This window comes from Rhizobium sp. J15, assembly GCF_002531825.1.
Lineage (GTDB): Bacteria > Pseudomonadota > Alphaproteobacteria > Rhizobiales > Rhizobiaceae > Rhizobium.
The window spans coordinates 226,457-281,092 of the sequence record NZ_NWSX01000006.1 but is presented as its reverse complement, the minus strand read 5'-3'; the positions used below and the strand labels follow the sequence as shown (position 1 = coordinate 281,092).

The 54,636-nt window shown below is 61.0% G+C and carries 55 protein-coding genes and 2 pseudogenes (1 of these 57 running past the window's edge); 26 read left to right on the top strand and 31 right to left on the bottom strand.

Annotated elements, in window-relative coordinates; translation table 11 throughout:
* The first annotated feature begins 168 nt into the window (after positions 1 to 168).
* A complete protein-coding gene (locus CO670_RS07825) occupies positions 169 to 615 on the top strand; it encodes a hypothetical protein (RefSeq protein WP_097589717.1) in 447 nt (148 codons plus the stop codon).
* A 120-nt stretch (positions 616 to 735) separates the two neighbouring features.
* Here CO670_RS07825 and CO670_RS07820 read toward each other — a convergent pair whose 3' ends face one another.
* Positions 736 to 2,034, bottom strand: a complete 1,299-nt coding sequence (locus CO670_RS07820; protein WP_097589733.1) for an ImmA/IrrE family metallo-endopeptidase — start codon at positions 2,032 to 2,034, stop codon at positions 736 to 738.
* Positions 2,035 to 2,254: 220 nt separating this feature from the next.
* On the opposite strand from CO670_RS07820, the gene CO670_RS32900 reads away from it, so the two are divergent.
* The 4 genes from CO670_RS32900 to CO670_RS07800 all read left to right on the top strand — a co-directional run bounded on the left by CO670_RS32900 (position 2,255) and on the right by CO670_RS07800 (position 6,460).
* A complete protein-coding gene (locus CO670_RS32900) occupies positions 2,255 to 2,650 on the top strand; it encodes a hypothetical protein (protein WP_176538889.1) in 396 nt (131 codons plus the stop codon).
* A gap of 211 nt (positions 2,651 to 2,861) precedes the next feature.
* Positions 2,862 to 3,596: a hypothetical protein gene (locus CO670_RS07810; RefSeq protein ID WP_097589715.1), complete on the top strand. Its 735-nt coding sequence runs from the start codon at positions 2,862 to 2,864 to the stop codon at positions 3,594 to 3,596.
* Positions 3,597 to 3,604: 8 nt separating this feature from the next.
* On the top strand, positions 3,605 to 4,711 hold the full coding sequence (locus CO670_RS07805; protein ID WP_097589714.1) for an LAGLIDADG family homing endonuclease: 1,107 nt from the start codon (positions 3,605 to 3,607) through the stop codon (positions 4,709 to 4,711).
* 726 nt (positions 4,712 to 5,437) lie between these two features.
* On the top strand, positions 5,438 to 6,460 hold the full coding sequence (locus tag CO670_RS07800; protein ID WP_097589713.1) for a porin: 1,023 nt from the start codon (positions 5,438 to 5,440) through the stop codon (positions 6,458 to 6,460).
* A gap of 98 nt (positions 6,461 to 6,558) precedes the next feature.
* Here CO670_RS07800 and CO670_RS07795 read toward each other — a convergent pair whose 3' ends face one another.
* On the bottom strand, positions 6,559 to 7,449 hold the full coding sequence (locus CO670_RS07795) for an alpha/beta hydrolase (RefSeq protein WP_097589712.1): 891 nt from the start codon (positions 7,447 to 7,449) through the stop codon (positions 6,559 to 6,561).
* 63 nt (positions 7,450 to 7,512) lie between these two features.
* The gene (locus CO670_RS07790; RefSeq protein ID WP_097589711.1) at positions 7,513 to 9,588 is read right to left on the bottom strand and encodes a lytic transglycosylase domain-containing protein; all 2,076 of its coding nucleotides are present in this window, start codon (positions 9,586 to 9,588) and stop codon (positions 7,513 to 7,515) included.
* Positions 9,589 to 9,802: 214 nt separating this feature from the next.
* Between CO670_RS07790 and dapA the strand changes: the two genes are divergently transcribed.
* Both dapA and smpB read left to right on the top strand, forming a co-directional pair.
* The gene (dapA, locus tag CO670_RS07785; RefSeq protein ID WP_097589710.1) at positions 9,803 to 10,687 is read left to right on the top strand and encodes a 4-hydroxy-tetrahydrodipicolinate synthase; all 885 of its coding nucleotides are present in this window, start codon (positions 9,803 to 9,805) and stop codon (positions 10,685 to 10,687) included.
* Between the two features lie 97 nt (positions 10,688 to 10,784).
* The gene (smpB, locus tag CO670_RS07780) at positions 10,785 to 11,264 is read left to right on the top strand and encodes an SsrA-binding protein SmpB (RefSeq protein ID WP_097589709.1); all 480 of its coding nucleotides are present in this window, start codon (positions 10,785 to 10,787) and stop codon (positions 11,262 to 11,264) included.
* Positions 11,265 to 11,303: 39 nt separating this feature from the next.
* Here smpB and CO670_RS07775 read toward each other — a convergent pair whose 3' ends face one another.
* A complete protein-coding gene (locus tag CO670_RS07775) occupies positions 11,304 to 11,885 on the bottom strand; it encodes an NYN domain-containing protein (RefSeq protein ID WP_097589708.1) in 582 nt (193 codons plus the stop codon).
* 298 nt (positions 11,886 to 12,183) lie between these two features.
* Between CO670_RS07775 and rpoZ the strand changes: the two genes are divergently transcribed.
* The 12 genes and pseudogenes from rpoZ to CO670_RS07715 all read left to right on the top strand — a co-directional run bounded on the left by rpoZ (position 12,184) and on the right by CO670_RS07715 (position 22,631).
* The gene (gene rpoZ / locus CO670_RS07770) at positions 12,184 to 12,588 is read left to right on the top strand and encodes a DNA-directed RNA polymerase subunit omega (protein ID WP_011424719.1); all 405 of its coding nucleotides are present in this window, start codon (positions 12,184 to 12,186) and stop codon (positions 12,586 to 12,588) included.
* A 124-nt stretch (positions 12,589 to 12,712) separates the two neighbouring features.
* Entirely contained in the window at positions 12,713 to 14,947 is a 2,235-nt protein-coding gene (locus CO670_RS07765) for a bifunctional (p)ppGpp synthetase/guanosine-3',5'-bis(diphosphate) 3'-pyrophosphohydrolase (RefSeq protein WP_097589707.1), read from the top strand.
* Positions 14,948 to 15,141: 194 nt separating this feature from the next.
* Complete coding sequence (locus CO670_RS07760) at positions 15,142 to 15,291, top strand: DUF3563 family protein (RefSeq protein ID WP_088676307.1); 150 nt, start codon at positions 15,142 to 15,144, stop codon at positions 15,289 to 15,291.
* A gap of 159 nt (positions 15,292 to 15,450) precedes the next feature.
* Entirely contained in the window at positions 15,451 to 16,041 is a 591-nt protein-coding gene (locus tag CO670_RS07755) for a DUF2062 domain-containing protein (protein WP_097589706.1), read from the top strand.
* Positions 16,042 to 16,079: 38 nt separating this feature from the next.
* On the top strand, positions 16,080 to 16,484 hold the full coding sequence (acpS, locus tag CO670_RS07750) for a holo-ACP synthase (protein ID WP_097589705.1): 405 nt from the start codon (positions 16,080 to 16,082) through the stop codon (positions 16,482 to 16,484).
* A 222-nt stretch (positions 16,485 to 16,706) separates the two neighbouring features.
* Positions 16,707 to 17,450, top strand: coding sequence for a signal peptidase I (lepB, locus tag CO670_RS07745; protein WP_097589704.1), 744 nt, complete (start codon positions 16,707 to 16,709; stop codon positions 17,448 to 17,450).
* Positions 17,447 to 18,166, top strand: a complete 720-nt coding sequence (rnc, locus tag CO670_RS07740) for a ribonuclease III (protein ID WP_097589703.1) — start codon at positions 17,447 to 17,449, stop codon at positions 18,164 to 18,166. The genes lepB and rnc overlap by 4 nt, the downstream gene beginning before the upstream one ends.
* A 7-nt stretch (positions 18,167 to 18,173) precedes the next feature.
* Positions 18,174 to 19,115, top strand: coding sequence for a GTPase Era (era, locus tag CO670_RS07735; protein WP_088676312.1), 942 nt, complete (start codon positions 18,174 to 18,176; stop codon positions 19,113 to 19,115).
* A gap of 150 nt (positions 19,116 to 19,265) precedes the next feature.
* A complete protein-coding gene (locus CO670_RS07730; RefSeq protein WP_097589702.1) occupies positions 19,266 to 20,018 on the top strand; it encodes a Crp/Fnr family transcriptional regulator in 753 nt (250 codons plus the stop codon).
* 224 nt (positions 20,019 to 20,242) lie between these two features.
* A pseudogene (locus CO670_RS07725) lies at positions 20,243 to 20,700 on the top strand (hypothetical protein).
* Positions 20,701 to 20,765: 65 nt separating this feature from the next.
* On the top strand, positions 20,766 to 21,536 hold the full coding sequence (recO, locus tag CO670_RS07720; RefSeq protein WP_097589701.1) for a DNA repair protein RecO: 771 nt from the start codon (positions 20,766 to 20,768) through the stop codon (positions 21,534 to 21,536).
* 99 nt (positions 21,537 to 21,635) lie between these two features.
* Entirely contained in the window at positions 21,636 to 22,631 is a 996-nt protein-coding gene (locus CO670_RS07715) for an aldo/keto reductase (protein WP_097589700.1), read from the top strand.
* A 3-nt stretch (positions 22,632 to 22,634) separates the two neighbouring features.
* Here the strand turns inward: CO670_RS07715 and CO670_RS07710 are convergent, their stop codons facing one another.
* The 3 genes from CO670_RS07710 to CO670_RS07700 all read right to left on the bottom strand — a co-directional run bounded on the left by CO670_RS07710 (position 22,635) and on the right by CO670_RS07700 (position 26,195).
* Positions 22,635 to 23,492, bottom strand: coding sequence for an MOSC domain-containing protein (locus tag CO670_RS07710; RefSeq protein ID WP_097589699.1), 858 nt, complete (start codon positions 23,490 to 23,492; stop codon positions 22,635 to 22,637).
* A 23-nt stretch (positions 23,493 to 23,515) separates the two neighbouring features.
* On the bottom strand, positions 23,516 to 24,160 hold the full coding sequence (locus tag CO670_RS07705) for an HD domain-containing protein (RefSeq protein ID WP_097589698.1): 645 nt from the start codon (positions 24,158 to 24,160) through the stop codon (positions 23,516 to 23,518).
* Between the two features lie 160 nt (positions 24,161 to 24,320).
* The gene (locus CO670_RS07700) at positions 24,321 to 26,195 is read right to left on the bottom strand and encodes an EAL domain-containing protein (protein WP_097589697.1); all 1,875 of its coding nucleotides are present in this window, start codon (positions 26,193 to 26,195) and stop codon (positions 24,321 to 24,323) included.
* A 452-nt stretch (positions 26,196 to 26,647) separates the two neighbouring features.
* Here CO670_RS07700 and CO670_RS07695 point away from each other — a divergent pair, with 452 nt between their 5' ends.
* Positions 26,648 to 26,989: a hypothetical protein gene (locus CO670_RS07695; protein ID WP_097589696.1), complete on the top strand. Its 342-nt coding sequence runs from the start codon at positions 26,648 to 26,650 to the stop codon at positions 26,987 to 26,989.
* A gap of 127 nt (positions 26,990 to 27,116) precedes the next feature.
* A complete protein-coding gene (locus CO670_RS07690) occupies positions 27,117 to 27,632 on the top strand; it encodes a superoxide dismutase family protein (RefSeq protein WP_097589695.1) in 516 nt (171 codons plus the stop codon).
* A gap of 30 nt (positions 27,633 to 27,662) precedes the next feature.
* On the opposite strand, the gene CO670_RS07685 is transcribed toward CO670_RS07690, so the two are convergent.
* From CO670_RS07685 to CO670_RS07650, 8 genes are all read right to left on the bottom strand, one after another.
* On the bottom strand, positions 27,663 to 28,547 hold the full coding sequence (locus CO670_RS07685; protein ID WP_097589694.1) for a mechanosensitive ion channel domain-containing protein: 885 nt from the start codon (positions 28,545 to 28,547) through the stop codon (positions 27,663 to 27,665).
* A 58-nt stretch (positions 28,548 to 28,605) separates the two neighbouring features.
* The gene (locus CO670_RS07680) at positions 28,606 to 29,136 is read right to left on the bottom strand and encodes a tyrosine phosphatase family protein (RefSeq protein ID WP_097589693.1); all 531 of its coding nucleotides are present in this window, start codon (positions 29,134 to 29,136) and stop codon (positions 28,606 to 28,608) included.
* Positions 29,133 to 29,741, bottom strand: coding sequence for an HD family hydrolase (locus tag CO670_RS07675; RefSeq protein ID WP_097589692.1), 609 nt, complete (start codon positions 29,739 to 29,741; stop codon positions 29,133 to 29,135). Before CO670_RS07675 ends, CO670_RS07680 begins: the two co-directional genes overlap by 4 nt.
* The gene (locus CO670_RS07670; protein ID WP_097589691.1) at positions 29,738 to 30,583 is read right to left on the bottom strand and encodes a folate-binding protein YgfZ; all 846 of its coding nucleotides are present in this window, start codon (positions 30,581 to 30,583) and stop codon (positions 29,738 to 29,740) included. The genes CO670_RS07675 and CO670_RS07670 overlap by 4 nt, the downstream gene beginning before the upstream one ends.
* 96 nt (positions 30,584 to 30,679) lie before the next feature.
* Positions 30,680 to 31,435: a hypothetical protein gene (locus CO670_RS07665; protein WP_097589690.1), complete on the bottom strand. Its 756-nt coding sequence runs from the start codon at positions 31,433 to 31,435 to the stop codon at positions 30,680 to 30,682.
* An 18-nt stretch (positions 31,436 to 31,453) separates the two neighbouring features.
* Complete coding sequence (locus CO670_RS07660) at positions 31,454 to 31,711, bottom strand: hypothetical protein (protein ID WP_097589689.1); 258 nt, start codon at positions 31,709 to 31,711, stop codon at positions 31,454 to 31,456.
* Positions 31,712 to 31,814: 103 nt separating this feature from the next.
* Positions 31,815 to 32,264: a TIGR02301 family protein gene (locus CO670_RS07655; RefSeq protein ID WP_176538892.1), complete on the bottom strand. Its 450-nt coding sequence runs from the start codon at positions 32,262 to 32,264 to the stop codon at positions 31,815 to 31,817.
* A 124-nt stretch (positions 32,265 to 32,388) separates the two neighbouring features.
* Positions 32,389 to 32,823, bottom strand: a complete 435-nt coding sequence (locus CO670_RS07650; protein WP_097589731.1) for an NUDIX domain-containing protein — start codon at positions 32,821 to 32,823, stop codon at positions 32,389 to 32,391.
* 115 nt (positions 32,824 to 32,938) lie between these two features.
* On the opposite strand from CO670_RS07650, the gene CO670_RS07645 reads away from it, so the two are divergent.
* Positions 32,939 to 33,259, top strand: a complete 321-nt coding sequence (locus CO670_RS07645) for a YnfA family protein (RefSeq protein ID WP_097589688.1) — start codon at positions 32,939 to 32,941, stop codon at positions 33,257 to 33,259.
* Positions 33,260 to 33,342: 83 nt separating this feature from the next.
* Positions 33,343 to 34,107, top strand: coding sequence for an SOS response-associated peptidase (locus CO670_RS07640; protein WP_097589687.1), 765 nt, complete (start codon positions 33,343 to 33,345; stop codon positions 34,105 to 34,107).
* Between the two features lie 94 nt (positions 34,108 to 34,201).
* On the opposite strand, the gene CO670_RS32895 is transcribed toward CO670_RS07640, so the two are convergent.
* The 5 genes from CO670_RS32895 to CO670_RS07620 form a co-directional block, all read right to left on the bottom strand.
* Entirely contained in the window at positions 34,202 to 34,348 is a 147-nt protein-coding gene (locus tag CO670_RS32895) for a hypothetical protein (RefSeq protein ID WP_176538887.1), read from the bottom strand.
* Positions 34,349 to 34,627: 279 nt separating this feature from the next.
* Entirely contained in the window at positions 34,628 to 35,473 is an 846-nt protein-coding gene (gene pssA / locus CO670_RS07635; RefSeq protein ID WP_088677002.1) for a CDP-diacylglycerol--serine O-phosphatidyltransferase, read from the bottom strand.
* A 17-nt stretch (positions 35,474 to 35,490) separates the two neighbouring features.
* The gene (locus tag CO670_RS07630; protein ID WP_097589686.1) at positions 35,491 to 36,189 is read right to left on the bottom strand and encodes a phosphatidylserine decarboxylase; all 699 of its coding nucleotides are present in this window, start codon (positions 36,187 to 36,189) and stop codon (positions 35,491 to 35,493) included.
* A 137-nt stretch (positions 36,190 to 36,326) separates the two neighbouring features.
* A complete protein-coding gene (locus CO670_RS07625) occupies positions 36,327 to 38,204 on the bottom strand; it encodes an ABC transporter ATP-binding protein/permease (protein WP_097589685.1) in 1,878 nt (625 codons plus the stop codon).
* A 214-nt stretch (positions 38,205 to 38,418) separates the two neighbouring features.
* Positions 38,419 to 40,443 (bottom strand): LysM peptidoglycan-binding domain-containing protein, encoded by a 2,025-nt coding sequence (locus tag CO670_RS07620; RefSeq protein ID WP_097589684.1) that lies wholly within the window; start codon positions 40,441 to 40,443, stop codon positions 38,419 to 38,421.
* Positions 40,444 to 40,598: 155 nt separating this feature from the next.
* On the opposite strand from CO670_RS07620, the gene CO670_RS07615 reads away from it, so the two are divergent.
* On the top strand, positions 40,599 to 41,222 hold the full coding sequence (locus CO670_RS07615) for a TIGR00730 family Rossman fold protein (protein ID WP_097589683.1): 624 nt from the start codon (positions 40,599 to 40,601) through the stop codon (positions 41,220 to 41,222).
* A 45-nt stretch (positions 41,223 to 41,267) separates the two neighbouring features.
* Here CO670_RS07615 and rarD read toward each other — a convergent pair whose 3' ends face one another.
* The 7 genes from rarD to cysS form a co-directional block, all read right to left on the bottom strand.
* Entirely contained in the window at positions 41,268 to 42,182 is a 915-nt protein-coding gene (rarD, locus tag CO670_RS07610; RefSeq protein ID WP_097589682.1) for an EamA family transporter RarD, read from the bottom strand.
* Positions 42,183 to 42,363: 181 nt separating this feature from the next.
* A complete protein-coding gene (gene cimA / locus CO670_RS07605) occupies positions 42,364 to 43,977 on the bottom strand; it encodes a citramalate synthase (RefSeq protein ID WP_097589681.1) in 1,614 nt (537 codons plus the stop codon).
* 181 nt (positions 43,978 to 44,158) lie between these two features.
* The gene (gene pip, locus CO670_RS07600; protein WP_097589680.1) at positions 44,159 to 45,121 is read right to left on the bottom strand and encodes a prolyl aminopeptidase; all 963 of its coding nucleotides are present in this window, start codon (positions 45,119 to 45,121) and stop codon (positions 44,159 to 44,161) included.
* A complete protein-coding gene (locus CO670_RS07595; RefSeq protein WP_097589679.1) occupies positions 45,118 to 45,594 on the bottom strand; it encodes a GFA family protein in 477 nt (158 codons plus the stop codon). The genes pip and CO670_RS07595 overlap by 4 nt, the downstream gene beginning before the upstream one ends.
* Entirely contained in the window at positions 45,584 to 46,078 is a 495-nt protein-coding gene (locus CO670_RS07590) for a GFA family protein (RefSeq protein ID WP_097589678.1), read from the bottom strand. The genes CO670_RS07595 and CO670_RS07590 overlap by 11 nt, the downstream gene beginning before the upstream one ends.
* Positions 46,075 to 46,551 carry a GFA family protein gene (locus CO670_RS07585; protein WP_097589677.1) on the bottom strand — a complete coding sequence of 159 codons (477 nt, stop codon included), beginning with the start codon at positions 46,549 to 46,551 and terminating at the stop codon, positions 46,075 to 46,077. Before CO670_RS07585 ends, CO670_RS07590 begins: the two co-directional genes overlap by 4 nt.
* Positions 46,552 to 46,759: 208 nt before the next feature.
* Positions 46,760 to 48,151, bottom strand: coding sequence for a cysteine--tRNA ligase (gene cysS, locus CO670_RS07575; protein WP_097589675.1), 1,392 nt, complete (start codon positions 48,149 to 48,151; stop codon positions 46,760 to 46,762).
* 285 nt (positions 48,152 to 48,436) lie between these two features.
* Here cysS and CO670_RS07570 point away from each other — a divergent pair.
* A pseudogene (locus CO670_RS07570) lies at positions 48,437 to 49,185 on the top strand (GH25 family lysozyme).
* 9 nt (positions 49,186 to 49,194) lie between these two features.
* Here the strand turns inward: CO670_RS07570 and CO670_RS07565 are convergent.
* The 4 genes from CO670_RS07565 to radA form a co-directional block, all read right to left on the bottom strand.
* Positions 49,195 to 49,935 carry an SDR family NAD(P)-dependent oxidoreductase gene (locus CO670_RS07565; protein ID WP_097589674.1) on the bottom strand — a complete coding sequence of 247 codons (741 nt, stop codon included), beginning with the start codon at positions 49,933 to 49,935 and terminating at the stop codon, positions 49,195 to 49,197.
* Positions 49,936 to 50,013: 78 nt separating this feature from the next.
* Positions 50,014 to 51,504: an amidophosphoribosyltransferase gene (purF, locus tag CO670_RS07560; RefSeq protein WP_097589673.1), complete on the bottom strand. Its 1,491-nt coding sequence runs from the start codon at positions 51,502 to 51,504 to the stop codon at positions 50,014 to 50,016.
* A 232-nt stretch (positions 51,505 to 51,736) separates the two neighbouring features.
* Positions 51,737 to 52,363 carry a CvpA family protein gene (locus CO670_RS07555; protein WP_097589672.1) on the bottom strand — a complete coding sequence of 209 codons (627 nt, stop codon included), beginning with the start codon at positions 52,361 to 52,363 and terminating at the stop codon, positions 51,737 to 51,739.
* Between the two features lie 90 nt (positions 52,364 to 52,453).
* On the bottom strand, positions 52,454 to 53,854 hold the full coding sequence (gene radA, locus CO670_RS07550; RefSeq protein WP_097589671.1) for a DNA repair protein RadA: 1,401 nt from the start codon (positions 53,852 to 53,854) through the stop codon (positions 52,454 to 52,456).
* 164 nt (positions 53,855 to 54,018) lie between these two features.
* On the opposite strand from radA, the gene CO670_RS07545 reads away from it, so the two are divergent.
* A protein-coding gene (locus CO670_RS07545) for a LysE family translocator (RefSeq protein WP_097589670.1) crosses the window boundary here: on the top strand, positions 54,019 to 54,636 show its 5' portion. Its footprint extends 18 nt past the window's final position; the window shows 618 of its 636 coding nt (coding positions 1-618); its start codon is at positions 54,019 to 54,021; the stop codon falls past the right edge of the window.

Here is a 54,636-nt window from a genome sequence, read left to right as displayed (position 1 = left end):
CGCCAGAGGGGTCAACATTCCACGCTTAAACACAGATGCGCTTTCCAAATGAGCGAGACTTACGGATAGGGCTCCTCCCTGCGAGAACCCAAAGACAGAAGGGTTGCCTGTCAATTCTCCTCAGTTCGCGCCAGCGGCGAACGTCGAGCGAAGGGAAGGCATTCTGCCTTGAAAGGTCTAAGACAATGGCAGTGGGGCACGACCCCAACTTACAACGGCTTCGTTTTCGAAGAGCGTGTGCGGGGCTGGCAGCTAATCCATTTCTTGATCGACAACGGCTGGGCCGAGCGCGGTGCAACCTGTTGCATCTCTGGACAGAAAACCCAGCTAAGGCTCCACAGCGAGAATTATTACGACTGGCGGCCGTACACCCTCACCCACTCACTTCACATGGCGCTCCACAAGCGCTTCAGAGAGCCTGACCGCTGGCTGCATATTGTGAACCGATATTCGGTCACAGGCTTGGAATGGTTTGCACGGCTGTCTCTGGTCCCGGTAGACCTCGCGGGCGATCTCCGGATGCAACACGGCCCGCAAATTGCCAAAATTTTTGACCGCGCTCCGATCCCGGAAGGCTTCATTATTCCGAGGCATCAAATCTACACGGGTGAATAGGCAAGGATAAATAGGCTCCCGTGGTGGCAACAGCGGCTGACCCAATCAGGGGGGCGTCAGCATATCGCCGCATTGCTGCTCATGCGCGGTCGCAAATCGACAGTCTGCTTAAGAGGACTGTCAGAGCCTCCGAGATGAAATCAAATCTGAGACGAGCCCAGACGTAGGAGAAGCATCAACACGCCTCCTATGATCGGTCAATAGCTTCTCCTTTTTAAACTTCACTTCAATAGCTTTCTTCGAAACCGCGAAGTAGGTCGATAGAAGCGAGAGTAGTTCCTCATAGGGTTGATAATTGCAGGGCTGGTCGTCGACAAATATATATCCATGCCCTCGATCTCTCATGTCTAGATCACGGCGGAAGTGCGCCGTCTTCCACAAGAAAGTATCATCTGGCAGGATAAGCTCGGCCGAGAAGGCATTCGCCTGATATTCAAGACGCTCATAATTGAAGCTGTCGGTTTTTTCGCGGGTGATGAAAAGATCCCTTTCAATAATCGTCTCGGATCGCAAATATCTTTCGTGCTCTAAGCAGAAATGACCGATCTCGTGGCCGATCGTAAAGCGCTCTCGCGTTTCGCGTGTATGAGTGTTTATTTGTATGGTCTTGCGCCCAAAGTTTGCGGAGCCCAATACGGCGACGCCGTCAGTGTCAAACTTGGCATGATCAACGAACTGCAAATCGATCGATAGCCTCCGGCAAATGGTTGAAAGGTCCACCGCGCCGGTCTTGTAATCCGTGAGTTCAAGCACCTTCGCAGCTGAGGCTTTTATTTCACCGAGTGAAAGGAAGGGTACTGAAAGGCTGCTACCTTCATTGTTGTGCCGAGCATGGTCTGGCAGCTCAGGATCGAGGTTTGTTATAAGCTCGTGGATCGAGCTGAAATATTTCCCATCGTGATAGGCGGAAAATTTCAGCGATTTTGTAGCATCGTCACTTCTGAAAATTTGAGAGCGGACAAAACCATGCTCAACGCAGGAACCCCTGCGGTCGGCAATAATTTCCAGACCAAGCTCATCAAACTTAACGATACCCATTCGTGCATTTCTGGCGACCTTCTCGGCTCCAGACTGCAATCTCGAAGTTACGACGAGAATGCCCTTGACCGCATGCGAAAATATGCGACCAATTTTTGATGAGAAGTCATTTACGTGAACTTCGGAGATGTTCGCATCGTGGTTTTTGCACTCGAAAATGACATAGAGGTGAGGAGTGTCTCTCCCGGTCCGATAGAGCTCTAAAACGATATCGAATTCGACATCTGCCTCGCGTTCTCGACAGTAATAACTTTTTTTCCTGTGAATTCTGCAGTTCCCGGGAGGATACGCTCCGAACACGAGCTCTCCACGATCTTGTTGATCAACGAGATATTGATGGAAAGCATCCTCTAGCCGATCGCCTTTGCTTGTCGAACTCACCAATCGCCTCGACGCTTGAATTTCAAAAAACCATCTTCATTCTAGATGGAAAACAGGTTTCGAGAAGCCGATTATTTTAGCAAAATTGCATTCGTAGACAATTTATCCCCGCAAAGATCGGGTTCCGCCAGAACCACGGTTTTGACGCTGGTGACCGGGGTTGAGAAAAGGGAACTCTTATTGTAGCAAATTATGATCATGAGTGTCGAAGGGGGATCATGTGCTTCCAATTTCCTGCGAGAATGCGCGTGTCATCTTTGACAATATTTGCCTTAGGATAGACGGCAAGAAGGCCTCAGCTTGGACATCTCAGGCAGCGCCCTTCCTCGACTTAGAGACCATCGAGGCCTGGGGACAGGAAGCGAATAACGCTAAAAATGAAAAGTCACGCACGGACGCGTTTCTGTTTGGTTACACGCTCTTCACCGGCGGCAGGATACCAATGAAAGGCATCCAGTTTAGTGACGGGTACGTTAGGCCGGATGCCTGGGTTGTTGGAGCATTGCTAAAATCGGATCGCATTTTTTGCAATCCATCAGCCAAAATGTTCGAACTCACGGAACATGGGTGGGATCGGTTGTCCGGGCTTTCGGGCATATCATTTATCCGGAAGTAGGAAGATAAGGCCGTTAGCTTCGCCAGCGATTGCTGCGATTGATCAGAGGTATCTTGCATTTGTGAGTCCCCACATATCCGCTGTCCCGGTGTCATCTCCATCTGCAACAAGTTGCGAGGACTGCAATATCTTATCGATCACAGTCACTCCTAATCAAATCCCTCTTCCATCGTCTCTCATTAAAAAGAAGGCCATCGAGAAGATCGAAGTCATGGCGTTCCAGAAGCGCCGCAGCGAAGTGCTCATCCTCGAATTCTCCGGCGTCCGCGAGAAGGGCCGTCCGATCATGGGCATGCAGGGTCGCCCGGCCTCCGGCCCCGGCCCGCTGATGGGCGCTATTGCCTCCATCGCCAAGCTCAGGGACGCTGGCATGCTTCCGTGGCGCGCTGCGATCTACGCCGACCACTACGCCGCCGAGTGCGTGCTTGTAGGTGGTGCCCGCCGTGCCGCCCGCATGGCAACCAAGCACTGGAAGGACAAGACCATCTTCGGCTTCATCGAGCTGAAGCGCGGCGGCTTCCTCTGGTCATCCAACAACTCTGTAGCCATCGACGCCGAGTTCCGCGAACGCGTCACCAAGGTTGTCAAGCTGATCGGCTCGAAGGACGTTGCAGGCTCTGTCGGCTATGCCACCATCCTGTACGCCGCCGGTAAGATAGATAAATGGGACCTGCACGCCTACAAGGTTCTCTGCGAACTGGCGAAGGCCGCATACCACGACAAGACCGGCGAGCCCGGCCTCATCAACGTGGACAAGCTCACCCATAAGAACCATGGCATTGAAGCCTACGTCGATGGCCTCTATGCGCAGGGCAGCAAGTACGCGCCCGACGAAGACGCCCGCAGGCTGATGACGGAGATCGCCGAACAGGTGATCAACCTGTCGTACCAGATGATCGTTAACCCATGTGGCGATAAAACTATCCTCGTTTCCGAACTATCTTAGGTAGTCAAATGTCCGTTGCCGCTGAAACATACATAACGACTACGCTGGGACCTAGGCGAGCTTCAGGCCTCCGCGAGGCGTTCAGGGTTCATTCCACTGATCTGGAAGTCACTCATCAGGCACTTCAAGAAACTGAAGTTCCCTCATTGTTAAGAGTTGCGACCGATCGCGGCTACGAGATCACCCTCAGCCCTGATCAGGAGGTGCTTATTGAGGTCGCAAGGGGCAGAGTGTTCGGAGGAGCTTCCGTAGGTCAAAGGGCATGGGTGCAAGCAAGTTCGATCGAGGTGGGAACAGTGCTGCTGATTGCCAACAACCGGAGTTCGATAATTGAAACCAATTCAAGAGATTTTGAACGGGGCTGGTTGCTCGGACAGGTAACTGGCAATGGCGGGCATAACCCACATAACAGTAGCGGCACGTACCTGCGGTTTTGGATGCCTCATCATGCGGACCTAGCGGATCGCGCAGACCGTATCATACGCACCATGGGAGTTAGCAAGACCTATTCCGGCGGAGCCTACAACGATATCCACGGCACACTCTCTATTCAGACAAGAGCGCTTGAGGATTTCGCCGCGCAATTTCTGGAAAGTCAAACCAAGTTGATTAAGCCGCAACTTATCGAAGGGAATGCGTCTCTGGTCCGAGGATTTCTGGGGGGGTTTTTTGATGCCGACGGTACTGTCGCTGGCGACAAAGAAAAGGGGCAATCCGTGCGCCTTAATCAATCCTCTCGGCCAAACTTAATAGCCGTTCAACGAATGCTCCTTCGTTTCGGGATTGCCTCAACCATTTACTTGCGCAGGAAAGCGGGGACCTCGCTGCTTCCGAACTCCAAGCGGGAGTATCAGCACTATCAGACGAAAGCGAACTACGAATTAGTCGTAAGCAAAGACAATATCGTAGTTTTCGAAAACGCAATCGGTTTCGAGGATAGGGAAAAGAAGGCGCGTCTGGCAGAAATGACGCGCCCATCGGCGAGGAAGCCCTACGCAGAACGGTTCACTGCCAAAGTGACTGCGATTGAAACTATTGCAATCGAGACGGCTTATGAAGCGATCGTTCAGCGCAGGTCCGAAGTCGACGCCGGCGGATTTCGGATAAAACTGTAACCTCTGCTCATCTTCTTAGTTGCGTCTGTTGCATGCTCGCCGGGCTCGAGCTATTGATACACATCACTGCTACACAAACCGAGCAGCGCGACGAGACAAAAGGCAAGGCTTGTGGGATTGCCGGGAAGGTGAAGGGTTTTCCCATCTTCTCCGCCATCCAAATTTCCCCAAGCATAATTAGGTCCTTGGTTTCTGGTCGCGAATAATCTTCGCATAGCCGGCTATATCTGGTGGCGGGCCGGCGGGAAATGTCTTTGCTCTCGAACGAGAGAATCGCCTGCGGGAATCACCTTCCGCGACTCATGTCCGGCTGGATGGCGGAAGCGGCTTCGGTGACCGTTGGGTTACGCTTCTGGCGGCCGCCATCTTTCTTCCAAGGGTCGAATCCCGTCAGAAAAGTGTTGTGAATGTGTCGCCTGGGGCGTGTCCAATGCTTTGTGGATCTCGGCTAAGCAGCCGCAAAATCAGGATTTTCTTAACAAAGCATAAAGGAAATCGGGGCCGGCTGCCCGACTTGTGTCCTTTCAGCAACAGGATTGCGGGAAGGCTCTTTCAAACCCCCTGTTCGAGCAAGTTGGTGATTGCGTGACGGCCCCCGTCTTGTATTTTCACCCTCGGAAGCAAGGGCGGCTGACCGTCCACTTCTTGAAACGCGGGGATGGGGCAGGGAACGCTGCTCAGCGAAAGATCCCAAACCCGATTGAAACTTTGAATTGGAGGTCATTTATGAACATCAAGAGCCTTCTTCTCGGCTCCGCTGCTGCTCTCGCAGTAGTATCCGGCGCTCAGGCTGCTGACGCTATCGTCGCTGCTGAGCCGGAACCGGTTGAATATGTTCGCGTCTGCGACGCTTACGGCACCGGCTACTTCTACATCCCGGGCACCGAAACCTGCCTCAAGATCAACGGTTACATCCGTTTCCAGGTTAACGTTGGCGAAGACGTCGGCGGCGACTCCGACTGGGACGCAGTGACCCGCGGTCAGGTTCAGTTCACGGCCAAGAGCGACACCGAGTACGGTCCGCTGACCGGCGTCATCGTCATGCAGTTCAACGCTGACAATGCCTCCGACCAGGAAGCTCACCTCGACTCCGCTTACCTCGACGTCGCTGGCTTCCGCGCCGGTCTCTTCTACAGCTGGTGGGACGATGGCCTTTCGGGCGAAACCGATGATATCGGTTCTGTCGAAACGCTGCACAACTCCATCCGTTATCAGTACGAAACCGACTCCTTCTACGCTGGCATCAGCGTCGACGAACTGGAAGACGGCGTCTACAAAGTCGGCGAAGAAGCCAACAACGTTGGTGTTGCCGTTGGTCTCGGTGGCAAGGCTGGCGCATTCAGCTACCAGCTCACGGCCGGCTACGACGTCGACAACGAAGACGGCGCTGTCCGCGCAATGGGTACGGTTGACATCGGCCCTGGCACGTTCGGCCTCGCCGGCGTTTACTCCACCGGCCCGAACTCCTACTACTCTACGGCTGAATGGGCGATCGCTGCTGAATACGCCATCAAGGCAACTGACAAGCTGAAGATCACCCCGGCTGTTCAGTACTACGGCAACTACTTCGGCGGCGACAAGGTCGTTCCGGATGACTTCGACGGTCTCGGCGATGCCTGGAAGGTCGGTCTGACGGTTGACTATCAGATCGTCGACAACTTCTACGCCAAGGTTTCGGTTCAGTACCTCGATCCGGATGATGCTGACGACTCCACCTCGGGCTACTTCCGCCTGCAGCGTGCATTCTAATCTGATCTGACCTCGGTCAATCAGGAAAGCCCGGCTCTCGAGCCGGGCTTTTTGTATTTGGAGATGGCGTATCTTACGATCGATCGGCTTGGATAAGATCACCGGCAATCGGCGAGAAAGGCCTGAATGGCTGCGGGGATGGCGCCGAGATGGAGAAAGGGCGCGTGTCCTTGCTCTGCTGCAAGATGCAGAATTAAACCCGGATGGCGCCGCGCCATTTCATCCGCGATCGCTTTCGAGAGCAGCGGCGAGTTTGCGCCGCGGATCAGCAATAGGGGCAGCCGGCGCAGGCTGTCGAACTGTGCCCAGAGATCGGGCAGCGGCTGGTTGAAGTCGACGGATTTGAGCGCCTCCGCAATCGCGGGATCAAAATCGGCGACCGGCCGTCCGCTACCGTCGCGATATAGGGCAAGCGCCATCTCGTGCCAATCCTGCTCTCCGAGCGCGGCAAACGAGGCGCCATGAATTTCCTTCAGTATAGCGGCTGCCTCCTTCCAGTCCCCCGGCTTCCTGTTGCCGTTGAGGTAGTCGCGGATTTGCACCAAGCCCTGAACTTCGATCGCAGGACCGATATCGTTGAGAATGACGGCTTCGAGAAGATCGGGCCTCGCCGCCGCGATCAGATGCAGGATCAGCCCGCCCCGGGACGTGCCGATGAAGATTGCCCGCTCGACGCCGAGCTCGGCACATGCGGCAATGACGTCGCCGGCCTCTACGGCGAGGTTGTAGTTCGCCTTGTTCTCATCCCATGCGGAGTTTCCCCGCCCGCGCGAATCGAGTGCGATTACCCTGCGCGGCGCCGTCCTGTCGTGGGAGACAAGCAGCGCGAGCGGATGGAAATCCCGCGTGTTGCGCGTGAGGCCCGGCAGGCAGACCACCGGCAACCGTCCGGCGGTTGCCGCCTCGTCGGGCCGGTAGTCACGGGCATAGAGCCTGAGCCCGTCAGAGGAAATGTAAAATCGTTCCTGGAAATCGCTCGTATCCGGCATCGCATCCTCGGGACCTGTTGACCTCGAAGATGTAGCTTGCTTTTCCAGCCACGCCAAATGGCGTCAGGAGGCGCTGCGTCCGCCGATGAGGTCGCGCTCGATATCGGTCGGTTGGCCGAGGCGGGCCTTATAGACCTCGTAATTTTCCATCACCCGCTGCACGTAATTGCGTGTTTCCGGGAAGGGAATGCGCTCGATCCAGTCGACGATCTCGTCGATCGGTCTGCCGCGTGGGTCGCCGTAGCGGCCGATCCATTCCGGCACGCGCTTCGGCCCCGCATTGTAGGCGATGAAGGTGAGGATATAGGAGCCGCCGAAGGCTTCGATCTGTTCGCCGAGATAATGCGCACCGAGTGTTGCATTGTAGCCGGCATCGGCCGTCAGCTTGTCCTTCGAATAGGCGATGTTATGACGCTTGGCCACGGCCTGGGCCGTTCCCGGCAGCAGCTGAAGCAGACCCCTCGCATTCGCCGCGGAAACGGCAGCGGGGTTGAAGGCGCTTTCCTGCCGGGCGATGGCATAGGCGAGCGCCTTGCCGGATCCGGATATATTGGCGTTCGCTGGAATAACCCCAACAGGGAAGGCGAGGGCTGCAACATCGATGCCGCGCCCATAGGCGACTTTGCCGATCTGCAGCGAGAGATGATGATTGCCGGATTGCTCGGCCTGCGCGGCAAGGATCGCCAGTTCACCGGGGCTCTGCAGCTGATCGGCAAGCGCGAGATAGAGCATGTCGGCGCGCCACCCATGGCCTGCCGCCTCCAGCCGGGCGATTGCCTGCACGGCTTCGCGGCCCTGGAAGTGCTGCCGGTCAGCCGCGCTCGGCGAGGGATAGGCAACGTTCAGCGTCTTTCGCCCCAATTTTTCGGCAGCGAGCTGGCCGTAGAAAGTGCCGGGAAAACTCGCAGCCTTGGCGTAGAATTCGCCGGACTTGCCAGGTCCCCCGGCCTCCGCCGCCCGCCCGAGCCAATACCAGGCGCGTGAAACCGAGATCGGTCCATTGGATGTCTGAAGGATTTTGCGGAAATGTGTTTCCGCCGCCGTCGGGTCCTGCAGGCCGCGAAGCGCATACCAGCCGGCATGGAACTCGGCCTCGACGATATCCGTCGGGCTCGTTGCCGCGTAGTTTGCGACGATGCGATAGGCCGGCTTGAACTGTCCCTGGTCGACGAGGCCGCGGCTGACGATGCGTTGCTCGTTCCACCATTCGCCGGAATTGACGAGTTCGGCGCGCTCGCGCGGCATCTGTTCCAGAAGTGCCGCCGCCTCGGCATATTTGTCCTGCTTGCGCAGATATTCGATCCGGGCGAACAGCAGCCCGGCATCGCCTCGCCATCTCGCATCCACGGCGTTGAGCAGCGCGCCGGCATTGGCGGCCTTGCCGTCGACGGCGGCCCAGGCCTTGTAGAGCGATTGCGCCTGGCCCATGTCTCCGAAGCGTTTGGCCTGCGCCACCCGGCCCCGATACATCAGATAGTCCATCCGCGCCTTGTGGTCGGCAGGCGTCAGCAGGGCGGAAAACTCGAGGAGGATCTTGTCCTCGGTCGCCTTGTCGAGAGCCTCTGCGCGCCAGACCTTGCGGATATATTTGGCAGCCTGCGCCTGTTTGCCTGAGGCAACCAGCGCCCTGCCGAGGACGACGGCGCCTTGTACCGTCTCGGGTGCCGTATCGCCGAAAGCGGCGAGCACGGCCGAAGGAGCGGGGTTCTCATCGTAGAGCGCGCGCTCGGAATAGGCGCGCAGCCGCGAAAGACCCGGCCAGCCCTTGAGCTCCTGCGAGGCGTTGGCGATTTCGTAGGAGGGAACGCCCTTCAGCCCGGAAACGGCGATCGCCCAGGTGAGGATATGGCGGTCGAGTGCGCCGCCGCGCATGCCGTTGCGGATCGAGAGCGCCAGCTGCGGATTCTTATCGGAAAGCGCGTCGAGGCCGGCCTTGAGCTCGCTGTTGACAGGGGCGATCGCCGGATTGCGCGGAATGGCGCCCGTCGTGATCGATTCCGGCATGGATGTCTCGGGAATGAAGCCGAGCGGCTTGACGGCGGGCATGGGAGCGCCTTCGCCGGGAAGGGGCGACGCAGCGCTGCCCCACGCAGCGGCGACAAGGCCGAAGGCGGAGAGGATCAAGACAGCTTTCTTCATCCGGAATCTCGCAACGAAAACACGCCCTGCCATTTGGCTAGAGGCATCTTAACGAAACCTTACCGTACCAGGTAAAATTCATTCACATCTGCTATCGGATTTTGCCCTAAACCGAACTCTGTGTGCTTGTCGCAACGATTTCGTCGCTCTATGGTGCGCAACTCATATTCATGGAATGCGGCCGAAGCAAGGATTTGGTCGTGAGGAGCTTTGCATGTTCAATGGGTCCATCCCCGCCCTCGTCACCCCCTTCACGGATGCCGGCCTGATCGACGAAGACAGCTTCGCCGCGCATGTCGACTGGCAGATCCGGGAAGGCAGCAGTGGTCTCGTTCCTGTGGGCACGACGGGCGAATCCCCGACGCTGTCGCATGCCGAGCACAAACGGGTCGTGGAACTCTGCATCGAGGTCGCCGCAAAGCGCGTTCCCGTCATGGCCGGCGCCGGCTCGAACAACACGCGCGAGGCGGTCGAGCTTGCCCAGCATGCCGAGAAGGTCGGCGCGAATGCCGTGCTCGTCGTCACGCCCTATTACAACAAGCCGACGCAGAAAGGTCTGATCGCGCATTTTTCGGCGATTGCCGAGGCCGTCGATCTGCCGATCTATATCTACAACATTCCCGGCCGGTCGGTGATTGACATGACGCCGGAAACCATGGGTGCGCTCGCCAGGGCGCACAAGAACATCGTCGGCGTCAAGGACGCGACCGGCAAGATCGAGCGCGTCTCCGAACAGCGTATCACCTGCGGAACGGATTTCAGGCAATTGTCCGGCGAGGATGCAACCGCGCTCGGCTTCAACGCCCATGGCGGCGTCGGCTGCATCTCGGTCACGGCCAATGTCGCGCCACGCCTCTGCGCCGATTTCCAGGCCGCGACGCTTACGGGCGATTATGCCCGCGCGCTGGAATATCAGGATCGGCTGATGCCGCTGCATAAGGCGATCTTCATGGAGCCAGGCCTTTGCGGCGCCAAATACGGGCTTTCCAGGCTTGGCCGTATGAGCCGTAACGTCCGCTCGCCCCTGATTTCGACGCTGGAGCCGGCGACGGAGGCGGCGATTGATGCGGCCATGCGTCATGCCGGCCTGCTGAACTGACGCCGCGATCGTCTTCACAAGGCAGCATCGCTCCCTTACATAAGGGACAAGAAATGGTGGCGCGACTTCTTGCGCCCCGAAGCAATGGAATGTCGTCATGGCCCCCAAAGGCAGCCAGCGCGTAGTCAACAGGATCGTGGCCGAAAACCGCAAGGCCCGCTTCAACTACGAGATTATCGATACCTATGAGGCGGGCCTCGTGCTGAAGGGCACGGAGGTCAAGTCGCTGCGCGAGGGCAAGGCCAATATCGCCGAATCCTATGCATCCGATGAGGACGGCGAGATATGGCTGATCAATTCCTATCTTCCGGAATATCTGCAGGCGAACCGCTTCAACCACGAACCGCGCCGGCGCCGCAAGCTGCTGCTGTCGGGCCGCGAAATCAATCGCCTGCGCTCGGCTGTCAACCGCGAAGGCATGACGCTGGTCCCGCTGAAGATCTATTTCAACGATCGCGGCCGGGCGAAAATGGAACTGGCGCTCGCCAAGGGCAAGAAACTTCACGACAAGCGCGAATCCGAGAAGGAGCGCGATTGGAATAGGCAGAAGAGCCGCCTGCTGAAGGATAACGGCTGACGCACCGGATGTGCTGGTGGCTCTGCGGCTTCGGGCGGATCAGTCCTCGAAGTCGCTGGCGGGTGCGACTTCGGCCGGACGCGGTGTCCGCTCCGAGGGATCGCGGCCGATTTCGGCCTTCAGAGACAAGAGATCGATAAAGTGGTCGGCCTGCCGGCGCAGGTCGTCGGCGATCATCGGCGGCTGCGTCGCCATGGTCGAGATCACCGAGACCTTGCGGCCTCTGCGCTGCAGCGCCTCGACCAGGTTGGTAAAGTCGCCGTCGCCGGAGAAGATGACGAGATGGTCGACCGTCTCGGATTGTTCCATGGCATCGATCGCAAGCTCGATATCCATATTGCCCTTGATCTTGCGGCGCCCCATGGAATCCGTGAATTCCTTGGCGGGCTTGGTGACGACCTTGTAGCCGTTGTAATCGAGCCAGTCGATCAAAGGACGGATCGAGGAATATTCCTGATCCTCGATCAGGGCGGTGTAATAATAGGCGCGCAGGAGATAGCCGCGTTTCTGAAATGCTTTCAACAGCTTGCGGTAATCTATGTCGAAGCCGAGGCTCTTGGATGCAGCGTAAAGGTTGGCACCGTCAATAAAGAGTGCAATTTTTTCGCGTGGGTCAAACATCGCTTACCAATTCCAATTGAGAGAAATCGAAATTCGCAGGGTATCAAATTTCAATAAATACAATGGCTTATTGTGTTTTTTGATTTGATCCTTACTTTACTAAGTGTTCATATAAGAGAGATTTAGGGCACGATTCGTCATATTCCAAGCAACCTCCGGTGGAATTGTGACATTCTCCATGGAAATTTAGCTCAGCCACGGATAAAGACGAGGGAGCCGGAATGAAAAACTTGTATTTGCCCGGTTTTAATTGTATCGGGCGTGCTAATCCCGAAATGACGACCGTAAAGGACAGGCAATGGCCCGTGTCACAGTTGAAGATTGCATTGACAAGGTGGAGAACCGCTTCGAGCTGGTTCTGCTCGCGAGCCACCGCGCCCGGCTGATTTCCCAGGGCGCCTCGATCACCATCGATCGCGACAACGACAAGAACCCTGTCGTGGCCCTGCGCGAAATCGCCGACGAGACGCTTTCGCCCGATGACCTCAAGGAAGACCTGATCCATTCGCTGCAGAAGCACGTCGAAGTCGACGAGCCCGAGCCCGATCCGGCAAGCATGATCGCCGCCGGCGGTGCAGCCGCAGCCGACAGCGAAGAGCAGGACGATCTGCCGGAAACGATTACTTTCGACCAGATGTCGGAAGAAGAGCTCCTGGCCGGCATCGAAGGCCTCGTGCCGCCGGAAAAGAGCGACGACTACTAAGCGCGAAAACGAACGACGATTACCAATCGTCAATCTTGCGCCTTTATTGCTTAGGCATATTATTGCCCATGTGTGCGCCAATCGTTGATTGGCGCGCTTTTATTTTTATCGGAGTGGCTTTGGAATGATGCGGCAGTACGAGCTCGTGGAGCGGGTTCAGCAATACAAGCCCGATGCCAATGAAGCGCTGCTGAACAAAGCCTACGTTTACGCCATGCAGAAACATGGCCAGCAAAAGCGCGCGAGCGGCGATCCCTATATCTCCCATCCGCTCGAGGTCGCTGCCATCCTGACCGACATGCATCTCGACGAGTCGACGATCGCGGTTGCCCTGCTGCACGATACGATCGAGGATACGACCGCGACGCGGGCCGAGATCGACGAACTTTTCGGCGAGGATATCGGCCGCCTGGTCGAGGGGCTGACGAAGATCAAGAAGCTCGATCTCGTCACCAAGAAGGCCAAGCAGGCGGAAAACCTGCGCAAGCTGCTGCTTGCCATTTCCGACGATGTGCGCGTGCTGCTCGTCAAGCTCGCCGATCGCCTGCACAATATGCGCACCCTCGATCACATGTCGGCCGACAAGCGCGCCCGCATTTCCGAGGAGACGATGGAAATCTATGCGCCGCTCGCCGGCCGCATGGGTATGCAGGACATGCGTGAAGAGCTGGAAGAGCTCTCCTTCCGCCATATGAACCCGGAGGCTTACGACACCGTCACCAAGCGGCTGGAGGAGCTTTCGAAGCGCAATGAGGGCATCGTCAAGAAGATCGAGGCGGAACTGCGCGACCTGCTCGTCGCAAGCGGCCTGACGAGCGCCTATGTCAAGGGCCGGCAGAAAAAGCCCTATTCCGTCTTTCGCAAGATGCAGTCGAAGTCGCTGTCCTTCGAGCAGCTTTCCGATGTCTACGGCTTCCGCCTCATCGTCGAGGACATTCCTTCCTGCTATCGTGCGCTCGGTATCGTGCACACGCGCTGGCGTGTCGTGCCCGGCCGCTTCAAGGATTATATCTCGACGCCGAAGCAGAACGATTACCGCTCGTTGCACACGACCATCGTCGGTCCTTCCAGCCAGCGCATCGAACTGCAGATCCGCACCAAGCGCATGCACGAGATCGCCGAATTCGGCATCGCCGCCCACACGCTCTACAAGGACGGCGCCACCAATGCCGATGGCGACATTCTTTCGCGCGAATCCAATGCCTATTCCTGGTTGCGCCACACGATCGAGGCGCTCGCCGAGGGCGACAGCCCGGAAGAATTCCTCGAGCACACCAAGCTCGAACTCTTCCAGGATCAGGTCTTCTGCTTCACGCCCAAGGGCAAGCTGATCGCCCTGCCGCGCGGCGCTACCCCGATCGACTTCGCCTATGCCGTTCACACCAATATCGGCGACACCACGGTCGGCGCCAAGATCAACGGCCGCATCATGCCGTTGGTGACGCGGCTTGCAAATGGTGATGAAGTCGAGATCATCCGCTCCGGCGTGCAGGTTCCGCCCGCCGCCTGGGAGGAAATCGTCGTGACGGGCAAGGCCCGCGCTGCCATCCGTCGCGCCACACGCATGGCGATCCGCAAGCAATATGCCGGCCTCGGCCACCGCATTCTGGAGCGCACCTTCGACAGGGCGGGTAAGATCTTCTCTCGCGAGGCGATGAGGCCGGCGCTGCACCGTCTCGGCCAGAAGGATGTCGAGGATGCGATTGCCGCTGTCGGACGCGGCGAGATGTCCTCGCTCGACGTGCTGCGGGCGGTCTATCCCGACCATCAGGACGAGCGCGTCACCGTCAAACCCTCCGGCGACGACGGCTGGTTCAACGTGCGAAGTGCGGCCGGCATGATCTTCAAGATCCCCGGCAAGGCCAAGGCCGGTGTCGAAGGCGGCCATGCGGATATCGATGCCGATGCTGCCATCGGGCCGATCCGCGGCCTGTCCGGCAATGTCGACGTCAAGTTCGCGCCGACCGGCGCCGTGCCCGGCGATCGCATCGTCGGCATCATGGACCAGGGCAAGGGCATCACCATCTATCCGATCCAGTCGCCGAGCCTGCAGCGCTTCGACGATCAGCCCGACCGCTGGATCGATGTGCGCTGGGATCTCGACGAGGCCAACAAGTCGCGCTTCATGGCCCGCATCATGGTGAACGGGTTGAATGAGCCCGGCACGCTCGCCAAGGTCGCTCAGACGGTTGCCGGCCTCGACGTCAATATCCGCCTGCTGAACACGGTGCGGGTGGCGGCCGATTTCACCGAGATGATGCTCGAAGTCGAGGTCTGGGATCTGCGTCAGCTCAACCAGTTGCTCGCCCAGATGAAGGAACTGGATTGCATTGCCACGGTCCGGCGGCTCTACGAGTAAGCCTTTGTTAATCCAGCTACGTCCTTGATCCAAAAATTGCACATTTTATGATCGATTCCTGATCCGTGGAGCGCATGAAAAAGGCTAGCAATGCAATGAACGCATGGCTGTTGCCAGCTTGCGGCGGTGGTAATTAACCTTTGTCGGGCCTATCTTCTGCTCATCGAAACGCAAACAGAAGATGAGACAAGGTAATGTTTGATCCTATCAAGAAAATCGCTCGCGCCTTTCGCGCTCCCACCACGCAGGAACGTGAAATGGCCTATCTCAACGGCTCGCTCGATCGTATCGATCTCGAGTTTCGTCAGCGCCAGGTCGATCGCGGTCTGTTCCGCAATCGCTGATACCAGGCTTTATACTTGAGTTGAGGTGAGGGACGTTATGCATAACGAACGCCCCTCGTGAAGAAGCTTCTCGATACGGAGAGAAGTGGCGGCCTGTTTTCCGGGCGGTACCATTTGCCGCTCTTGTCATGGTCGCGTGCGCTGCAGTAAATACCGGCCATGTTGTTTCGCCGTCGCCAGCCTGCGGGATTCAAGGAAAGGGTGCGGGAGCTTCTGTGGCCGCGCAAAGGTTTCCTTCGCCCGATCCGTTATCTGACAATGCGCATCCTGCGCTTGAGTGCTTCGCCGCATGCGGTTGCGGCCGGCGTCGCCGCCGGTGTCTTCGTCTCGTGGACGCCTTTCGTCGGCGTGCATTTCATCATGGCCTTCGTCATCACCTATTTCCTCTCCGGCAATATGGTGGCCGCCGCCCTTGGCTGCGCGGCCTTCGGTAATCCGCTGACCTATCCGTTCATCTGGGGCATCACCTGGGAAATCGGCCATCTGCTGCTCAGCCGCGAAGATCATCTGGCCGGCCAGGCGGTGGATCTCGCCGCTCTCTTTCACAAGCTGAATTTTACCGAGCTGTGGAAGCCGGTGCTGGAGCCGATGCTGATCGGCGCCATCCCGCCGGCGGCAGTGACCTCAGTTGCGCTCTATGCGCTGACGTTCTACACCGTCAAGGGTTTTCAGACGCGCCGCCGCACACGGTTGATGGAGCGGGCGCGCCTGCGTCTTGCCGGTCCGGCCGGCGACATGCCGAGCGTGTGAAGCCGCCACAGAATTCTTGAGCGACGGAAGGTTTCGGCATGATCATCGGCATTGGCAGCGATTTGATCGACATCCGCCGGGTCGAGAAATCCATCGAGCGCTTCGGCGAGCGCTTCACACATCGCTGCTTCACCGAGATTGAGCGCGCGCGTTCCGACCGGCGCGCAAACCGCGCCGCATCCTATGCCAAGCGTTTCGCCGCCAAGGAGGCCTGTTCCAAGGCGCTCGGCACCGGCATAGCGCAGGGCGTCTTCTGGAAGGACATGGGCGTCGTCAACCTGCCGAGCGGCAAGCCGACCATGCAGTTGACCGGCGCTGCCGCGGTGCTCCTGGAGGCGATGCTGCCCGCGGGCCATAGACCCGCCATTCATTTGACAATAACGGATGATTATCCCTTGGCGCAGGCCTTCGTGATCATCGAGGCGTTGCCCGAGAGCCTTTGACGCGGCGTCTCGTCGCTTTTGGTGTTGTCACCATTGCCGCAACCGGCCGAAGCCGCTAGAACAGGATGATTTCAAGCCGGGCCGGCCTGAAATCTGAATCCTGTTCTTGATTAAGAATTAGAGCATGATGTCGTCCGAAAACCGATGACACTTTTCGGCATCATGCTCTATGAGAACGACAGAAGAATTGCGCCTCGCGGCGTCTTGAAGGAATAAGACTGCGTGTCCGAAAAAGTCGAAGCCAAGCCGAACGCCCTCTGGGAAAATATCAAAGTCATCATCCAGGCGCTGATTTTGGCGATGGTGATCCGAACTGTGCTGTTTCAGCCCTTTACCATCCCGTCCGGTTCGATGATGCCGACACTGCTGGTCGGCGATTACATCTTCGTCAACAAATTCGCCTACGGCTATTCGAAATATTCGCTGCCGTTCTCGCCGGATCTCTTCAGCGGCCGTGTTTTCGGCTCCGATCCGAAGCGCGGCGATATCGTCGTTTTCCGCTTCCCGCCGAATCCCGACATCGATTACATCAAGCGCTGCATCGGCCTGCCTGGCGATCGCATTCAGGTGAAGGAAGGCGTTCTCTACGTTAACGGCAAGCCGGTTCCGAAGGTGCCGGACGGCAGCTTCACCTCGGATTACAAGCTTGACCCGGGTGAGGATGTGCCGGTCTTCCGCGAAACGCTCGACGACGGCAAGACATACGATACGCTCGACCAGTCCCCGGTGTCGCGCGGCGATAACACCCGCGAGTTCATCGTGCCGGAAGGCCATTACTTCATGATGGGCGACAACCGCGACAACTCGCTCGACAGCCGCTTCGACGTCGGCTTCGTGCCTGCGGAAAACCTCGTCGGCCGTGCGAGCGTCATCTTCTTCTCGCTCGGCAACGACACTTCTTTCCGCGAAATCTGGAAGTGGCCGACGAATATGCGTTGGGACCGCCTCTTCAAGGTCGTTGAATGAGTAAGGCGCAGACGCTTTCTGCGGCCGACCGCGCAAAGCTTGAAGCCCTGATCGGTCATGATTTCGCCGAGAAGGAACGCCTGGATCGAGCGCTGACCCATGCCAGCGCCCGCACGGAGAAGGGCGGCAATTACGAACGTCTGGAATTCCTCGGCGACAGGGTCCTCGGGCTCTGCATCGCCGAGTTGCTGTTCCGCACGTTCGGCACGGCAGGGGAAGGCGAGCTCTCGGTTCGCCTCAACCAACTCGTCAGTGCCGAAACCTGTGCTGCGGTCGCCGACGAACTCAATCTTCACCTCTATATCCGCACCGGTGCTGACGTGAAGAAGTTGACCGGGAAGCGCATGATGAACGTGCGCGCCGATGTCGTGGAAAGCCTGATCGCGGCGATCTATCTCGATGGCGGCCTCGAAGTCGCCCGCCGCTTCATCCTGCGCTACTGGCAGGGCAGGGCGGCCAGGGCCGATGGCGCCAAGCGCGACGCCAAGACCGAGCTGCAGGAATGGTCGCACGCAAAATTCGGCGTCACACCCATCTACCGGGTTGATGAACGCAGCGGGCCGGATCATGATCCGCGCTTCAAGGTGACGGTGGAAGTTGCTGGCATAAAGCCGGAAACCGGCGTAGAGCGGTCGAAGCGCGCCGCCGAACAGGTGGCGGCGACGAAGATGCTCGAGCGCGAAGGCATTTGGCAGGAATCGCCTGCCGGAAACTGACGGGACAATGACACAAGAAGAAGATATCGCGGCCGAAGCTGCCGTAGAAGCCAGTGGCCCGACGCATTCGGGCTTCGTCGCCTTGATCGGGCCGACCAATGCCGGCAAGTCGACGCTGGTCAATCGCCTTGTCGGCGCCAAGGTCTCGATCGTCAGCCACAAGGTGCAGACGACGCGCGCGATCGTCCGCGGCATCGCAATCCACGATAATGCCCAGATCGTCTTCATGGATACGCCTGGTATCTTCAAGCCGCGCCGCCGGCTCGATCGCGCCATGGTCACCTCGGCCTGGGGTGGCGCCAAGGATGCCGATCTGATCATGCTTCTGATCGACAGTGAGCGCGGCCTGCGCGGCGATGCCGAAGCCATCCTCGAGGGTCTCAAGGAAGTCCGGCAGCCGAAGATCCTGGTGCTCAACAAGATCGACCGCGTCAACCGCGAGGATCTGCTGGCGCTGGCCGCCGCCGCCAACGAGAAGATCGCCTTCGACCGCACCTTCATGATCTCCGCCGAAAACGGCTCCGGCTGCGAGGACGTCATGGATTATCTGGCGAGCACGCTTCCGGAAGGCCCCTGGTACTATCCGGAAGACCAGATCTCCGATCTGCCGATGCGCCAGCTCGCAGCCGAGATCACCCGCGAAAAGCTGTTTCTGCGCCTGCACCAGGAGCTTCCCTATTCCTCACACGTCGAAACGGAGAAGTGGGAAGAGCGCAAGGACGGCTCGGTCCGCATCGAACAGGTGATCTATGTCGAGCGCGACAGCCAGAAGAAGATCGCGCTCGGCAAGGGCGGCGAAACCATCAAGGCGATCTCGACGGCCTCCCGAAAGGAGCTGTCGGAGATCCTCGAGCAGCCCGTCCATCTCTTCCTGTTCGTCAAGGTCCGCGAAAATTGGGGTGATGATCCCGAGCGGTTCCGCGAAATGGGCCTCGACTTCCCGAAATAGGGGTGACAAGGATTTCCCGGGATAGACGCCAGACCCTTGTTTCCTTGGAAAAAATCGGCGTCGTTCCGGAACGAATCCGGCCTTCGCGCATTCCTTGCTCGACGGCGCGCCGATGACGGACCGCCGGTTTGCGTGACCGCAAGGGCAGGTATGGCAACGTCGAGACGCATCCATTCTTTCAAGACCCCTTGCGAGCTATGTCCCTTGCGGCCCCTGCCGCATTTCAGGGAATTCAGCCACGAGGAGCTGGAATTCGTCGCCCGTTTCAAGAGGGGTGAGCTTGCCGTCGATGCCGGCTCCACCATCCTCGTCGAAGGCGCGCACAGCGCGCATCTTTTTACCGTGCTCGCCGGCTGGGGCTTCCGCTACAAGATGCTCGAAGACGGGCGGCGTCAGATCCTGAACTATATCATGCCGGGTGATCTGATCGGTCTGCAGGGAACGATCGCCGGTGAGATGCAGCATTCGGTCGAGGCGCTTTCCCCCGTTTCGCTGTGCGTGTTCGAGCGCGACAGGCTGATGACGCTCTACAACAAGCACGCTTCGCTCGCCTTCGACATCACCTGGATCGCGGCGCGCGAGGAGCGGATTCTGGACGAGCATCTGCTGAGCATCGGCCGGCGTACGGCGTTGGAAAGAGCTGCCTATCTGATCGCTTTTCTTTACGAACGCGGCAGGCAGCTTGATCTCTTCAACGGCCGCAAGTTCATTCCCATCACTCAGCAGCACATTGCCGATACGCTGGGTCTTTCCATCGTCCATACCAACAAGACATTGAAAAAGCTCAGCGAACGTGGCTTGCTCCGCTGGCAGGAACGCGGCTGCGAGGTGCTGAATGGTGAGGAATTGATGGCGATTTCAGGCTGGGAAGGGCTTGGAGAAAATAAACGCCCCTTCATCTAAGGCGCGTCGCGTCTTTTAGATCGCTCCTTTTCGCTTTAGATCTTTATTTTCTCGCATGTCGTCGCCGCAAAACCGCTGCACACTTTTGCGCGACATGCTTTAGCCAACCGGTTTGGTTATGTCTTTTTTAAATGCGGATTAGCAGTTGGGAAAATAAGCTCGATCATCATCTTCCCTCCGATTTGATTCTTATCGATTGGGCGGGAAAATGTTTTATTCAGGAAGTGGTGGCGGAATTCACCGATAGCGTGCCATGCGGGGCATCGGAGGCAATGATGTTGGCGGAACGGCTGGGGCGGCCCGACGAGGGCATGGAATCATGAGCGCAATCCGTGTTCTGGTTCTTGAGGACAGTCTGATCATCGCGATGGAGGCGGAAGATATTCTGCGCCTGGCCGGTGTCCAGAGCATCGATATCGTCGGCAGTCTGGAACAGGCGCGGGCCGCCATCGCTGCGCAGAGATATGACTTCGCTCTCCTCGACGTTAATCTCGGCGAGGGCATGAGCTTCGGATTTGCTCGCCATCTTCTCGATGTCGGCATCCCCTTCGGCTTCGTCAGCGGCTATTCCGACCCGCGCGATTTTCCGCCCGACCTGCAGCATATCCCGCTCCTGGTGAAGCCTTTCGACGAAAAGGCGATGCGGGAATTCCTGCAGAGGCTTTTCCCGGCTGCGGCCTGAAGGCTTTCATGACATAGGCCGGCCCTTGCATTAGGATGATTCGTCATCCGTAAAGGCTTCTTTCGATGCAGTGGCAAGACCATGCGATCATTCTGGGCGTCAAACGCCACGGCGAGACGAGCGTCATCGCCGAGGTGATGACGCGTGATCGCGGCCGCCATCTCGGCATGGTGCGTTCCGGCCGCTCTCGCGCCATGCAGCCGGTGCTGCAGCCGGGCAACGCGGTAGAGGTCATCTGGCGTGCCCGGCTTGACGAGCATCTCGGCGAATTCCGCGTCGAGCCAGTGACGCTGCGTGCCGCCCGCCTGATGGAAACGGCGACCGCCGTCTACGGCGTCCAGGCGATGGGCGCGTTGCTCAGGCTGCTGCCGGAGCGTGACCCGCATCCGCATCTCTTCGATGCGCTGGAGGTCATCCTCGATCACCTGCACAATCCGGCCGATGCCGGCGAGCTTTTCGTGCGTTTCGAGCTTGCGGTGCTGAACGATCTCGGCTTCGGCCTCGATCTTGCGGAATGCGCCGCCACCGGCGCCCGTTCCGACCTTGTCTATGTCTCGCCGAAGTCCGGCCGCGCCGTCAGCCGCAGCGCCGGCGCGCCCTGGGCGGACAAGATGCTGTTGCTGCCGCCATTCCTCGGCGCCGAAGGCAACCACGCGGCCGATTTCGACAGTCTGGCCGCCGCATTCCGGTTGACCGGGTTCTTTCTGCACCGCCATGTCTACGAGCCGCGCGGCATCGAGGCCGGGGCAGCCCGCGATGGCTTCGTCCAGGCCGCGCTCAAGGCGCTGAACCCGGCTTTGAGCACGCTGTCGGGTCCGAACGGCATTTCGGCCTGACATCGTTTTTTACTGCTGCAAAACATCCTCCGGATTTGGCGGTTTACCCGCCCATTCGCGCTTCCTATGTCTTGAGGGCAGCCAGCCAAGGAGGATGTCATGCTGACCAAGCCCACACCATCGACGACGATCACGCTCTGGAACGGCCGCGAAATTCCGCGCCTCGGCATGGGGTGCTGGGCGATCGGCGGTCCGTTCTTTGCCGGCGACACGCCGCTCGGCTGGGGGGAGGTCGACGACGATGAATCGGTCGCCGCCATCGACCGCGCCATCGAACTTGGCATCCGTTTTTTCGATACGGCCTCGAACTACGGCGCCGGTCATTCGGAAGAGGTTCTCGGCCGCGCGATCGGCAATCGCGACGATATCGTCGTCGCCACCAAATTCGGCTTCGCCACCGATCCCGAAACGAAGCAGGCAATCGGCGCCTTTGCCGATGAAGCCTTCATCCGCCGCTCCGTCGAGACCTCCCTGCGCCGTCTGAAGCGCGACCGCCTCGACCTCCTGCAGTTCCACCTCAACGATTTTCCGCCTGAGCAATCGGATGCCGTCTTTGACGTGCTGGAAGCGCTGCGCGGCGAAGGCAAGATCGATGCGTTCGGCTGGAGCACCGATTATCTGGATCGTGCCGTCCGCCATGCCGGCCGTCGAGGATACGTCTCGGTTCAGCACACGATGAACGTCTTCGAGCCGGTGCCGGAGATGATCGCGGTGATCGAGAGAGAGAACCTGATCTCCATCAATCGCGGTCCGCTGGCCATGGGGCTGCTCACCGGAAAATTCACCGCCGACAAGGCGGTCGGCGCCAAGGATGTCCGCGGTGCCGCCCTCGACTGGATGGTCTATTTCAAGGATGGGCGTATGGCCCCGGAATTCGCCGTACGGCTCGATGCCGTCCGCGATCTCCTGACATCGGGCGGCCGCTCGCTGACGCAAGGGGCGCTTGCCTGGCTTTGGGCGCGCTCGCCGCGCACCCTTCCCATTCCGGGCTTCCGCACTGTCGCCCAGGTCGAGGAAAATGCCGGCGCCCTGGAAAAGGGCCCGCTATCGGCCGATGTCATGGCGGGGATTGACGAAGCGCTCGCCCGCGTTTGACGATCAGGCTGCGGCGCGGCGCTTGAGCGCCCAGCCTTCGGGTCTCTCTTCGAGGATGCGGACGGCGTCTCCGATCGAGATCCGGCCGCCGCTGCGCGGCGTCACGTTCCAGCCGAAGAGCGGGCCGGGCACACGCCGGTCGGCCGACATGCGGATGCGGCCCATGGCAGGCATCGGGTTCGCCACTTCGCGCGAACCGGTCTGCTGGTCCTGCGTCGTCATGATGCAGCGCGAGCAGGGTTTGACGAGATCGAAGCGGATGCCGGCGATCTCGATCGCCGCCCAGCGGTCCTCCGGCCAGGCCTCATCCGTATCGATGACGATGTTCGGGCGGAAGCGTTCCATGCCGACGCTTCCCTCCCCATGGGTGGCGAGATCGGCATTCAGCGCCTTCAGCGAGCCGGTCGTCGTCACCAGGATCTGGTAGCCGTCGGTAAAGCTGACGGGCGTGCCTTCACCGGCCCATTCGGCGTTTGCCGTGCGCCGCGCCTGCCCGTCGAAGAAGACCAGCCGCACCTCGCGGCCGAGCCAATCGGAAAGCCGGCGGTTGCTTTCCGGGTCGGCAACAGCGGCGCTGACGGTCGATTTCCACACGGTCACGTCCATCCGGCTTTCCGGCTGAGGCGGCTGTACTGCTATGTCCTGCTTTCCCTGCATCAGTAACCGGAAGACGCCCGATTCGGGGCGCACGTCGATGCGTGCGAGATCCGGCAGTTCGCGCTGGGTGATGAAGTGACCCTGCGCATCGGTAATCATCGCCCGCCGGTCGCCGGGCAGCCCGTAGGCGTCGATCTCGGCGGCGGGCAGCGCAATGCCGCGGGCGCTTTTGAGCGGGTAGATGAAGAGGTCGCTGACACGCATGCCGTTCTCCTGGGTTTCGTCCGCTAAATTTCATCCATGAAGGCCGAGAGAAAGTCGCGCAGGCTCTTGTCGCGCGCCGCCGCCAGCCTTCGGCCGGTCTCGGTCTGAAATCCTTCCGCCAGTTTGAACAGCTTCGTCTGGAAGTGGTCAATGGCATAGCGCTTGTCGTCGAGCGGGCGGTTGGCCGCTGCCGGATCGAACGGATCGTAGAGCCCTGATCCCAAGCGCCCGCCGATATAGAAGCAGCGCGCCGCGCCGACCATGCCGATCGCGTCCAGCCGGTCGGCATCCTGCAGGATCTTCGCCTCCAGCGTCTGCGGTGCCACGCCGGCAGAGAAGCTGTGAGCGGTGATGGCATGGGCTACGGCGTCGACATCCCTGCTGCTCCAGCCGAGTTCCGCCAGGATCGCCGATGCCTTCTCCGCCGCCAGCGTCGATGCTCTTGCCCTCAGCGGTGAATTCTTCTCGACCGCGACGCAGTCGTGCAGAAGTACGGAGGCGGCAAGAACGCGCCCGTCACCGCCTTCTCCGGCATGGATGCGCATCGCGTTTTTGAAGACGCGCAGGATATGGGCGAGGTCGTGCGAGCCGTCGTCGCCTTCGGCCGCATGCGGGACCAGTGCTGCTGCAAGCGTTTCATGAGGAGAGAAGGCCTCGGCCACGAACATTGCGTCACCTGTCGTTGAGAAAATCGGGTGCTGTCGATGGAAGACCGGCCGAAGCCGGATGCAGGCGGGCAGACGAGTTTCGCAGCGAGATCTGCAGAGCCTAAGTTCTAGTACCGGCTTGCCGCGCGAGTCGCAATCGAGGCGGTTTCGGAATAATGCCTCATGCCGCCGTCTTCGGCGGCAGCGAGAGAAGATGAGGAATGTCGCGCGCCGGTTTCGGCTGACTGATGTAATAGCCCTGGATCTCGTCGCATTCCTCGCATTCGAGCAGCGCCACCTGTGCCGAGGTTTCGACACCCTCGACGGTGACGCGCATGCCGAGCGCATCGCCGAGCAGGATAATCGCGCGCATGATCGCGTGAGCCTCCTTGTTGTCGGCGATGTCGTTGACGAAGGATTTGTCGATTTTGATCTTGTCGAAGGGGAAACTCGAGAGGTAGCTGAGCGACGAATAGCCGGTGCCGAAATCGTCCATCGAGATGCGGATGCCGCGCTCCTTCAGTGCATGCAGAATCGGCAGTACCTCGGAGAGGTTTTCCATCAGCACGCTCTCGGTGATTTCGAGTTCGAGCCGCGATGGCGACAGTAAGGCGGCGGCAAGCGCCTCGTTGACATCCTGCGGCAGGTCGGTGCCGCTGAATTGGATCGCCGAAACGTTGACGGCAACCTTGATGTCCTCCGGCCATTGCGCGGCATCGCTGCAGGCCCGGCGCAAAACCCAGCGGCCGATATCGACGATGAGGCCGAGTTCTTCCGCAAGGGGGATGAAGTCCATCGGCGAAACGCGGCCCCGGGTCGGGTGGTTCCAGCGGATGAGGGCTTCGAAGCCGCAGATGCGCCGCTGCGAAAGATCGTAGAGCGGCTGGTAATGCAGTTCGAATTCGTCCTTCTGCATGGCGGCTCTGAGATCGGCCTCCAGCGCGTGGCGCAGCTGCATCTGCGCCTCCATCTCGTCGGTGAAGAAGCGCTCGCGCTTGCGGCCGTCCGCCTTGGCATGCGACAGGGCCACGCCGGCATGTTTCAGCAGGACATCGGTTTCCTCGCCATCCCCAGGGGCGACCGCGATGCCCATGGAGACGCTGAGTTCCATCTGTTTTTCGCCGCGGAGGAACGGTTCGGAAAGTTCCCGGCGGATCTGGTCGGCAAGCGCCGTGACGTTCCACGGCTGCTGCCTGCCGGTCTGGAGAATGGCGAATTCGTCCGAGCCGAGCCGCGCGAGGATGTTTCCCCCGGCCGAGGCGCGGATACGATCGGCGACCTGCTGCAGGATCTTGTCGCCGGCCGAGGCGCCCATCGTGTTGTTGATCGATTTGAACCGGTCGAGATTGAGATGCACGAGCGCGATCTGCTCGTCCGGCCCGCGCTCGGCGAGCGCTGCATCGACCTGCTCGCGGAAATGGATGCGGTTCGGAAGGCCGGTCAGCGGGTCGTGGTGCGCGAGATAGGAGATGCGCTCGGCTGCCTTTCGATCGTCGGTAATATCGGCATGGATTGCGATACTGCTGCCGTCGGCAAGGATGGTCACCATGCTCTGGATGATGCGGCCGTCGTCCATTCGCCATTCACGCCGGCGAAGGCTGTCGTTTCTTGCGGTCGCGGAGGAATGCTTTCTGCTCCGCTGGTCGGGCCTCGCGCCGGCGCTCTCCGTGCCGCGTATTCTGCCGATGAGATCGGCAATCGTTGCGCCGGCATCGACATCTTCTCGCTTCAGGCCGAAGAGTTGACGAAAGCGGGTGTTGGAAAAGCTCAGCCGCTGGTCGGCGGCGAAGACGCTGAGGCCGAGCGGCAGGTTGTCGAGGATGACTTCGAAGAGCTTCTTCTGTTCCTCGAATGCTTGCGTGACCGAGGCAACCTCGCCTTTTAGCGCCCGGGTTTCCCTCAGCAGCGTTTCGGCACTTCTCTCGATTTCTCCATAGTCGCTCTCATGGCTGCGATAGGTGGCGATCACGAGATCCATCAGACGCTGCGCATCGATCGAGCCATCCGCCGTGACGGCCTGCGCGCATTGCTGCCAGAAGAGCGTCTCGGCTTTCATGTGGGTGCATCTTGCCGGGAAGCGGTGACGTCAGCGGCGGAAAGCGCCTTCCTTTGATGGACGTGCCTCATCGCGCCGGACATGGAAAACCTTCCTCAATGGTGCTCAGAAATTGATTTTCTGCAGGATAAGCGGTCTGGTAGTGATTTGCGTCTCTCACTTTGTACGGTCTGAATTAATATTCGGTTGCATTGCAGCAGAGATGTGCATCCGGTCATGCATTTGTTTTATATGTGAAAAACCTCTGAAATACGGCCGCGGACGGCCGCCTGGGCCGAGCCGAAAGCTCTCCGCTGGTGCTCCTTTAGGTTTTGTCAATCATCGTTAAGCAGAGGTTAACAACTTATTGACGCACTGCGCAAATCAGTTTAACCACCACTTCAACACCTGATTTTCTCACCTTCGTATTGCGTACAAACACCACCGGCAAAAGGCGGTGAATGGAGGTTTGTATGACCCGCACCACATCCGTTTCAGACACTTCATATGCATATCTCGCGACGCTGTCCCGGCTCGATGCCAATGGCGACGGCGTGCTCAGCCGCGGCGAACGCGCTGCGGAAGAGAAGCCCGGTATCATCAAGGAACTCCTGGAAGACGACCAGACCAGCGATGCGCAGCCGAAATTCTCCGGCAGCCTCGTTGCGCTGATGATGGATACGCGTCCCAGCGGCTTGGACAACAGCATCGCCGTTCCCTATCCGCTCCAGCAGACCGCGCCGTCCACCGGCGATCAGTCGGACCTTCTCTATCGCAACACCTACGGTCAGTTCGATTTCAACGCCGTCGCCTGAGCGGTATCTCAACTTGACGATCTGCAAGCCGGCCGTTTGGCCGGCTTTTCTCGTTCCAGGCCCTTCGATCAGGAACACCTTCCGGGCTGACACGTTCAAAAGGACAACCGGACGGAAGGAGATCTCCATGAAAGCCATGTGCACCATCGCCGCCCTGAGCTTGCTTGCGGTTGCATTTCCGGCAGGCGCCCAGGAGAAGCAGACGGCGGTCGCCAATTTCGTCGATAAGGACGGCAAGGAAGACGGTCGCGCGCAGTTGACGGCTGCCGCCAATGGCGGCGTCCTGATCGAGGTCGAGATATCGGGACTGCCGGCGAACAAATGGGTGGCCTTCCATGTTCACGAGACCGGCCGCTGCGACGCCGCGACCCACCATGAATCGGCGGGCGGCCATTTCAATCCCGAGAAGGCGGAGCATGGCATTCTGGCCGCCAAGGGGCCGCACCCCGGCGACATGCCCAATCAATATGTCGGACAGGATGGCGTGCTGAGGGCGCAGATCTTCAACACCATGGTCACCCTCGACGGCAAGACCGACGGCATTCGCGGCCGCGCATTGATGGTGCATGCCAATTCGGATGATTATCGTAGCCAGCCTTCCGGCGATGCCGGGGAGAGACTTGCCTGCGGCGTCGTCCAATAAAGCCGACGACCGCTTGCGCGCAGCAATGTTTCACTGCCGCGTCGGTTTTTCGGCCGCCGCGGTGCCGTTGGACCTTTTTCCGGGCGCGGAATTTGAATCGTCCGGCATGGCGGCCGGATCGTCCTTTTCGTCGAAGGCAAGCTTTACCCGCATCACCATGTCGCGGCTCACCTGCCACCAGTCACCGGTCTTTGCCCAGTAGCGCAGCGTGACCGGTATTGTGCTGTCACCGAGGCTGTCGATGAAAACGCTGGGTGCCGGTGATGGCAGCACCTTGGGATTGCGTTTGGCAATGCCCATCAACGTCTCCATCGCCAAATCAAGGTCATCCTCGCGAGAAATGTTGATCTTCAGGTCGTTCTGCCGCGTCGGTTCGCGGCTGAAGTTGGTAATCGGCGTGTTCCACAGCGTCGAATTCGGCGCCAGCCGATAGAGCCCGTCGCCGGTCCTTAGTTCCGTCGCAAACAGTCCGATCTCGCGGACGGTTCCGGCCACGCTGCTGGTCTCGATATATTCGCCGACGCGGAACGGCCTGAGGACCAGGAGCATGATGCCGGCTGCGATATTCTGCAGCGTCCCCTGGAGGGCCAGACCGATGGCCAGGCCCGCCGCGCCGAGCGCCGCGATGATCGAAGCGGTCTGGACGCCGAACTGGCCGAGCACGGTAATGAACACGAGGATGAGCAGCGCATAGCGCACGACGTTGGTGAAGAAGCGTGCCAGCGTCTCGTCGATGCCATGGATGCGCGACAGGCCTTCATAGGCCCAGCGGCTGATGAAGCCGGCCAGCGTCCAGCCGACGATGAGCAGGATCACTGCCCCGAGAATGGAGAAGGAATATTGTACGGCGAGCGCGCTCGCCTGGCTGAGCGCTGTGCGCGTGGCGAGGAGGACATCGTTTGCCTGCTGTTCCATAATTTCCGGCCCTACTGATCATGCGTCGTGGGCCTAGATGGAGCAGGGCGCGGCAGCGTCAACCGCTGGCGGTGCCCCTGATCGTGAGCAGGAAAGGCGCGTTGCCGTCTGCATCGGCGCCACGGCCGATTGCCCGCACGGCCGTAACCAGCCGGCCGCCACGGCCGAGCAGGGCATCGCCGATCTCGATCAGCCGGGCATTCGGCGTCGCGAAAGGCGAGGCGGACCGCAGCCTGTTTGCGAGCACTTCCTCGCTCTGATCGGGCGCCAGCGACAGTGCAGCGATCAAGGCCGCCGCCGGAGAGCGCGATACGCCCATCCAGCAATGGATGAGCAGCGGTGTCTCCTGACGCCATGAGGCGGCAAAATCGATTAGGGCTCGCACATGCGTCTCGTCAGGCGCCACGAGATCGCCGGTGCCCCTGAAGCTGATGTCGTTCATGCCGAGTGTCAGGTGACGCTCGGCCGCGATCACCCCCGGCCGATGAAAGGCCTGCTCCTTGGCAACAAGGCTAATCATGTCGCGCGCCTTATGGTGGACCGCCATTTCCGCGATGCGAGACAGCGGCGAGACGACGATGAAGCTCACGATGCCATCCCCCGCTCGGCCTCGATTGCCGCGAAGCGCTCGCAGAACAGCCGTTGCGCGGCGAGAGCCGGCAGCGGCTCGATCATCAGCATGTCCCTGCTGATGCCGCGCGGCTGACCGAAGAATTTCTGTGCTTCGGCGGGCGTGAAGCCCGCGAGCACGGTCGCCTCGAAATAGGCCGCGATCGTATCGGCCTTTTTGATGCGGTCCTTGAGGTCGCGCGAGGGATGCGGGGGGAGGCCGAAGCGCAGGTGTACGGCGGCTTCCAGCCGCGTTTCCACCGCCTTATAGCCGCCGCCGACCACCGATTTGAACGGCGAGATCATGTCGCCGATCACATATTCGGGCGCGTCATGCAGCAGCGCCATCAGGCATTCCTCCGGCCTGGCATCGTTGAAGCGCCGGAAGATATCTTCGACGAGGAGGCTGTGCTGCGCCACCGAAAAGGCATGATCGCCGGAGGTCTGGCCATTCCACCGGGCAACGCGCGCAAGTCCATGGGCGATGTCGATGAGTTCGACGTCGAGAGGCGAGGGGTCGAGCAGATCGAGCCTGCGCCCGGACAGCATGCGTTGCCAGGCACGCGGAGCCTTCGCCATTGTCACGCGCTGGCCTCGTCGGCGCTTGTGGGGAAGACGAGGCCGGACCATTCCGGCAGAGCGAGAGAAACCGTCGTTTCGTCGGCCAGCAGCGGCGTGCCCGCCGCCATCGCGGCGCCGGCGCGGTCGATGCGTACGATCGCCAGCCCCTTGCCGCCTTCGACCGATCCGAGCGTACCGACTGGTTTGCCGGCAGCGGTGATCTCCGTCCCCGTTTCCGGCAAGGCGGTCGCGGCAGAAACCGTGACGACGCGCCGGCGGGCGGTGCCGCGGTGCTGCATGCGCGAGACGACCTCCTGGCCGACATAACAGCCCTTCTTGAAGGAGAGGCCGCCATTCAGGTCCATCAGCACGTCATGCGGGAAGGCGTCCTGCAGGGCGAAATCCGCTCCTGATGTGACAATGCCATGGTTGATACGCAGCGCCTCGTACAGGGCCTGCGCGTCGTCGCCATGCCGTCCTGCCCGGCGGGTCAGGGTGACACCCGCCTTGGTGAAGCGGCTGTCCCGGACGCCTTGGGGGGTGTCGGCATCGTCATCCCAGGAAACGGTGACACCTTCGTCCGCATGCGCCGCAAGCGTAACGGCGGCGCGCAGCTTGTACATCGTCAGTCGCTTCAGCAGTCCGTCGCGCTGGCCAACGTCCGTTTCGATGATATATCCGTCGCCCTCCCGCCAGATCATGAAATCGAACAGGATCTTGCCTTGCGGCGTCAGCAGTGCCCCCGGCCGCGCCTCGTCGGCGCCCAGCGAAACGATATCGGTGGTGATCAGGTTCTGCAGGAAGGATTGGGCTTCCGCACCGCTGACGAAGAGCAGTGCACGGTCTTTCAGGAATACGTCTGGCATGGCGGAACCCGTCGCGTTGGTCTTCGCTCAGAGGTAGGTCTTTGCAGGATGGATCGCAAGCGTCATGCACGGCGTCACAGCGCGAAGCGCGGCGCGTCAGTCGCCCGCGGTGAAGAATTTCCATTTGCCGGCAGGCGTGATGCCGAGGCGGTAGAAATTATACCCGCCGAACTCCTGCATGTCGGAAAGATCGCCGGCGGTGACGATGCGCAGCAGCTCGACGCGCTCCGGCGGCGTCAGCGACTTCAGGTCCTTCTCGGCAAAATAGGGCCAGACATACATCTCGTCGGGTGTGCCGGCGCCGACATGCACGAAACCGGTCGAGATGATATCGAGCATGATGGCGAGGATCTCGTCTCCATCCGGATCGCCCGAAAGGTCCTTCAGCGTGCTGATCGGATCGTCGGTCGGCTCGCCGACCGTAACCTGCGTCTGGTCGGCGCCGGCGCCCATCAGCGGCCGCAACCGCTCGAGATCGCCGGAGGCGGCCGCCTCGACGATCTGCTCGCGCAGCTTGCGGACCGGCTCGGGCGCCTTGTTGATATCGTAGATCACCTCGACGGGCTTTGAAGCGTCCTGGGCGCCCGGCGTCTTGTCGACACCCTGATTGTTCTGACTGCTGATCAGCGGATCAGCCATGGGAACGCCGGGAGCGGCCCCGCCTTGCGGCTGGCTCTGCCCTTGGCCGCTTCCCTGTGCGGACGGCGCGTCATTGGCGGCCTGGCCGGGGATTTTGTGCAGTTCGGAAAGCGCGTAAGCTGCCGGCGCCAGGAAAATATTGCCGGTCAGGCTGAACGCAAGCAGCACCGGCGCGAGCGGGATTCGCGAAACTTTCTCTTTACCGGTGCGCATCAAACTCTCTGATATCGGTTATTGCAGGGTGCGGCTTGCGGAGAATTCGCCGGCCAGCATGCGCTCGCGCAGCGAATCCAGCAGGGCTTCGGCGCTGCTTTCCCCATGCAATCTGATCGTCTCGCGCAGTGCATGCGCAATGGCGGCGTCGGCGATGATTTCAGGCTCGATTCCGTCGGCCATGCCGTCGGCCCAAGCCTCGTTCTGGTACTCCAGAGCCGCCTGCATCTTCTCGTGGACGATCATGTCGTCGATTTCGTTGAGGCTTGCTTCCATTGTCTTTTCCTCAGAACTTCTCATGTCTTACTGCACCGTTAACAACACTAACAGCCTTTTCCCAAAACGACACGTCCGCATGCGAAAACAGGTTAATTAAACGTCAATTTCCAAAGCGCGAAGTAATTTCTGTGGCGAGTGTTGCACCTTCGTTACGGTAGCGCTCTTCTGCCACGATGGCCGCCGCGGTGCAATCCGTGTAGACCGAAGCGAAGGCGCGATAGCCGCGATTGAAGGCTGCGGTGAGCCTTTCCTTGCGCTGCGGCTCGCTGCCCGCTTCCGAATCGAGCAGCCGCTGCATGCCCCTTCGCCACTCGTCGCCGCCCGCCGCCTTGCAAAGCGTCCTGAGGTAATGCACGGAACCCAGCACCTCGGCGAACCGCGCCAGCTTGTCGTCATAGGGCACGATTACGGGCGCCGGCGGCGCAGTTTCCTGCACTGGTGGAGGCGGCGGCGTGTTCTTGCCCTGCGCCAGCGTGGGGCCGGCCAGGACGAGCAGGGACAGAAAGACGCGCCGAACGGGAATCATGCGATCAGTTGATACGTTGAGCATGACGGCAACAAGGCGGGCCGGATAATTTCCACTTCTATTCGCCGCTGAGCATGATGCCGAAAAGTGTGAGCGGTTTTCGGACGACATCATGCTCTAACTTTAAATTGAGAACAGGATTCAGATTTTAGGCCGAGTCGGCCTGAAATTTGTCCTGTTCCAATCGCTCTGCGCATTCGAGCACGCTCTGCGGCACAGGCAACTGCCGGATTTCCTCCACCGTGTACCAGCCGAGCGCAGCCGCATCGTCGGCCGCTTCAGCCACGGCATCGGGATCCGCATCCACTCGAAAGACCGAGAGGAGGAAATGGCTGCTGATGCTGCCGTCGGCAGCATGGGTCTTGAGGTCGTAGCTTGAAAACAGCCGTGGATTGCGCGCCGGGATGCCGGTTTCCTCATGAAATTCCCGAAGCGCCGTCTGCTCCGGCGTTTCGCCGGGCTCGGCCCGTCCGCCCGGAAAAGCATACATGTCGGCGGAAGGCGGATTGCGCCGCAACACCAGAAGGAATCGCCCGTCGCGTTCAAGAATGGCGGAAGATGCGGCTTTAGCGGTGGAAATCATGGGCTGCTCGTGGCTCGGATGGCCCATCCTATCCGATGGGCCGACATTTGCACCTCGCCCTTCTTGGCTTCCCCACTTTTCGCGGGGATAGTCGTGGCGGATCGAAAGGGCTTCCATGACCTACATCATTTACGGCCTTGCCGCCGTCTTAGAAATCGCCGGCTGTTTCGCCTTCTGGGCATGGTTGAAGCTCGGCAAGCCCATCTGGTGGCTGGTGCCGGGCATGGTCTCTCTGGCGCTTTTCGCCTGGCTTCTGACGCTGGTGCCGAGCGAGGCGGCCGGTCGCACCTACGCCGCCTATGGCGGCATCTATATCCTGGCCTCGCTGCTCTGGCTCCGGCTGATCGAAAGCCGCGTGCCCGATCGCTACGACATTTCAGGGGCACTGATCTGCCTTGGCGGGGCGAGCATCATTCTCTTCGGTCCGAGAAGCTAAGCCTGCCGTGCAAAACCGCGCAGCAGTTTGCGATGCGCTTCGGGCGGCTTGACCTGACACGGGCAGGGTGCAAAGACAGGGCGATGTGTGGACGTTTTGCCCTGACAAGCTCCATCGCCGACCTGCGCGATATCTTCTCCGGTCTCGATCTCGACGACTTTCCGGCGCGCTACAACATCGCGCCGACGCAGCCGATCCTCGTCGTCATAGAGGGCGAGGGCAGGGAGCGGGGCAGCAACCTGGCCGACCGTCGCGCCTTGCTCGTGCGCTGGGGCCTCACGCCCGCCTGGGTCAAGGACCCGAAGGAATTCCCGCTGCTGATCAATGCCCGCGCCGAGACGGCGATCGGCAAGGCTTCGTTCCGCGCGGCCATGCGCCATCGCCGGGTGCTGATTCCGGCCACCGGCTTCTATGAATGGCATCGCCCATCGAGGGAAAGCGGCGAGAAGCCGCAGGCCTATTGGATCAGGCCGCGCCGGGGTGGCGTCATCGCCTTTGCCGGGCTGATGGAGACGTGGTCCTCGGCAGATGGATCCGAGGTCGATACCGGCGCGATCCTGACGACCGCGGCCAATTCCGGCATATCCGCGATCCACGATCGCATGCCTGTCGTCATCAAGCCACAGGATTTCTCCCGCTGGCTGGATTGCAAGACGCAGGAGCCGCGCGAGGTCGTCGACCTGATGCGGCCCGTTCAGGAGGATTTCTTCGAGGCCATTCCGGTCTCCGACAAGGTCAACAAGGTCGCCAATATGGGGCCTGACCTGCAGGAGCCTGTTGCCATCGAAAAGCCGGCCAAAGCGCCGGAGAAGCAGAAGCCGGATGACGCCCAGCTCAGTTTCTTCTGAAACGGCACTCGCCGTTTCTTGACTGGCTTCGCATCCGCTTCGCTAGTCTTGCCCGACTTGCGTCAGCAGGCGATCGCCTCTTCGATCCCGCTCCTTATGCGGATTTCTTGATGCCGGTCGGCTTGTTCTTCGCCATCAGCGATGCCGCGGCTACGGCCTTCAGTCCGACCGGACGGTAGTTGGCGGCGAGATCCGGCTTGGCCGTCTGCGGTTCGCCGGTACTGTTCTTCTTCGAAGTCACGATACTCTCCTTACGTGGTTCTTCCCTGGCTGTTTATAGTTTCCTGTTTGGTCAAAAATAGCGACAAAACGGCGACGTCGCTTATCAGGAATTGTAAACACGCACCATAATTCGCGAGGCTTAACTGAAGCCTACGTTGGTTAATACTTACTGAAGGGGGTGGTTCCAATAAAAGCGCGCGGAGGCTTTTCCGGAAAAAAGCCCATGGCGCTTTTTCGCCGGGAATGAGAAGGGAGAGGACTCTTTCCGCGACCTGGAGAAATCGGGAATGCTTTAGGGTCAGATATGCCGGCCGATGTCGTCGTCGCCGACGCCGGGTTCCTCGATCGTCAGCGTCCCGTATTTCCGGCGCCATTTGCGTGCGCCGAAGGGCAGCGATACGAGGTAGGCGGCAACGGTGAAGACCATCACCTCCCAGGTATAGCTCATCAGCAGCGCCACATAGAGCACGACGCCGAGCATCATCGGCAGCACCAGATCGCGCCTCAGACGGTTGCCTTCCGATTTTCCCGACCAGACCGGCAGCCGGCTGATCAGCAGGAAGGCGATGCACACGGTATAGATCGACGAGATATAGGCGAAGGTGCGGTCGGTCGCGAGCCCGAGGAAGCCGAGATAGACCGGCAGCAGCACCAGCATGGCGCCGGCAGGCGCCGGTACGCCGACGAAATATTCCGACTGCCAGGTCGCCTTGTTCTCACGTTCGGCCATGACATTGAAGCGGGCAAGCCGAAGCCCGGCGGCGATTGCATAGATCAGCGCGGCGATCCAGCCGAGCGAGCGGGCCTGGTCGAGCGCGAAGACATAGACGACGAGAGCGGGCGCGACCCCGAAATTGACGATATCGGCAAGCGAATCCATCTGCGCGCCGAACTTGGAGGTCGCCTTCATCAGCCGCGCGACGCGCCCATCGATACCGTCGAGGAAGGCGGCGAGCAGCACCATGGCGACGGCGAGCTCGTAGCGGTTTTCGAAAGCGAGCCGGATGCCGGTCAAGCCGGCGCAGATCGCCAGGATGGTGATGAGGTTCGGAAAGACGAGCCGAAACGGGATTTCGCGCAGACGCGGACCGCGTGCAGAATCATCCGGTCCGTTGGGTTCGAAAGGCGGAAAGGGCGTTTCCATATCGCGTTCCAATCTTCCTAGCTGCGGCGGCTGATGATGGGGCCCTTGGCGGAGGCGAATTCGGCGATGACGGTTTCCCCCGCAATCGCCGTCTGGCCGAGCGAGACGCGCGGTGCCGCGCCTGCGGGCAGGAAGACGTCGAGCCGCGAGCCGAAACGGATCAGCCCGAAACGCTCGCCGGCGTCCACCGGCTCGTTGGGGTTCGCCCAGCAGAGGATCCGCCGCGCGACGAGGCCGGCGATCTGAACGACGCCGATCTGGCCGTGAGATGTTTCGATCACCAGTCCGTTGCGTTCATTGTCCTCGCTCGCCTTGTCGAGCTCGGCATTGACGAAGCTGCCGGATCGATAGTTGATGCTGACGATCCGCCCGCGCATCGGCGCCCGGTTCACATGGCAATTGAAAACATTCATGAAGACCGAGATGCGCAGCATCGGCTCGGAGCCTAGGTTAAGCTCGGCCGGCGGCGTCACCATCTGGATTGCCGAGACCTTGCCGTCGGCCGGAGAGATCACCAGATCGTCGTCCTGGGGCGTCAAACGCTCCGGGTCACGGAAGAAATAGGCGCACCACAGCGTGAAGATCATGCCGATCCAGAAGAGCGGCTTGAAGATCCAGCCGAGCACCAGCGAGGCGACGAAGAAGGCTGCGACGAAGGGATACCCCTCCTTGTGCACGGGGACGATCGTGTTGCGAACCGTGTCGAACAGGCTCATGGCTGCCGGTCTCCTTGCGTTGTCGTTTTTTGCTGGTTAGCGAAAAACCGCCTTCTCGGCAATGCTGCGGGCTCAACCCCGGCTCGCATGCCAGGGTTCTGAACAACAAAAGCCGGCGGCGGCATTCGGGTTCCCAATTAGTTTGCCGGGGCAAGCCGCGTGACCACGCCCATGTCGTCGTTTTCGCGCACCTGCTTCAGGTGCTCCTCGGCCTGCGTCGCCTCGCGCTGGCGGTTCCACATCGAGGCATAGAGGCCGTTCATTTCGAGGAGGGCGGCATGGGTTCCGCGTTCGGCGATCTCGCCGCTTTTGAGCACGATGATCTCGTCGGCGCCGATGACGGTCGAAAGCCGGTGGGCGATGACCAGCGTCGTCCGGTTCTTCGAAACGACGTCGAGCGCCGTCTGGATTTCCCGTTCCGTCGTCGTGTCGAGCGCCGAGGTTGCTTCGTCGAGGATCAGGATCGGCGGCGCCTTCAGGATGGTGCGGGCGATCGCCACCCGCTGCTTCTCGCCGCCCGAAAGCTTGAGCCCGCGCTCGCCGACCTTGGTCTCGAAACCCTCGGGCAGCATTTCGATGAAATGGGCGATCTGCGCCACCTCCGCCGCCGCATAGACTTCGCCGTCGCTGGCCGACGTGCGGCCATAGCGGATATTGTAGGCGACGGTGTCGTTGAAGAGCACGGTATCCTGCGGCACCATGCCGATCACCGAGCGCAAGCTCTTCTGCGTCACGGAGCGGATATCCTGGCCGTCGACGGTGATCGTGCCGCTCTGGATATCGTAGAAACGGTAGAGCAGCCGCGACAGCGTCGATTTGCCCGCGCCCGACGGGCCGACGACCGCGACCGTCTTGCCGGCCGGCACCTCGAAGGAAATGCCCTTCAGGATGGGGCGGGCCGGGTCATAGGCGAAGTGCACGTCCTTGAAAGAGATCGCCCCCTGGCCGATGCGAAGCTCGGCCGCATCGGGCGCGTCAACGACCTCGGCTTCCACTTCCAGAAGGTCGAACATCTGCTCGATGTCGGTCAGCCCCTGGCGGATTTCGCGATAGACGAAGCCGATAAAGTTGAGCGGTGCGGCAAGCTGCAGCAGCATCGAATTGACGAAGACGAAATCGCCGACCGTCTGTTCGCCGCGCTGCACGGCCAGCGCCGACAGCACCAGCATGATGGTCGTGCCGATGCCGAAGATGACGCCCTGGCCGAAGTTCAGCCAGCCGAGCGAGGTCCAGACATCGGTCGCAGCCTTCTCGTAGCGCTCCATCGACTTGTCGAAGCGCTTGGCCTCCATCTCCTCATTGCCGAAATATTTGACCGTCTCGAAATTGAGGAGGGAGTCGATCGCCTTGGTGTTGGCGTCGGTATCGCTGTCGTTCATCGATCGGCGGATGGCGATGCGCCAGTCGGATGCGCGGATCGTGAACCAGATATAGGCCCAGACGGTAAAGGCGGTGACGGCCAGATAGGAGAAGCCGTAGCCCCACCAGAAGATCGCCGCCGTCAGCAGGAATTCGATGACGGTTGGAACCGAATTGAGGATCGTGAAGCGCACGATCGTCTCGATGCCCTTGGTCCCGCGCTCGATGATGCGCGAGAGCCCGCCGGTCTTGCGCTCCAGATGGAAGCGCAGCGACAGCTCGTGCATGTGCACGAAGGTCCTGTAGGCGAGCTGGCGCACCGCATGCTGCCCGACGCTGGCAAACAGCGCGTCGCGCAGCTGGTTGAGGCCGAGCTGGATCAGCCGGGTGACGTTATAGGCGATGACGAGCGCGATGGCGCCGGCCAGCAGCGGCGGCACGGTGCCGGCGAGATCCATCCTGCCGTTCAGCGCATCGGTCGACCATTTGAAGAAATAAGGGACGAGCAGCAGGACGAACTTGGAGATCAGCAGGTAGACCGAGGCCCAGACGACGCGCATCCTGAGGTCGGCCCGGCCGGCCGGCCACATATAGGGCCAGAGGTTGAGAAGCGTCCTGAGGAGATGGGATTCCGAGACTGTTTTGCCGTTTGCCATGCCTGTCTCCAGTCCGGATGGACCTGCCGCGGTGGCGGCGCTTCGATGCCCGGCAAAGCCCGGACCGTGGGACATATCTGAAAAGCGTTTCCCGTACCCGGAGCCGCCATCGCCAGATAGGGTGCCGGCCGGACGAATGCAACAAGTGCGGGGCTCTGCAAAAGACAAGCCGGGCGGTTATCCGCCCGGCTCGTCCAGATGGTTTTTGCTGGCCTTAGAGGTGCTCGCCGGAAAGGCGTTTGCGATGCAGCTCCTCGGCGTTCGGCAGGGCGTCCTTCGGCAGCCCGAAGATCTGGCCGGGGCGGATGCGATCGGGATTGATGATCTTGTCCTCGTTGGCCATGTAGATCGTCGTGTAACGGACGCCCAGCCCATAGGTGCGGCGCGAGATCTGCCAGAGCGTATCGCCGCGGCGGATGATGACCGCGGCATTGTTTGCGGTCAGCGGCGCCTGCTCGATCGTCTTCGGCTCGTTGCTCGCTGCATCGTTCGAGGCGGGTGCCACCGGCGCGGGCGCTGCGTTGAGCTCGGCGATCAGCGCGCCGAGCCGGTCGATGGCGGCCCCGACCGATTTCGCATCCTTCGGCAGGCCCTGAAGCAGGGTCAGCGCAGTGGAGGCCGTCTGCGCGGCGGAGCCGGATGCCCGCTTGAACGTGTCGGGCGCATCGGCTTCGGGGCGGAAATCCACGACGGATCGCAGGGCAAATTCCGTTGCCGAGCGGGCGGCCGCAAGCTGTTCGGCGCCCGGCTGCTTGCCGTCGGCAAACAGGCCCTTCAGCAGGCCGAAGGCCTTGCCGGCCTCTGCCTTGCGCTTGCCGAGTTCGCCCTCGTCGACCGGGACGAGCGAAGAGGCGCCGTTCGCATCGACGGGAGCCGATTGCGCGGCGACCCTGACCTGATCGCCCGCCGGGCGGTTGAAATTCACGGCGGCGCGCACGATCACCTTGCCGGCAGGATCGACGACATCGACGCGGATCTTGTGGTCGCCGACCGAGAGCGCCGCCACGCCGTCAATGACGAAATGGCCGTCGGAGCCGGCCGTGTCCTGGCCGATGAGGCTGTCGTCGGCATAGCCGAGGACCTTGGCATTGGCGCGCGTCGTGCCGGCGATGAAGATCTTGTTACCCTCGATCTCGACGGCGTTGACCATCACATCGGGCACGGCTGCCTTGTCGGGCGCGGTCGCGCCTGGCGTGGCGGGCTCGCCGGCGCTGCCGGAGGAAGCGTCGGGCGTCTGCAGCGCCAGCTCGCCTGTCGGAGCAGGGGTCGCGGCAGGCGCCTCAGCGGAAGCCGCATTGCCGGCAGCCGGCGCATTGGAGGCATCGGCGACCTCGGTTCCAGCCTTCGGCGCGGTGATGATGCGGCTGGCGGCGCCAGGTTTGGAAACCATGGCAAGCAGATTGGCGCCGTTGCCGTCCTTCGGCACGGAAATGGTCGCGACCTCTTCGGAAGTCGTGCTCTTGCCATCCTTGCCTGTTGCCTTCAGCACCAACTGGTGATCGCCGGCCGAAAGCGGGTTGTCCAGGACGGCGGCAAAATCGCCGCTCCCATCGACGTCGGCCGTCGTCACCACCTTTTCGCCGTCGAGCACCTCGAGCTTGCTGTTCGGTTCGGCCGAGCCGGCAATGACGGTCGAGCCGTCGGGCTCGACGCGCAGAACGTCGAAGGCCGGAAGCTTCGGGCCGGTATTCTGCGCTGCCGTATTGGCCGCAGGAACCGCAGGCTCGGGCGCACCGGTCAGCGCTGCCTCGGCCTTGGCGATGGCGGCAAGCGCATCGGCGGCATTCTCCGGAAGCGCCTGAACGATCGCGACCGCCTTCGCGCCGCCGTCCTTGGCCTTGGCGGCCACGGTCTGGGTCGCGGGGTCGGCGCCGTCGGGAACTGCAAAATTGGCAAGTGCGGTCAACGCATTGACGGCCTTGGTCTTGGCGGCGGTGAGGACATCGATGGCCGGCCCCTTGCCGTCGGCAAAGAGTGTCCTAAGTTCGCTAAGCGACGTGCCGGCGTCGGCGGAGAGGCGGCCGACCTTTTCGGCGACGGCAGCCGAATCGGCCACGGCGGAGCGAGATGTCTTTGCCGCCTCGTTAACCGTGTTCTTGAGGTCCGTGCTCGCCTGGTTGATTGTGTCGCCGATCTTGGTTGCATCGCCGCCGATGCGCGGCATGACGAAAAACACCATCAGTAAGATTGCGATTACGAGCACTGCAAGGGCCAGCAAGCCGGCACGGTTTTTCATCATTCTGTCTCCCAAGGCGGCAATTTGCCGTAGTACCTAAAATTGCTAGCGATTCCCGTTGCTTTTCACAAGCATTCAAAGCAATTAGGCAAGCTAGGCACGCTGCTTTTCAGTCAATTTTCTTGACTGCATTGAAATGGAATAGTTGTTTCGCCTCTATGACCGAGCAATCTGTATCGATTCGATCCATCTGCGTTTACTGCGGCTCCAGGCCGGGACGCGATCCTTCACACATGGCGGCCGGGCGTGCTCTCGGAAGAGAGATCGCCGAATACGGCCTGCGCCTCGTCTATGGCGGAGGCACCAAAGGCATCATGGGCGCGGTTGCAAGCGGCGTGCTTTCAGGCGGCGGTCAGGTCACCGGCATCATTCCCGAATTCCTGATCGATATGGAAGCGACGCGCCACTCGCTCGGTCAGCTCAACGAACTCATTGTAACTCCTGACATGCATGCGCGCAAACATACGATGTTCGAGCGCTCGGACGCCTTCGTCGCGCTCCCGGGCGGCATCGGCACGCTGGAGGAGATCGTCGAGATCATGACCTGGGCGCAGCTCGGCCGCCACGAGAAGCCGATGGTCTTTGCCAACATCAACGGCTTCTGGGATCCGATGATGGAACTGATGCGCCATATGACCGGGGAAGGCTTCCTGCACACGGCCCACCGGGTGCAGCCGCTGATCGTCGACGACGTCTCCGGCATCATTCCGGCGATCATGGCCCAGGCAGCCCAACTTGCCGCCGACCGCGACGGCGAGGACGACGTGATTTCGAAGATGTAGGCAGGTGCCGGCGGGTGTCTCCGGGTGTCTCCGGCGCCTGCGGTTTCAGCGCCCGCGGCTGCTCTTCAGCATCGACCAGCTATAGAGGAACAGCCCCGCCCAGATCAGCGGGAAGGCGATCATGCGCGCCGTGCCGAGCGGTTCGTGGAAGGCGAAGACGGCGATCAGGAAGATCATCGTCGGCGCGATATATTGCATGATGCCGATCGTCGAGAGTTTCAGGAGCTTGGCTCCATTCGCATAGATCATCAGCGGCACGGCGGTCACGACGCCGCAGCCGAGCAGCAGGGCGGTGTCGGCAAGGCCGGTGCGATAGAAATGCCCCAGGCCGCTGCTGAATTCGAGATAGAGGATGTAGAGCAGGGCCGGCCCGCTGAGGATCAGCACCTCAAGGAAGAAGCCCTGGTTCGGCCCGAGCGGCAGCGTCTTGCGGAAGAGGGCGTAAAATCCCCAGGAGATCGCCAGCGTCAGTGCCACCCATGGAATGCCGCCGCTATCGAAGGCAAGAACGACGACGGCGACCGCCGCCAGCGCGATCGCCGCGATCTGCAGCGGCTGCAGCTTTTCCTTGAGGAGCACGGAGCCGAGGAAGATGCTGAACAGCGGATTGATGAAATAGCCAAGCGCCGCATCGAGCGAATGGCCGGCGCCGATCGCCCAGACATAGGTGCCCCAATTGACGGTGATCAGCGAGGCCGTCAACGCCCCCATCGCCAGCATGCGCGGCGAGCGCAGCGCCGCGCGGATATCCCCGGTGCGCCCGAGCACGACCAGCACGATGCCTGCCAGCGGCAGCGACCAGACGATGCGGTGCGCGATCACCTCGGAAGGCGGAATATGCGCCACCGCCTTCATGTAGAACGGCAGGAAGCCCCAGAGCAGATAGGCCGTCAGCGCGAAGGCGAAACCGCGCGGACTATCTTCGTTCTTGATCAGCGGAACGGATGCGTCGGTGGACATCGGGTGTTTCCATCTTTGTTCTTCTTCTGATCCGGCCTAGCTTAAGCGCCGTGAATAGGCCAATTCATTTCGTTGAATGAACGGTGAGAGGATTTGAAGCGCAAGACGCGGCGATGGACCAAACGCGGCTTGCGATTTCCGGGCGCAGACTCGGATATTCTCGCCGAACCGGCGGAAAATCTTATTCCGCCGCGATCTTGCCGGCCAACTGCCGGTTCTTCATCAGCTTGTAGATGACCGAATCCATCAGCGCCTGGAAGGAGGCGTCGATGATATTTTCCGAGACGCCGACCGTCCACCAGCGCACGCCGTCGCTGTCGGTGGATTCGATCAGCACGCGGGTGATCGCCTCCGTGCCGCCGTTGAGGATACGCACCTTGAAATCGGCGAGCACCAGATCGTCGATCTCGTGCTGGTACTTGCCGAAATCCTTGCGCAGCGCTAGGTCGAGCGCGTTGACCGGCCCTTCGGCATCGGCAACCGACATCAGCGTCTGTCCGTCGATGGTGATCTTGACCACCGCTTCCGAGACGATTTTCACGCGGCCGAGACTGTCGAAGCGGCGCTCGATCATCACTCGGAAGCCTTCGATGGTGAAGAATTCCGGGATGGTGCCGAGCGTGCGATGCGCCAGGAGCTCGAAGCTTGCATCGGCGCCCTCATAGGCATAGCCGATGGATTCTCGTTCCTTGACGATCGAGATCAGCAAGTCGAGCTTCGGGTCGTCCTTGGCGACGATGATGCCGCGCCGCTTCAGTGCGTTGATAAAATTCGCCTTGCCGCCCTGATCGGAGACCATCACCTTTCGGAAATTGCCGACGCTTTCCGGCGGCACGTGTTCGTAGGTGCGCGGATCTTTCAACAGAGCCGAAGCATGGATGCCGGCCTTGGTGGCAAAGGCGGACGCGCCGACATAAGGCATCTGGTGATCCGGCGAGCGGTTGAGAAGCTCGTCGAAGGCGTGCGACAGCCGGGTGAGGTTCAGCAGCCGCTCCTCGTCGATCGCCGTTTCGAAACGTGTGTTGTAAGCGCTCTTCAGCGCCAGGGTCGGGATCAGCGTCACCAGATTGGCATTGCCGCAGCGCTCGCCGATGCCGTTCAAGGTGCCCTGGATCTGCCGGACGCCCGCCTCGACGGCAGCCAGTGAATTGGCGACCGCCTGGCCGGTGTCGTTATGGGCGTGAATGCCGAGACAGTGGCCTGGAACGCCTGATGCGATCACCGCCTCGACGATGGCGCGCACCTCCGGCGGCTGCGTGCCGCCATTGGTGTCGCAGAGCACGACCCAGCGCGCGCCGCTCTCATAGGCGGTCTTGGCGCAGGCGAGCGCATAGGCTGGATTGGCCTTGAAACCGTCGAAGAAATGCTCGCAGTCGACGATCGCCTCCTTGCCCGCGCCGACCGCCGCCTTGACGCTCTCGCCGATGCATTCGAGGTTTTCCTCGTTGGTGCAGCCGAGCGCCACGGCGACATGATAGTCCCAACTCTTGGCGACGAAACAGATGGCATCGCTTTTCGATTGCAACAATCCGGCAATGCCCGGATCGTTGGAGATCGAAACGCCCGCCCGCTTCGTCATCCCGAAGGCGACGAAGGCGGCCTGGCTGGTGCGCTTCTCGCTGAAGAAAGCGGTGTCCGTCGGATTGGCGCCGGGATATCCACCCTCGACATAATCCAGGCCGAACTCATCCAGCATGGCGGCGATCGCAATCTTGTCCTCGACGGAAAAATCGATGCCGGGCGTCTGCTGCCCGTCCCGGAGCGTCGTGTCGAAGAGGTAGATGCGTTCTTTCATGTCGTTTCCTCCCGGCAGGCGGGTGTTGGTGGAATGCGGATGCTGCCCCTCATCCGGCTGCCGCCACCTTCTCCCCGTTCTGACCGGGAGAAGGGACATGCCGCACCGTTTCGCAGGGCAGGTCCCCTCTCCCCGCGCGCGGGGAGAGGGCTAGGGTGAGGGGCTGCCCTGTTCAGGACAGTTAATCCAACTTCCCGGCAAACTTATCCGTCGCCCGGATCAGCTGGTCGAGAATGCCCGGCTCCGAATAGGCATGGCCGGCGCCCTCGATCAGGTGGAACTCTGCCCTCGGCCAGGCCTTGTGCAGCAGCCAGGCGTATTTGGCCGGGCAGGGCATGTCGTAGCGGCCGTGCACGATCACGCCTGGAATATCTTTCAGCTTGCCGGCGTCGCGGATCAATTGCCCTTCATCCATCCAGCCGGCATTGACGAAGAAATGGTTCTCGATGCGGGCGAATGCATAGGCGAAGTCCGGCTCCTCGAACTTGCCGCTCGTCGAGGGTTCCGGCAGAAGCGTGATCGTTTCGCCTTCCCAGATGCTCCAGGCCTGCGCGGCTTCAAGGCGCACATTCCTGTCCGCATGCGTCAGGCGGCGGTGATAGGCATGCATCATCTCGTGGCGTTCTTCAGCCGGGATCGGAGCGATGAAGCGTTCCCACTTGTCGGGAAACATTTCGGAGACGCCGAACTGATAGTACCAGTCCAGCTCGGCCTTGGTCAGCGTATAGATGCCGCGCAGGATGAGTTCGGAAACGCGCTCCGGATGCTTTTCGGCATAGGCGAGCGCCAGTGTCGAGCCCCAGGAGCCGCCGAACACCTGCCATTTGTCGACACCGGCCATCTCGCGCAGCCGCTCGATATCGGCAACGAGGTGCCATGTCGTGTTGGCATCGAGTTCGGCATGCGGCGTCGACCTGCCGCAACCACGCTGGTCGAACAGCATGACGTCATAGAGGGCGGGATCGAAAAGACGGCGATGGGCCGGCGAGATGCCGCCGCCCGGCCCGCCATGCAGGAAGACGGCGGGCTTGGCACCCGGGGTTCCCGACCGCTCCCAATAGATCATATGGCCGTCGCCGACATCGAGATGGCCGGAGGCATAGGCTTCGATTTCGGGATAGAGGGTGCGCAGTGTCTCGGTCATATTTTCACGCCTTTCGCGGGCCAGACTTCAGTATCCTGATCGGGGTGCTGGAAGGAGATGATTGCTTCCTGCCGCGCGTAAAAATCCTGATCCTTCAGGACCGGCGCGTCGAAGATCTGCTCGACCCAGGGCAGGCGGGCGTCGTAATTGACCTGGATCTGCGGCGCGAGATCGCTGCGGTCGTCGAAAGTGCCGATCGCAAGCTCGAGGCCGCCGGGATGGCGATAGGTCATCGGCGTGCCGCAATTGCTGCAGAAGCCGCGGTCGATATTGACCGAGGACTGGAAGTAGCTCGGCTCACCGCGCGTCCACTCCATCCCTTCCTCCGGCGCGGTGACGAGCGCGGAGAAGAAGCCGCCGAACTGCTTCTGGCACATGCGGCAATGGCAGATCGAGGGTCGCCCCAGCTTGCCTGATATGCGGAAGCGCACGGCGCCGCACTGGCATCCGCCTGTTCTGATCTTATCCGTCATGGGGTTCTCCGAATGGCCAGCTTGTCGTATCGTGGTCCGGGTGCTGATGATTGCTTGCCGCGATCGCGTTCTCGCGGTCGGGCGTTTCAGGCTCGGCTTCCACAGGCAGCCCGTCGAGGGCGTGAAACCAGGACATCCTGCGGCCGGTGCTCGATTGCATCACGGGCCGAACGGCATCGGGATCATCGAGTGAGCCGAGCGCGATGTTGATGAAGTCCGCTTCCGGAATATCGTAGAAGAGCGGCGTGCCGCAATCGCGGCAGAAACCGCGCCGCACGAGATCGGAAGAGCGGAACCATTTCGGTTCGCCGCGCGTCAATTCGAAATCCTGACGCTTTGCCGCAGCGAGCGGCAGGAAATAGTTGCCGGCCGCCTTCTGGCACATGCGGCAATGGCAGACATGGGGGTAGCCGAGTTCGCCGCGCGCGCGGTAACGCACCGCGCCGCACTGGCATCCGCCGGTATACTTCGTGACTTCGCTCAAGAGCGATCCTCCGGCGGCCAGACCGACGTATCATGGTCGGGATGCTGATAGGAAACGAGTTCATGCAGGAAGGAACCTGCCGTCAAATCGGCCTCGGTTCTTTCTCCAGGCAGTTCATGCAGATGATCGACGAAGGCGATCTTGCCTTCGACGCCCCACTGTATGGTCGGCGGCAGCAGCGAGGGATCGTCGAACGCGCCGGCGGCAACCGCCATTCCGTCGGGCGCCTCATAGGTCAGCGGCGTGCCGCAATCGCCGCAGAAGCCGCGCTCGACGAAATTGGAGGAGCGGAATCTCTTGCGCGCTCCCCGCGTCCATTCGAACGCGGCGCCGCGCACCGAAACCAGCGGCGCATAATAGGCCCCGAACGCCTTCTGGCACATGCGGCAATGACAGATCGACGAATCCTTCAGTTCGCCGCTGACGCGAAAGCGCACCGCACCGCACTGGCATCCGCCGGTATAGGTGGTCATGGCAGGTCCTCCTGCAGTGATGCCGTTGATAACGAGAAAACCCCTCCCAACCCTCCCCACAAGGGGGAGGGCTTTCCCGCGGCGCCGCCTTTGTTTCTGCCTCGAACGCTTGCGATTGCGGTGACGTCGTTTCGAAGCAGTGTGGCACCGTAGCCCCTCCCCCTTGTGGGGAGGGGTTGGGGACGGGTCTTACACCCCAGCGCCGTTCTCAACGCTTCATCTCCCACGTCGTCACCCGCTCGCCCGTCGCGGCATCCTTGCCGTCCTTCAGCTGGATGCCTTTTGCCGTCAGCTCGTCGCGGATCTTGTCGGCTTCGGCGAAATTCTTCGCCTTCAGCATTTCCAGGCGCATGGCAACAAGCGCATCGACGGCCGCTGCGACGGCTTCGTCGATTTCGGCCTTCTTCGGCAATACGCCGAGAAGGGCGGCCGTTGCGGCAAAGCTGGCGCCTGCGGCGGGGTCCGTATGGGCGGCCTGCGCCAGCGCATGCAAGGCCTGCACTGCCGCAACCGTGTTGAGGTCGTCGGCAAGCGCGTTCAACACGGTCTCATCAGGCTCGGCATCGCCGGGCTCCGTTGCCGGCCATTTGGCGAGCAGGCGTTCGGCCTCTTCCAGGCGCTTGATCGAGAAATCGATCGGCTCGCGGTAATGGGTCATCAGCATCGCGAGGCGCAGCACTTCGCCCGGCCATTTGCGGCCGCCGAAAATCTGCGTGTGCAGCAGATCGTGGATCGTGACGAAATTACCTTCGGACTTCGACATCTTGCGGCCTTCGACCTGCACGAAGCCGTTGTGCATCCAGACGTTCGCCATCACCTCGGTCCCATGGGCGCAGCGCGACTGGGCGATCTCGTTTTCATGGTGCGGGAAGATCAGGTCCAGCCCGCCGCCGTGAATGTCGAAGATATCGCCGAGATAGCGCCGGCTCATCGCCGAGCACTCGATATGCCAGCCGGGCCGCCCGCGGCCCCAGGGGCTTTCCCAGCCGGGTTCGTTGTGGCTCGACAGTTTCCACAGCACGAAATCGCCGGGGTTCTTCTTATGCGCATCGACGGCGACACGGGCGCCCGCCTGCTGTTCGTCGAGAGGACGCTTCGAAAGCTGACCATAATCGGCCATGGACCGTGTGTCGAACAGCACTTCGCCTGCCGCCACATAGGCATGGCCATTGGAGATCAGCTTCCCGATGATCTCGATCATTTCTTGGATATTGTCGGTGGCGCGCGGCTCGACATTCGGCTCCAGGCAGCCGAGCTCGGCAACATCGGCGTGAAACTGCGTCTCGGTCTTTTCCGTGACGGCGCGGATCGCTTCGTTCAGCGGCAGGCCGGGATGATCTCTCAGCGCCCGCGCATTGATCTTGTCGTCGACGTCGGTGATGTTGCGGGCATAGGTGACGTGGTTTTCGCCATAGACATGCCGCAGCAGCCGGAACAGCACGTCGAAGACGATGACCGGCCGCGCATTGCCGATATGGGCGAAATCATAGACGGTCGGGCCGCAGACATACATGCGGACATTCTCGGCATCGATCGGCTTGAAGGCCGATTTCTCCCGCGTCAGCGTGTTGTACAGCTTCAGTTCCGGCGTGCCGCCCATTTCACTCTCCCAAAACGCACGTTCAGAAAATATCGCAACCGGCGGACCGGGGCGTTTCGCATCTTGACTATTTGGGAGACGAAAACGGCCGGGCCAGCGCTTGCGCTAGCGAATAATCTTTCCGCAGATAATGCAGATAACCGTTTTCATGCCGCGTTTTATGGCGCGGGAATGACATTTGGTCAAGAGGGCGAAAATACGATGCGAGCGTCGGGGCTTGTCCGCCATTTTCGCAACGCAAATCGCGCGTAGCCAGCGGGAAGCCGCTAAAAATTGGGGGAATTCGTGAGGCGCCTGGTGAGGGGGACGATTGGAGCGGTTGCAATTCTGGCAGTCGCCTCGGCCGCATATTTCGCATACGATTTCGGTATGCTTCGCTTCAACAATCCATCTTTAGCGACCTATCCGATCCAGGGCATCGATGTCAGCCATCACCAGGGCGATATCGATTGGAAGACGGTGGCCGCGCAGCCGAACGTGCGCTTTGCGATCATGAAGGCGACCGAAGGCGGTGATCACAAGGATTTCAGGTTCGCCGAGAACTGGCAGCGTGCCGGCGATGCCGGGCTGGTCAGGGGCGCCTATCATTTCTTCACATTCTGCCGCCCGGGCAGGGATCAGGCGCAGAATGTCCTGGCGACCGTGCCAAAGGCGCTGGATGCCTTGCCGATCGCCGTCGACTGGAATTTGTCGGCAATTGCAACAAGGTCCCGACGCTGGACGAAATAGTTGCGGAGTTGAACGCTTTCTTCACCGAGCTGAAAGGCACGTTTCCGGAAAAGCCGATCTTCTACGTCACGCAGGAGTTCTACGATCAATATCTGAAAGGCAATGAAGCCCGCTTCCCCGAACATTATCTCTGGCTGCGAAGCGTGTTCAAGGAGCCGGCGCAGAAAGGCTGCGGTCGCTGGTCGATCTGGCAATTTGCCGATAACGGCACCGTGGACGGCATTCAGGGAGCGGTGGATCTCAATGCGCTCTGCCCGTCGGAAACGGGTTTCGCTCACCTGTTCCCCGCCGTTACCGCCAATTGAGGCGCGAGCCTATTCCGGCAGCCGGTAATCCGCGAGCTTGTTCTCGCGGACGATAAACAGCTTGCCCGTCTCGGTCACGCCGGGGCCGAGCAGCGGCAGGATCGCCCTGGCGACCTCGGAAGGATGCGGCAGCGTCTGCGGATCTTCGCCCGGAACGGCCTGGGCGCGCATCGCCGTGCGGGTCGCTCCCGGATCGACGCTGGTGATGCGCAACGGCGTCGATTGCGTCTCGCCGGCCCAGGTGCGGGCCAGCGCTTCGACGGCTGCCTTGGAGGCGGAATAGGCACTCCAGAAGGGGCGGCATTTGTGCGCGGCGCCGGACGACAGGATGACGGCGCGGCCGGCATCCGAGCGGGTGAGCAGCGGATCGACCGAGCGGATCAGCCGCCATGTCGCGGTGACGTTGATGGTCATCACCTTTTCGAAGACCTTCGCCTCGATATGGCCGATCGGCGAGATCACGCCGAGCACGCCGGCATTGGCGACGAGGATGTCGAGTTTACCCCAGCGCTCGAAGATCGAGCCGCCGAGCGCATCGATCGCGTTCATGTCGGCAAGATCGAACGGTACGAGCGTCGCGCTGCCGCCGACAGCCTTGATCGCATCGTCGAGATCTTCCAGCCCGCCGACCGTGCGCGCGCAGGCGATCACATGGGCGCCGGCCTTGGCGAGTTCCAGTGCCGTGAAGTAGCCGATGCCGCGCGATGCGCCTGTCACCAGCGCGATCCTGCCTTCAAGATTGATGTTCATCTGCCCGGGTTCCGGATGTGCTTGGAAAGGTGAGGGGCGCAATAGGCCCCTCCAACGGAAAGTCAAAACGGAAGCGGCTCAGCCGTTGCTCGCAAGCATGGAAATCTTGTTGCCCATGGACTCGCCGTTCTTGTCGAGCAGGCGGGTCGGATAGTCGCCGGTGAAATAGTGATCGGTGAACTGCGGGCGGGCCGGGTTGCGGTCCTCGCCGCCGACGGCGCGATAGAGGCCGTTGATCGACAGGAAGGCTAGCGAATCCGCGCCGATATACTTGGCCATGGCTTCGACATCGGCATACTGGTTGGCGAGCAGCTTATCGGCATCGGGCGTATCGATGCCGTAGAAGTCGGGGAAGAAGATCATCGGGCTGGCGACGCGGATATGGACTTCGCGGGCGCCGGCCTCGCGGATCATCTGCACGATCTTCAGCGAAGTCGTGCCGCGCACGATGGAATCGTCGACGAGCACGACGCGCTTGCCTTGGATCATCGCTCGGTTGGCTGAATGCTTCAGCTTTACGCCGAAGGCGCGGATCTGCTGCGTCGGCTCGATGAAGGTGCGGCCGACATAATGGTTGCGGATGATGCCGTATTCGAAGGGGATGCCGCTTTCCTGCGCATAGCCGAGCGCTGCGGGCGTGCCGCCATCCGGCACCGGCACGACGACGTCGGCCTCGACCGGTGCTTCCTTGGCGAGGTTCATGCCCATGCTCTTGCGCGTCGTATAGACGTTGCGGCCGCCGACGACCGAATCCGGCCGGGCGAAATAGACATATTCGAACAGGCAGAGGCGCTCCGGCTGCGGCTTGCTGGGCTTGCGGGCATCGATACTGATCGAGCCGTCGGGCTGGATTTCGCAGATGATGACTTCGCCGTTTTCGACGTCGCGGACGAACTTGGCGCCGATGATGTCGAGCGCGCAGGTTTCCGAACAGAAGATCGGCTTGCCGTCCAGCTCGCCCATGACAAGCGGGCGGATGCCGGTCGGGTCGCGCGCGGCGATCAGCTTGGTGCGCGTCATGGCGAGCATCGAATAGCCGCCTTCCATCTGGCGGATGGCGTCGATGAAGCGGTCGGCTGTGGACGTATGGCGCGAGCGGGCGATGAGGTGGAGGACGACTTCGGTATCGGAAGTCGACTGACAGATGGCGCCGGTTGCGATGATCTGGCGGCGCAGGGTCAGGCCGTTGGTGAAATTGCCGTTATGGGCAATGGCGATGCCGCCTTCCTCGAGTTCGGCAAAGAGCGGCTGCACGTTGCGCATCGCCACTTCACCGGTTGTGGAATAGCGCGTATGGCCGATCGACATGCCGCCGGGCAGGCGGGCGAGCGTCATCGGATTGGTATAATGGTCGCCGACGAGGCCCATATGGCGCTCCTGATAGAAGCGCTTGCCGTCGAAGGAGACGATGCCGGCCGCTTCCTGCCCGCGATGCTGCAGGGCGTGCAGGCCGAGAGCCGTAAGGGTCGCGGCGTCAGGATGTCCCAGAATTCCGAAAACGCCGCATTCCTCATGCAGCGTATCTCCGTCGAGCGGATCGTCGGTCGGGAAGGAATGGGACTGGTTCATTTCTGCGGGCCTCTGCTCTCACAAGAATGGATCGGCATTACCAATAGCATGATACCGGACATCGCGCAGATTTCCGATAACTTCATCTTGAACGACATCCGCTGTCAAAGCCCGTTTTCCGGCTCTGAAACGGCTTGGGTCCGGCGGAGCTGGAATGCCCGGCCGGACCCTTATTTCACGTCCCGCTCAAATGGCAATTGCCGAAAGGCGAGTCAAGCTGCTGAACACTGTGTCAATTCGCCGGCTGCTGCGCGCCGTCTGCGGGCGCTGCCGGTGCGTCTTCCGCCGGAGCCGGCTCGCCGGCCGGCGGATTGGCGCCCTCGGTGCCCTGTGCCTGCGGCTGCAGCTTATCACGGATGCTTTCCGGTATCATCTGAGCAAATTGCTCCGGCAGAACCGACTTCAGCTTCACGACCATCGAATCCAGGAACGGCTTGGACTTGGCTTCATTGACCCAGGTCGGGCGGTGGTCGACATCGACGAGCCAGTTCCAGAAGGCGACGGCGACGACCAGGAGCAGCACGCCGCGCGCGGCGCCGAACAGGAAGCCCAGCGTGCGGTCGAGCGCGCCGATGCGGCTGTCGATGATGAAATCGGCGATCTTCATCGTGATGAAGGAGATGACGATGAGCGCGATGAGGAAGACGACCGCTGCCGAGCCGACGATCGCGATACGGTCGTCATCGGTGTATTTCTTCGCATAGGGCAGCAGATAGGGGTAGAGGTAGTAGGCGGCGGCGGCGGAGCCGCCCCAGCTTGCGATCGAGAGGATCTCGCGCGAGAAGCCGCGGACCATCGCCAGCACGGCGGAGAAGAGCACGACGCCGATGACAATACCGTCGAAAATCGTAATGGGCATGTAAATTCAACTCCAGGACTGCCGCTTGGCGGCCGTGTCGCGCCTTATCGTGTGCCTCCTATATCATCACCAATCTTGGCAATGAAAGGATCAAACCTCGTCTTCCACACGCAGCGCCCCCTTCGAGCCGGCGATGCGCGCGACCAGATCCGGCAGGCTTTCCACCTCGCTCCAGCGCCCGCCCGAATTCTTCGGCAGTTCGGCGGAGGCGGACGGAAGCAATGCTGCGGAAAAACCCAGCTTCTCGGCTTCCTTGAGGCGCTGGGCGGTGTGCGCAACCGGCCGGATGGCGCCCGACAGGCTGACTTCGCCGAAATAGACGCAATCGGCAGGAAGGGCAATACCGGCAAGCGAGGAAACCAGCGCCGAGGCGACGGCGAGATCGGCGGCCGGTTCGGAGATGCGATAACCGCCGGCGACGTTGAGATAGACGTCGTGCTGGCCGAGCCTGACGCCGCAATGGGCTTCGAGTACGGCCAGAATCATCGACAGCCGGGCCGAATCCCAGCCGACCACGGCGCGCCGCGGTGTTCCGAGCGAGGTCGGCGCCACCAGCGCTTGGACTTCGACGAGCACGGGACGGGTACCTTCCATGCCGGCAAAGACGGCCGCACCCGGCGATTTTTCATTGCGTTCGCCGAGGAAGAGTTCGGATGGGTTGGCGACTTCGCGCAAACCTCTGTCGGACATTTCGAAAACGCCGATCTCATCGGTCGGGCCGAAGCGGTTCTTGACCGTGCGCAGGATACGGTAGTGATGGCCGCGATCGCCTTCGAAATAGAGCACGGCGTCGACCATGTGCTCGACGACGCGCGGGCCGGCGATCTGCCCGTCCTTGGTCACATGCCCGACGAGCACCATGGCCGCACCCGTCTGCTTGGCGAAACGGATCATCGACTGTACGCCGGTGCGCACCTGCGTCACCGTTCCCGGCGCGGATTCGGCCAGTTCGCTCCACAGCGTCTGGATGGAATCGATGATGACGAGGTCCGGCCTTTTGCCTTCGGCAAGCGTCGCCAGAATATCCTCGACATTGGTTTCGGCTGCCAGCATCACGTCGGTATCAGCCGCGGCAAGACGCTGCGCCCTGAGGCGGACCTGCGCCACCGCTTCTTCGCCGGAGACGTAGATGATCTTGTGGCCGCGCCGCGCAAGGGCGGCTGCCGCCTGCATCAGCAGCGTCGACTTGCCGATGCCCGGATCGCCGCCGATCAGCACTGCCGAACCGCGCACGAAGCCGCCGCCGAGTGCCCGATCGAGCTCCGACATGGCGGTATGGATGCGCGGGGCCTCCTCGATCTCGCCGGAGAGTGCCGTCAGCGCGACAGGGCGGCCCTTCTTCGGCGTCTTGCCGGGGCCGGAGCCGATCCCGCCCATCGGATCTTCTTCGACGATCGTGTTCCACTCGCCGCAACTATCGCATTTGCCGGCCCAGCGGTTATGGACCGCGCCGCAATTCTGGCAGATGAACTGTGTCCTGGCCTTCGCCATCAATCGCTCTTTCAGTCGAGTTATCAAGATGAAGCGTCGCGTGCTTCATCGAATCATTGTCGTGCTTGAGATAATGGCTATCGCGACGGATCAAAACTAATGATTTCCCCATCAGTGGTCGCCGTGCCTATGTTTCCGGCTCTGCTTATCCGGGATGGTGGAAGATGTTCGATTATTCGCTGACTCATTGGCTTGCATTCCTGTCGGCGGCGGTTTTGCTCAACCTCTCGCCAGGCCCCGACATCGCCTTCATCCTCGGCCACACGATGCGCAGCGGGAAGCGCGCCGGCTTCTCCGCGCTGTTCGGCGTTTGGTCGGGTGCCTGCCTGCATGTTCTGATGGCGGCGCTCGGCCTGTCCGCCGTGCTCGCCGCCTCGGCTTTCGCTTTCTCCACGGTCAAATGGATCGGCGCTGCCTATCTCGTCTGGTTGGGCATCCAGGCTTTGCGCGCCGGTGGCGGCAGCGGCCTGATGAAGGCAGCGGATGAAAAACTGCCGGCGACAAGGATCTATCGGCAGGGAATCCTGGTGTCGCTGCTCAATCCGAAAGTGGCGATATTCTTCTTGGCGTTCCTGCCGCAATTCGTCGTCGAAGGGGCAGGGCCCACCTGGGCTCAGCTCATGCTGCATGGCGGGCTCATCATTGCCGTCGCGGCCTTCATCGAACCGCCGCTCGTCCTTCTCGGCGGGCGCCTTGCAGATGTTTTGAGGCACAACGAAAAAATCGGACGGTGGCTCGATCGCGGTCTCGGTGCGCTTTTCGTGGCGCTCGGCGTCCGTCTC

Bases quoted from the DNA above. Each gene is read 5' to 3' on its own strand.
- CO670_RS07810 (WP_097589715.1), top strand. From the start codon at position 2,862: ATGGCGTTCCAGAAGCGCCGCAGCGAAGTGCTCATCCTCGAATTCTCC.
- radA (WP_097589671.1), bottom strand. From the start codon at position 53,854: ATGGCGAAGGCCAGGACACAGTTCATCTGCCAGAATTGCGGCGCGGTC.
- CO670_RS07565 (WP_097589674.1), bottom strand. From the start codon at position 49,935: ATGAACATCAATCTTGAAGGCAGGATCGCGCTGGTGACAGGCGCATCG.
- recO (WP_097589701.1), top strand. From the start codon at position 20,766: ATGCAGTGGCAAGACCATGCGATCATTCTGGGCGTCAAACGCCACGGC.
- CO670_RS07595 (WP_097589679.1), bottom strand. From the start codon at position 45,594: ATGACGGATAAGATCAGAACAGGCGGATGCCAGTGCGGCGCCGTGCGC.
- CO670_RS07730 (WP_097589702.1), top strand. From the start codon at position 19,266: ATGGCAACGTCGAGACGCATCCATTCTTTCAAGACCCCTTGCGAGCTA.
- CO670_RS07710 (WP_097589699.1), bottom strand. From the start codon at position 23,492: ATGCGTGTCAGCGACCTCTTCATCTACCCGCTCAAAAGCGCCCGCGGC.
- CO670_RS07665 (WP_097589690.1), bottom strand. From the start codon at position 31,435: ATGCGCACCGGTAAAGAGAAAGTTTCGCGAATCCCGCTCGCGCCGGTG.
- smpB (WP_097589709.1), top strand. From the start codon at position 10,785: ATGGCCCCCAAAGGCAGCCAGCGCGTAGTCAACAGGATCGTGGCCGAA.
- pssA (WP_088677002.1), bottom strand. From the start codon at position 35,473: ATGGAAACGCCCTTTCCGCCTTTCGAACCCAACGGACCGGATGATTCT.
- CO670_RS07660 (WP_097589689.1), bottom strand. From the start codon at position 31,711: ATGGAAGCAAGCCTCAACGAAATCGACGACATGATCGTCCACGAGAAG.
- CO670_RS07650 (WP_097589731.1), bottom strand. From the start codon at position 32,823: ATGATTTCCACCGCTAAAGCCGCATCTTCCGCCATTCTTGAACGCGAC.
- CO670_RS07585 (WP_097589677.1), bottom strand. From the start codon at position 46,551: ATGACCACCTATACCGGCGGATGCCAGTGCGGTGCGGTGCGCTTTCGC.
- CO670_RS07705 (WP_097589698.1), bottom strand. From the start codon at position 24,160: ATGTTCGTGGCCGAGGCCTTCTCTCCTCATGAAACGCTTGCAGCAGCA.
- CO670_RS07615 (WP_097589683.1), top strand. From the start codon at position 40,599: ATGACCGAGCAATCTGTATCGATTCGATCCATCTGCGTTTACTGCGGC.
- CO670_RS07620 (WP_097589684.1), bottom strand. From the start codon at position 40,443: ATGATGAAAAACCGTGCCGGCTTGCTGGCCCTTGCAGTGCTCGTAATC.
- rnc (WP_097589703.1), top strand. From the start codon at position 17,447: ATGAGTAAGGCGCAGACGCTTTCTGCGGCCGACCGCGCAAAGCTTGAA.
- dapA (WP_097589710.1), top strand. From the start codon at position 9,803: ATGTTCAATGGGTCCATCCCCGCCCTCGTCACCCCCTTCACGGATGCC.
- cimA (WP_097589681.1), bottom strand. From the start codon at position 43,977: ATGAAAGAACGCATCTACCTCTTCGACACGACGCTCCGGGACGGGCAG.
- CO670_RS07795 (WP_097589712.1), bottom strand. From the start codon at position 7,449: ATGCCGGATACGAGCGATTTCCAGGAACGATTTTACATTTCCTCTGAC.
- CO670_RS07765 (WP_097589707.1), top strand. From the start codon at position 12,713: ATGATGCGGCAGTACGAGCTCGTGGAGCGGGTTCAGCAATACAAGCCC.
- CO670_RS07555 (WP_097589672.1), bottom strand. From the start codon at position 52,363: ATGCCCATTACGATTTTCGACGGTATTGTCATCGGCGTCGTGCTCTTC.
- CO670_RS07800 (WP_097589713.1), top strand. From the start codon at position 5,438: ATGAACATCAAGAGCCTTCTTCTCGGCTCCGCTGCTGCTCTCGCAGTA.
- purF (WP_097589673.1), bottom strand. From the start codon at position 51,504: ATGAACCAGTCCCATTCCTTCCCGACCGACGATCCGCTCGACGGAGAT.
- CO670_RS07790 (WP_097589711.1), bottom strand. From the start codon at position 9,588: ATGAAGAAAGCTGTCTTGATCCTCTCCGCCTTCGGCCTTGTCGCCGCT.
- CO670_RS07700 (WP_097589697.1), bottom strand. From the start codon at position 26,195: ATGAAAGCCGAGACGCTCTTCTGGCAGCAATGCGCGCAGGCCGTCACG.
- CO670_RS07775 (WP_097589708.1), bottom strand. From the start codon at position 11,885: ATGTTTGACCCACGCGAAAAAATTGCACTCTTTATTGACGGTGCCAAC.
- CO670_RS07625 (WP_097589685.1), bottom strand. From the start codon at position 38,204: ATGGCAAACGGCAAAACAGTCTCGGAATCCCATCTCCTCAGGACGCTT.
- CO670_RS07645 (WP_097589688.1), top strand. From the start codon at position 32,939: ATGACCTACATCATTTACGGCCTTGCCGCCGTCTTAGAAATCGCCGGC.
- rpoZ (WP_011424719.1), top strand. From the start codon at position 12,184: ATGGCCCGTGTCACAGTTGAAGATTGCATTGACAAGGTGGAGAACCGC.
- CO670_RS07760 (WP_088676307.1), top strand. From the start codon at position 15,142: ATGTTTGATCCTATCAAGAAAATCGCTCGCGCCTTTCGCGCTCCCACC.
- CO670_RS07655 (WP_176538892.1), bottom strand. From the start codon at position 32,264: ATGCTCAACGTATCAACTGATCGCATGATTCCCGTTCGGCGCGTCTTT.
- CO670_RS07690 (WP_097589695.1), top strand. From the start codon at position 27,117: ATGAAAGCCATGTGCACCATCGCCGCCCTGAGCTTGCTTGCGGTTGCA.
- CO670_RS07630 (WP_097589686.1), bottom strand. From the start codon at position 36,189: ATGAGCCTGTTCGACACGGTTCGCAACACGATCGTCCCCGTGCACAAG.
- rarD (WP_097589682.1), bottom strand. From the start codon at position 42,182: ATGTCCACCGACGCATCCGTTCCGCTGATCAAGAACGAAGATAGTCCG.
- CO670_RS07755 (WP_097589706.1), top strand. From the start codon at position 15,451: ATGTTGTTTCGCCGTCGCCAGCCTGCGGGATTCAAGGAAAGGGTGCGG.
- cysS (WP_097589675.1), bottom strand. From the start codon at position 48,151: ATGGGCGGCACGCCGGAACTGAAGCTGTACAACACGCTGACGCGGGAG.
- CO670_RS07715 (WP_097589700.1), top strand. From the start codon at position 21,636: ATGCTGACCAAGCCCACACCATCGACGACGATCACGCTCTGGAACGGC.
- pip (WP_097589680.1), bottom strand. From the start codon at position 45,121: ATGACCGAGACACTGCGCACCCTCTATCCCGAAATCGAAGCCTATGCC.
- CO670_RS07695 (WP_097589696.1), top strand. From the start codon at position 26,648: ATGACCCGCACCACATCCGTTTCAGACACTTCATATGCATATCTCGCG.
- CO670_RS07805 (WP_097589714.1), top strand. From the start codon at position 3,605: ATGTCCGTTGCCGCTGAAACATACATAACGACTACGCTGGGACCTAGG.
- CO670_RS07640 (WP_097589687.1), top strand. From the start codon at position 33,343: ATGTGTGGACGTTTTGCCCTGACAAGCTCCATCGCCGACCTGCGCGAT.
- era (WP_088676312.1), top strand. From the start codon at position 18,174: ATGACACAAGAAGAAGATATCGCGGCCGAAGCTGCCGTAGAAGCCAGT.
- CO670_RS07685 (WP_097589694.1), bottom strand. From the start codon at position 28,547: ATGGAACAGCAGGCAAACGATGTCCTCCTCGCCACGCGCACAGCGCTC.
- acpS (WP_097589705.1), top strand. From the start codon at position 16,080: ATGATCATCGGCATTGGCAGCGATTTGATCGACATCCGCCGGGTCGAG.
- CO670_RS07670 (WP_097589691.1), bottom strand. From the start codon at position 30,583: ATGCCAGACGTATTCCTGAAAGACCGTGCACTGCTCTTCGTCAGCGGT.